We start from the raw sequence: 55,349 nt of genomic DNA, 5'->3' as shown, positions 1-55,349 counted from the left end.
GGTTTATCCAGGCCGTAGTCCTTCTGCACGCGGGCGATGTCGGCGGCGGTGGCCTGGTCGCCCAGCAGCACGGAGATCGGGTCGCCCGAGGCGGCGCGCGTGAGCACGAAGACCAATACGGCCACCAGGGCCAGCACGATGAGCATGCCGCCCGCGCGCGAGGCGATGTAGCGAAGCGATGCGCTCTTGATCATGACGAGAACTCGATGGCGGCGGCGCTGCCGACGGCCACGTACTGGCCGGTGAACTGCACGTCGCCGTTCTTCTTCACGCGGAAGATGGTCACGTTGTCGCCCTGCTTGTTGTGGCACACGTAGAGAAAGCGCCCGCTCGGCTCGAGCGTGCAGCTGCGCGGGTAGTTGCCGCGCGTCCACTCTTCGCGCACGAGCGTGGGTGCGCCGGTGCGCGCATCGACCTTGAAGACCGAGATCGAATCGTGCAGCCGGTTGAGCGACACGAAGTGCGTGCCGCCCGGCAGCATGCGGATGCCCGAGGCGTAGCTGGTGCCCTTGAAGCCGGTCGGCAGCGCCGAGGTTTCGCTCACCAGCGTGAGCACGCCGGTGGCGCCGTCGTAGCGCAGGAAGGCGATGGTCGAGGCCTCTTCATTGACGAGGTAGACCCACTTGCCGTTCGGATGGAAGGCGAAGTGGCGCGCGCCCGAGCTCTCGGACACGGCCACCGTGCTCGGCTGGCTCAGCACGCCGGTGGCGCGGTCGAAGCGGTACGAGATGACGCGATCGAGCCCCAGGTCGGCCACGAGCACGAAGTTGCCGGCCGGGTCGGCCTGCACCATGTGGGCGTGCGGGCCGTCGTGGTCGCTGGTGGCAAAGCCTTCGTGCGAACGCGCGGCCAGCGGCACCACGTCGGCGCCGGGCTTGCAGGGCGTGGCGGCGCCGCAGGCCGCGACGTCCTTGTAGACGACGGCGGCGCGGTCAGTGTCGAAGCTGCCATCGGTGCGCAGCGCGATCACGCTGACATCGCCGCTGGCGTAGTTGGCGGTGAACACGAAACGGCCGTCGGGGTGCACGCTCAGGTGCGCCGGGTCCTTGCCGCCGCAGGGCATCTCGGCCACGAACGACAGCGCGCCGTTCGCGCCGATGCGAAAGGCCGAGACAGAGCCGGCTTCGAATTCGTTGGCGGCGTACAGCATCGGCAGCGTCGGGTGCCGCGCGAGCGAAGCAGGGTTGCGCAGCTTGGCATCGCTGCCCGCGCTGGCCACGGCCGGGGGTGCACCGGGGATGGGCTTGAGCACGCCGGTCGCGCCGTCCACCACGAACTGGTGCACGCCCAGGCCGCGCCCGCCGCGCCACGGCTTGCCGCCGTCGCTGTAGGTGCCGACGTAGGCGTACACGGGGCCCGAAGTGGTGGCTTGAGCGGGAGTGGCCATGGATGGTTTGAGCCCGAGGGCGCCCAGGCCTGAGGCCAGTGCGCTGACTTGCAGAAGTTGACGACGCGACGGCATGGCGGTGCTTGCGGCCTTACTTGATCTTCGCGTTCCAGAAGAACGGCCAGGTCGCGGGCTGGTAGTTGTCCAGCGCCGGGCTCTTGGCCGAGAGGCCGTTGAACTTGCCGACGTTGATGTAGGGCACTTCGTCGTACACCACCTGCTGCACCTTGCCCCACAGCGCGCCGCGCTTGGCCGGGTCGCTCTCGGTGTTGAAGGCGCTCAGTGCGGCCTTCTTGGCGGGCGAATCCCACCAGCCGGGCGCGCCGTCGCCCAGTTGCGGCGGCGAGAGCATGGGCTCGGGGAACTGGCCCGAGTGGGTCACGTAGATGTCCCACAGCTTCGGGTCGTTGCGGCGTTGCACCAGCGTGGCCCAGTCGACCACGTTGAGGTCGACCTTGAAACCGGCGCGCTTGAGCTGCTCGGCCATCAGGAGCGACATGTTGTAGTGGAAGTCGTATTGGCGGCTGGTGAGCACGCGGATCGGCTCGCCCTTGTAGCCGGCCTTGGCCGCGGCGTCTTTCGCCTTGGTGGCGTTGCGCTGGTTGTAGTGGTCGGCGCCCGCCGCCGAGTAGAACGGCGAGCCCTTGGGGAAGTGGTTGGCCTCGGCCACGAAGAAGCGCGTGTCGCCGAAGCCGGCCGCGAGCATCTCGCCTTGGCCCAGCGCGGTCTGCACGGCCTGGCGCACCGCCGGGTTGGCGGCCACGCCTTCCTTGGTGTTGAGCACGAGGTAGGGGAAGCCGAACGACGGCGTCATGATCGGCAGCGTCTTGCCGCCGGCCTTCTCCAGGCGCGGCAGCGCTTCCACCGGCAGCAGGTCGGCAAAGTCGTACTGGCCGGCCAGCGCGCCCTCGACGCGGGTGCTCGCGTTGGGCACGGGCACGAAACGCAGCTCTTCAATGGCGGCTTCGCGCTTGCCGCCGTAGCCGCTCGCGGGCTCCTTGCGCGCGGCGTACTTGTCGAAGCGCGTGAGCAGCACGAACTGGTCGGGGCGGCGCTCCTTGAACTTGTAGGGGCCGGTGCCGACGAAGTCTTTCAGCGGCGAAGCGATGGAATCCTTGGCCATGATGGCCGCCATGCCGCTGGGCAGCGCGAGCTGCGACAGCAGCGGCGCATACGGCGCCTTCAGCACGATCTCCACGCCCAGGGGGCCCTTGGCCTTCAGGCTCTCGATTTCCTTGCCCACGGCCTTGCCGCGCGGCGACTGGTCCATCCAGCGCTGCAGGCTGGCCACCACGTCGTCGGCGGTGAGATCGCGCCCGTTGTGCAGCGCCACGCCCTTGCGCAGCGTGATGGCGTAGGTCTTGCCGTCTGCGGAGATCTTGGGCATCGTCTCGGCCAGCATCGGCACCACGTTCCACTTGGCGTCGAAGGTGTACAGCGTCTCGTACACGTGCTGCATGATGGTTCCGACCAGGTCGGCCGTGGAGGCCATCGGGTCGAGCGTCTGCGGCTCGGCCACCATCGCCAGCGTGGCGAAGTTGCGCGGGCCCTGCGCGTGGGCGCTGGGGTGAGGCAGTGCGGCACACAGCATCGCGAGCAGGGAAGCTCCCAGCAGGCTGCGCTTCGACAGGCGGGGCAGGCGCTGGACAAGACCGGCGTGAGACATGGAGAACTCCTTCATGGGGCGGACTGATTTATGAAAGAAATTTTCTTTCTAGGCCGAACTCTGAAGCAGACTTCATGCCAAATCATCCGTGTTAACCCTTGTTGAGGGGTTATTCTGAAAAAGTCTTTCAAATCAGACGGATACTGCGGCCCTCACCCGCCCCACTCAACCCCTCTCACTCCCAGGAGTTCCCATGCCCCTCGAATACCTCGGCGCCCCGCCCATCGCTTCCGACCGCCAGGCCCGCCCCTTCTCCCCCGCCGTGCGCGCGGGCGATTTCGTCTACGTGTCGGGCCAGGTGCCCGCCAACGCGCAGGGCGAGATCGTGGCCGGCGGCATCGAGGTGCAGACGCGCCAGGTGATGGAGAACCTGAAGACCGTGCTCGCGCTGGCCGGCGCCACGCTCGACGACGTGTGCAAGAGCACCGTCTGGCTGCACGACGCGCGCGACTTTGGTGCCTTCAACCGCGTCTACATGAGCTACTTCGGTGAAAACAAGCCGGCGCGCTCGACCACCGAGGCGCGCCTCATGGTCGATGCGAAGGTCGAGATCGACGTCGTCGCCTACAAGCCCAAGGCCTGATCAGGCCGGTCGCAACTCGGTCTTGCGCTGAATGATGCGCGAGACCAGTCCGTACTCGACGGCCTCCGTGGCCGACAGCCAGCGGTCGCGCTCGATGTCGGCCAGCACCACATCGATGGGCTTGCCGGTTTCGCGCGCGATCTCGTGCGCGATGCGCTGGCGCGCCTTGATGATCTCCTGCGCCTGGATCGCGATGTCGGTCGCCTGCCCGCCCGCGCCGCCGCTGGGCTGGTGGATCAGGAAGCGCGTGTTGGGCAGGCACACGCGCCGCTCGCGCGGCGCCGCCAAAAACAGGTGCGTGGCGGCGCTGCCCACCCAGCCGGTGCCGATCATGTGCACCGGCGCGCTGATGAAACGCACCACGTCGTGGATCGCGTCGCCCGACTCCAGGTGCCCGCCGGGCGAGCTCACGAGGATGTCGATGGGTTTCTCGCCGCTGTCGGCATCGAGTGCGATGAGCCGGCGCGTGACGTCGGCGGCCACGCTGTCGGTGATGCTGCCGAAGATCAGCAGCGTGCGCGACTTGAACGCCTTTTCCTCGAGGTAGGAATTGCGCGGCTCGGCCGTGGCCGCGGGCGGCGTGTCGTCGTCGGTTTCCAGTGTTGAAAACATGGGCTGCATGAAGAAAGCTCCTGTGGTTGAACTGTCTTGACGAACAAGCCCACAGTTTCGTGACATTGCGCCTGCCGTGGCAAGCAGCACCGTGGTGCCGCGGTGCCACGTGCCGCTCAGGCGGCCATCCGGGGCGACACCACGGCCCTTCGGGATGTGCCGACGCCGGCCAGCACCGGGCGCCCCGTCATCGCACCGCAGTGGTCCAGCGCCTGGCGCAGGACGGTATCCACGTTGCGCAGCGACAGCCCGTAATGGGAGGCCACCTCCTGGCGTGTCTTCTCCTCGATGCGCAAGGCCTCGAGCACCGCCCGGTGACGCCGCGGCAGGCCCTGCATCGCGCGGTCGACCGAACCGACTTCGGCGCGCACCTCGGCCATGTCCTCGGGCCCGAGCGCGTGGTCGATGGCCGACTCGACGGCGGTGTGCGGGTCGTCCACATAGCGCCATGCCCCCTCGCTGCGCAACCGGTCCATGGCCAGGTTGCAGGCCACGCGATAGACGTAGGCGCTGGGGTTCTCCACGGGTGCGCCCACCCGCAGGTGACCCAGCCGCAGCCAGGCGTCGTGCAGGCATTCGCTGGCCATCTCGGCGCACCCGAGATGGCGGGTCAGCTTGCGCCGCAACCCTTCGTAGTTGGCGCAGAGAAAAACCTGCAGCGCCAGGCGACGCTGCGCTTCGTCCCGCAGCGCATCGGCCGCCTCGTCGCGCGCCGGTGCTTCCTGTTCGCAAAGGACACTGGGTGCCATGACATGCCGCTCCTGCCCGCCTAGCGGTCCTGCTGCAGGCGACGACGCTCGTCGTTGCTCAGGGCGGCCCAGTGCCTGGGCTCGATCTTGCGGCCCATGCCCACCACCTGCACGGGGTTCTGCGGGTCGTAGTCGACCTGCGCCCCGGATTGCAATCCCGACCGCGGCGCCGGCGCGTCGCGCCCCTCTGGTGCGGGCTCGTTGCCGAAGCCGAGCACGCGCACCGTGAAGACCGACGCCAGCGCCTGCCGCGCGGCCGCGCGCTCGCGCTGCACCGCGTCCTGCGCGGCGGCCGTCGCCTGCGCAGCGGCAGCGCTCGCATTGGTGAGCGCGCCGATGTTCACCGACGCGATCACCGGCAAGCCCTTGGTCTCGCCCTTGACCTGGATGTTGTCCGCGTTGAGCACCTGCAGCGCCGCGATGTTCAGGTTGCCCGCCACGCGCAAGCCCGCATCGCCGGCGTTCACGGTGCCGCGCGGCGCGACCAGGTCGACGTCACCGTCGCCCACGGTGCCGATGCCGCTGCCGCTCATGTCCGACTTCTCGCGGATCACCGTCACGCCGTCCAGGTCGGTGGACACCTCGGGCGCCGATGGCACGCGCAAGGTCTTGGCGCCGCGCCCGGCGTCGATGTCGCCGACGGTGGACCAGATGATCTGGTCGCTGCCCTGCTTCGTGACCTCGGGCACGAACGACAGGATGCGCGACTGGTTCACGGTGACGTCGTTCCTGGCCGCAATGCCGATGTGCCCCGACGCCAGCGTCACCAGACCGTAGCCGGCCGGCACTGCGGCGCCCAGCGCCGCCACCTGCAGGCCGCCGCCGGGCGTGAGCACGTCGATGTCGCCGCCGGCCATGGTGCGCAGCATCAGCTTGTTGGCCGCCACGTCGCCCTTCCATGTGTCGCCCGGGAACAGCGTCTCGATGGCCGTGTAGCCGCGGTTGTAGCCGCCGTTGCGCGGCAGGCCGCCGGTGCCCGGCTCGTTCTGGTCGCGCCCGGCTTCGCGCAGTTCGAGCAGGTACACCTGCCGCAGGAACTGCTGCTGCGCAAGCTGGGGCAATTTCTGGAAGCGCGCCCAGGCTTCGAGCGGCTCCAGCTTTTCGCCGGTCATGTCCGACATGAACGAGACGAGGCCGCGGCGCACGGTTTTTTCCTGCCCGCCTGCGCGCGTTTCGACCTGGTCCACCAGGTAGATGGGCAGCACGCTGCCGTCCGCGCCCCGGGTCTTCAGGTAGTCGGGCATGGACGCGACCTTCGACGGATCGAGGTAGGCGGCCGTGAACGCGTCGTAGCCCACCGCGTGGTTCAGCCCGGCCATGGCGGTGATGGCGGCGCCGTGTTCCGGCAGGCCCTTGACCTGCGTCTCGGGCAGCGCGCGGTTGTTCCTGTCGTAGCGCTGGTTGCCCAGCGTCTGCACCTGCAGGTTGTCGGCGTACAGGTCGCGGCCGGCGGCCAGCACCAGCGTGCCGGGGCCCTGGATCTCGATGTTGCCGGTCAGGCCCACCGAGAGATCGTTGTTCGGGTCCAGGCGCGCCGTGCTCTTCATCGCCAGGATGTCGTTGCCCGCCTCCAGCAGCGTGACGTCGGAACCACGCAGGTTGCGCCCCGCCAGCCGCAGGCCGCGGATGTCGGTGCCCGCGCGCACCCAGGTCTGCTCGTTGGCCTTCACGTCGAGCCCCACGATGGAGCCCTGCGATGCATAGATGCGGCTGGGCTCGAAGTCGTTGGCCAACGGCAGCACCTCGGGGTTGTTCACGCTGCGCAGGTACGAGTTGTTGACCGGCGAGGCCAGTGCCCGCTCGATCAGGTTGTCGAGCATGTCCTCCATGTTCATCTGGCTGAATGGCGAGCCCGCGCCGCCCGGCATGTAGCCCGTGGGCATCATCGCGGGCGTGGCGTAGGCCATGACGAGCGGCGCGTCGAAGCGGATGTCGTTCTTCGCGACCACTCGCACGTCGTTGGTGGTGCCCGGCAGCACGTACAGCGGTCCGTCGATGGCAATGCCGCCGTTCAGCGCGGCCACCGAGAAGCGCGCCGGATACCGGTTGCCGCCGAAGCCCACCAGCGTGTCCTTCTCGACCCAGCGCAGCAGCAGGTCGCGGAAGATGAACTCGGTCCGGTTCACGAAGGTGATGTTGCCGCCGGTCGACACCAGCCGGAGCGCGCTGCGGTCGGTGTAGCCGCTCATGTAGGCGCCGTAGTTCAGCACCTGGCCGTCGCCTCGCAGGCCCTCGCCGTAGGTCACCAGCAGCGGATCGACCACCGTCTGCAGGCGCAGGTCACCGGCCGTGCGCAGGCTCAGCGTGGCGTCGCCCAGCGCGAGGATCGGCGCCACGGTGTAGCTGCTCTTCGTCAAGCCGCCGCCGCTGTCGTCGCGGGTTATCGTCACCGTGTGGCCGACCGCCGTTTCGCCGGCGCGGATGTCGCCCGCGCCGCGCGCCACGTAGTACTGGCCGCCGCGGATCGCGCCGCCGGCCTGCACCGACATGGCGCCGCCGTTGCGCATTTCCATGGCCATGGCCTCGCTGGCGGAGCGGCCGCCGCGCATGCGCATGTGGGTCGGCAAGGCGACCAGCAGGTTGCGCAGGTCGCCGCCGGCGTCCACGCTGACGTTGCCGCCGCCCAGCGCGCCCACGCCCTGCTGGAAGCGCCCGTAGTCGATCCACCAGCTCGACTGCTCGGGCGCGTGAATGACGGGGCCGTAGACGCCGTCGGGGTTCCAGCCGTTTTCGCCGTTGGTGTATTCGCCGAAGAAGCGCTTTTCATTGAGCGTGCCCTGCCGGTTGAGCCATTCGCTGAAGTGCTGGCCCGACGGCGCGGCCTCGATGCTGCCCTGCGCGCCGATGGCGAGGTTGCCGCCTTCCACGCCGTAGCTGGCGTTCGGGTTGGCGGTGGAGAAGTCGCTCCACACCGTCGTGTCCTTGCGCCCGGCGGTGTAGATCACCGATTCCTTGTGCGCCAGCGTGAGGTCGCGGCCCGCGCGCACTTCGAGGTCGCCGGTGCCGGTGCGCACGAGCTTGCCCGCGCCGTTGTCCGGCTTCGGGTCGGTGTCGGTGGGCACGGCGGTGTTGGCCGTGCCCACGGTGATCGACCCCTTGCCCGCGGCCTGTGCCGCGAGCGGCTTGAGCGCCATCGCATCGGCCGAGGCCAGCTCGCCGCCGGCCACCAGCCGCAGGTTCCACGACGGGCCCGCCTGCAGCCGGCCGCTGCGGTCGGCCGCGTCGAAGCCATCGCTCAGGTGGCCGTTGATGGCGAGGTTGCCGCCCGCGCGCAAGGTCAGCGTGCCTTCGCGCGCGCCGGAAAAATCGCTGAAAAGGTTCCAGTCGCTGTTCAACGCGAGGTCGCCCGCGCTGCGGACCTCGATGCCGGGCATCACGGCCAGACCGGTGCCCAGCCGTGCCGCCACCCCGCCCGATGCGGCACGAAAACGCGCGGCATCGGCAATGGCGTCGGGCTTGACCGAATCGACCGTGGCGCCGTCGTAGTCCTTCACGTCGTAGACGCTCACGCCTTCGAGCACCGCCGAGCGTGCGCCGTTCACCGCAACGTTCAGCGCGCCGACCGCGACGTCGTCGTGCGTGGCGTTCTGCCGCGCGCGCAGGCGCACCTTGCCGCCTTCGTTGCCGGCCACGTCGATCAGGCCACCTTGCAGGTTGAGCTGCCCGCCCGCCGCTTCGAGCGTGACGCGGCCGTTGCCCAGGCTGCCGGTGGCACCGGCGAGCAGTTGCGCGCCGGCCTGCATTGCCACGCCGTTGCCGGCGGTGATGCGAATGGCACCACCGTAGGCCGAGCGCGCATCCACCGTGCCCGAGATGTCGATGCTGCCCCGGTCCGCCGTGAGGCCGAAGTCTTCCACCTGCGTGAAGCCGCCCAGTGCCACGTTGCCCTGGCGGATGCGGAACTGGCGCGAGCGGTTGAAGCCGGCGTCGTTCAGCCGCTGGCTCACGCCGGCGAAATCGGGCAGCGCCTCGATGTCGAGCGCGAAGCTGCCGGCCTTGCCGCCATTGCCTCCCGCCTGCGCCGCGATCAGGCCGTCGAGCACCACCGTGCCGCCCTGCGATGCCGCAAGGCTCAACGTGCCGGCGTCGCCGCCCCTCGGGTGGGCGGCCAGGTCGAGCCGGCTGCCGGCCTCCAGCCGCACGTCGCCGCCCACCGCCGACAGGCCGATGCGGCCCGCGTCCGCGTATTCGGCCACGTCGAAGAACTGCTTGGCGGAGCCGCTCACGTCGATGGTGGCGCCGCGCGCCACGACCAGGCTGCCGCCGGTCGCCGTCATGTCGATGCTGCCGCCCCGCGCCACCGCCCGGCCGTCGAAGGCAATGCTGCGCCCGCTGAGGGCCAGGCGCAGGCCCAGGCTTTCCTGCGGGTCGAACGACGCGGCCTCGCCTTGCGCCGAAGCGACGACCTGCAAGGCGCCGCCCGTGGCAATCGACTGCGCCGCACCGCCGCGGCCGGTCAGCAGCGGCGTGTTCAGCGTGAGCGGCGATGCGCCCGTGTCGATGCCGCCCGCCCCCTCGCCGACGATCGCGTTGCGGCCCGCCAGCGTCACCGCGCCGAAGCCCGAGAACGTCTTCTGGCCCGCGCCCAGCACCAGCGTGGCCGCGTCCAGCGTGAAGCCGCCGGCACCGCCGGCGGCAGGCACGCCGGTGCCGCCACCGCCGCTGTTGACGAGCGCGATGCTGTCGCCCTTGATCGTCACGTCGCCCGCGCCGCGGCCGACGAATGCGCCGCCGTCGAAGGTCAGCGATTTCAGGCCCGCCGCGCCCAGGTCGAGCGAGCTGTAGAAGTCGAAGTCGGTGTAGCTGCGCAGCGTCAGGCGCGTCGAACGGCCCAGCTGCGCGAGCGCGCCACTGTCCAGCACCATGCCTTCGGTGCCGCCGCCGAAGCCGATGCGGCCGGCCGCCACCGACAGGTCGGTGCCCGCAATCTGCGCCGAAGCCGCCAGCTCCGTCGTGCGCGTGGCGTCGATCAGCAAGGCCGCGTCGCCGTTGACGATGGCGCCCGCACCGATGGAAACCAGCCCGCCGCGCGAGGTGTCCACGCCCTGGCGGATGACCTTGACCGCATCGCCGGTGGCCACGCGCACCAGCGCGCCCCAGTCCCTGGCCGCCGAGACGAGCACGTCGTCCACCGCGTCCTTGGCGTCGATCACGCCGTCGAAGTTGTCGTCCAGTTGCCCGTCCGGGTCGGCGTAGACCGCCGCCACCCGCGGCTTCATGACCAGGTTGCCCGCGCCGCGCCCGCCCGCGCCCTTCGCGCTGACGCGGCTTCCGCCTTCGATGGCCACCTTGTCGCTGGCCGCCAGGATGATCTCGGGGCCGGACAGCTCGGAGCCCTCGTTGTTGCGCACCACGATGTCGGTCGCGGTCACGTCCAGTTCCAGGCCGAGCGCGTTGCCCTTGCGCTTGCCGCCCACCAGCAGGCTGCCCGCGCCGAAGTTCGACAGGCTCGCCGCATCGATGACGAGGTAGCCGTCGGCCTGCAGGCTGGCGCTGTCCTTCCCGCTGCCGACGATGGCGATCTTCTTGCCGGCAATGTCGACCAGCCCGCCGCGCCCGCCCTCGTCGGGTGCCGAGCGCAGCGTGCCGTCCAGCACCAGCCGGCGGCCGGCGTCGAACACCACCGCACCGCCGTCGCGCGGCAGGCGCGGCGTGACGACGTTCTGGCCCGTGAGGCGGTACTGCGTGAGCTTGAAGGCCTCGGACGAGAAGAAGTCGTTGGCCGTGGCCTCGTTGTATTCGGAGTAGCGCCGCAGCACGGCGCCGGACATCACGCGCCAGGCCGACGCCTGCGCGTCCTGGTTGCCGCCATAGGCATTGCCGGCCTTGCCCTGCATGACGAGGCTGCCGTCCGGTGCGCGGGTGGCGGGCGCGAGTGCGCCGCCCCAGGCCTTGCCCGTTGCCTGCACCGCGAAGGCACCGGGCAGCAGCGCATAGCGCGCGGGCAGCAGCGTGTACCAGCCGGCCGCCAGACCGGGGCCGCCGGCGAGCCAGACACGCTGGCCCGCCGCGGCACCGCCAGCGGGCGCCGCACCGCCCTGCCCCGGCAGGATCGCGTACATGCCCGGCATGTTCAGCATGTCGTGCGAGCCGCCCGGGCCCGGCACGAATTCGGAGGCATGCAGGTCGCCGCCGCCCGCGATGTCCACCACCGCGCCACGCGCCAGCGCCACGTCGGGCGACTTCATGGTGATGCGTTTTTCAGGCGGCGCGACCAGCGAGCCAGTCGACGGATTGGTGGGATCGACCGCCTTCGACGGGTCGTGCCAGTGCTCGTTGTTGGACAGCGTGCCAAAGGGCACGGTCATTCCGGCGCCCGACACCGAGGTGAGGCTGCCCGCGCCCAGCGACAGGCGCTCGCCGGCGTTCAGCTCGATCTGGCCGAATGGCGCGCGCAGCACACCGTTCTGCGCGATCACCGGTGCTTCCAGGCGCAGGCTGCCGCCGGCCGACAGCGGCGCGCTGCCGGCATCGCCCAGGCGCTCGACGGTGATGGAATCGCCGGCGCGGATCACGCCGGTCATCGCGGTGGTCGGGTACACCTGGCCGGCGTTCAGCACCAGCTGCCCGTCCACGTCCAGGTTGACCTGCAGCCGGGTTTCTTCGTTGATCGGCGAAGGCAGCGCGCCGCCCATGCGGATCTCTCCGGCTTCGAGCACCGTGCGGCCGAAGCCGCCGATGCGCACGGCGCCGGCCTGGAACTGGGTCGGGTCTTCCGATGCCGAGATGTCGATCAGCGAGCCGGCCACGGTGAGCTGCCCCGCCCCTGCCGATGCGGCCGACGATGCCGGCGCTTCAGGCGAGGCGCCGGGCACGGCCGACAGCACGATGCGTGGCGCGCGCAGCGACGACGACGAGCCCGCGTGCCCGACGATCGGCCCCTGCAGCCAGATCGAGCGGCCCAGAGCGAGGTCCGCGTTGTCCAGGCGAATCGCCCCCTGCGTCGCATTCACCAGCGAGAGGTCGGCAAAGCCGCCGTCCTTGAAGGCCTGCGGACGCACCGTCAGCGTGGACACCTGGCCGGGCTTGTTCAGCAGGTCGCGCAGCAGGTCGCTCGAAAAGAGCGCGTCGCGGAACAGGTCCAGCGCCTGCGGCGTCAGGCCGAACTGCGCCGCATCGAGCGCGCCGTTCGCGCCGGGCAGGCCCAGCCGGTCGGACACCACCAGCTCCTTCACGTCCGCCAGCTTCGCGAGCAGCGCCGACGACAGGATCATCGGCCCGTCGATCTCGTAGCCGTAGCTGCGCAGGCCGGGCGCCCAGTCGTAGTCCACGCCCTGCCGCCAGTCGCTGCACACGCCGTCCACCGCCAGGCCCACGCAGTCCGGGTCCTGCAGCACGCGTTGCAGTTGCTCCAGCGGCGAGCCTGTCGGGCCCGATGTCGCGGTCATGTTCAGGCGGATGCGCCCGCCGATGCCGTCGGGCCCGCCCGCCTTGCCCACCATCGTGCTTTCGATCAGGCCCTTGCCCGTGATTTCGATCAGGCCGCCGTTGCTGTCCAGCCGGATCTCCGGTGCGGGCCGGTGCACGCGCGTGCCCGAGGGGCCGGCATCGGGCACGCCGTCGATCGTGCCGGTGGCGCCCGACACGTCGATGAGCGCATCTTTCTCCAGCCGCATGTCGTCCGCCAGGATGCTCACCGTGCCGCCGTCGCGCACCTCGCCCACGCGGCGGCCGCTGCTGCTGTCGATGCGGATCAGCGGCACGCCGCGCGCCAGCAATTCAGCGCCGGCTTCGAGGACGACCGTGCCGCCGCTCAGCCCAATGCGGCCCGCCGGTGCGTCAAGGCGCCCGCCGACCGTCAGCACGCCCTGTTCGCCACCGGCGTTCAGCGACAGGCTGCCGCCGGTGTCGGTGCGCACGCTGGCGCCCCGCGCAATGCGGACCGGGCCGTTCTCGGTGCCGAGCGACAGCGCCGCGGGGCTTCGCGCCGCGCGCTCGTCGGGCCGCAGCACGCCCAGGGGCGCTGCCTCGGCCAGGTTGCGGCCGCTCGGCAGGTCGCGCCAGGCGAAGTTGTTCATGTCGATGCTCGTGGCCTGCTGCGACACCACCACGCCTTCGGGCACCACGATGCCCTTGCCTTCGCCGCGCACCGAGACCGTGACGTTGCCGAATCCGCGCTCGCCGAAGAGCGTGGGCGGCAGCATCACCACCGAAGAGGCTGAGGGCGCCCCGGCTTCGTCCGGCGGCGAAACGGGCGGCACGCCACCGATCTGCACCGCCGAGGCGGTCTGGATCGACAGGCTGCCTGCCGAGCCCGCTGCATGGGCGCGCATGTTCAGTGCGTCCAGGTCGAGGTCGGGCGTCACGCCGGCCAGCGAAATGGACCCCGCATTGCCCACGCGCAGCGTCGGCAGGCCCTGCTTGCCGGGGTCCGCGCGGCCACCGCCCGACACGTCGAGCACGGCATCCTTGTGGGCCACGATCTTCCCGGCAATCACCGTGATCACGCCGCCGTCCAGCGCCCAGGCGCCGCGCAGTGCGCCGTCGCGCCAGGTGTTGATCCACTGGCCGCTGGCGTCCAGCCGGCCCTGCTCGCCGAGCTCCACTTTTCCGTAGGCCGACGAAAGCCCGATCTGCCCGCCCGGCACGCGGATCAGTCCGTTGATGCGGATGTCGTTGGTCGAGCCTTCGGTGCCGGCCACCGAGAGCGACGCGCCCGGCGAGAGGTTCAGCGCCGCGCCGCTCGCAAGCTCGAAGTCGCCGTTGATGTGGTTCAGCACGATGGTGCCCATGCCCGAATTGCTGAGCATGTCGTCCGACAGGAAGGTGAGCTTGCGCGACTTCTGCTCGCCCGGCTTCAGCTGCACATAGAAGTCGTCGCCGAGCTTCGTGTTCGCATCGAAGTCCTGCGCGAGCCGCTTCGGGTCGTGGCTGACGATGATGGTGCCCGGCGACCACGGCCGGCCATCCGGCGAGTTCTCGCCCAGCTGCAGCCGGCCGCCCTTGTTGCCGCCCGGGTTCTTCGACTGGCGCTCGCCCACCACCACGCCGCCCAGCATGTCGCCCTCGAGCACCATGGTGTCGCCCGCGTAGATCTGCACGGCGCCGGCCTTGCGCCCTTCGGTGTAGCCGGCTTCCTTGTAGTCGGCGCCGATGAGCGGCGTGCGCCAGGTGGTCTTCACGCCCCAGCGCGCATGCTGGTTGGTGAACTCGCCCGCGATGCCGGTGTAGTCGGTGTCGGACATGGCCCGGTCCATGGTGTGCACGCGGCCGTCGGCGCCCATGAGCTTGGTCGCGGTGTTCATGCCGTCGGTGTAGCGCACCGAGCCGCCGGACACGTCCAGCATGGATCCCGTGCGCGTGATCACCGAGCCGCCCGAGCGCATCTCGATGCTGCCCGCGTTGGCCGAAAGCTCGCCCAGGTCGGTCTTGCCCACGCCCACCCAGCCGCTCACGTCGCCCAGCGGCGTGCCCACCCAGGCACCGGGAATGTAGGTGGCGCCGTCAGGGCCCAGCACCCATTGCACGCCCGCCATCGGGCCGTCCTTGAACACGCCGCTCACGCGCCGGTCGACGATCACCTTCTTGCCACGCACCCACGCGTCGAGCTGCATGGGTGAGTCGCGCAGTTCGTTGATGCGCAGTTCGGCCTCGATGAAGTTACGCGACATGGCCACCTGCATGCCCTGCAGGCCGGCCACGCTGAGGAAGGCATCGTTGTCCACGTAGATGCGGCTCGCGTCGCGCAGGCTGCCGGGCTTGAAATACGGGAACAGCGTGAACATCGGATTGACGGCCGATTCGAGCTTGATGGTTCCCGCCGGCACCAGCACGCCGGCCTTCGAGCGGATGTCGATCAGTTGCCCGTAAAGGCTCACGCGGCCCGGCTGGTAGCGCGTGGCAAGCGCCGATGCCTCGATCTCGCTCGTGTCCGAGGCGTCGGGCAATACCTGCGAAATGCTGCCTTCGCCCAGTGTGAGCGTGCCGGCCGACCAGTTGATCAGGTCGTTCACGCCATCGGCGTACATGTGCGAGCCCAGGCCCCAGGCGCGCAGCAGGATGGAGCCGTTGCGGTTGTTCAACGCGGTGGTTGCGCTGAGCACGCCCGACTGCCGCACGTCCTGCGCCTGCAGGGTGATGTTGCCGCGGTCGGCCTGCACGGTGCCGGTGTTGACCACCTCGTAGCCGACCGCCTTGGCGCGCGCCGCCATCTCGGGCATGACGACGTCGCGCAGGCCGGCGACGAAGTTGGCGTCGGCATAGACCGGCGAGAGCTTGAGCGCGCCCCACACCTGCCCGCCGGTGAAAGCCCAACCGGGCACTGCCGAAGCGGCCACGTCGAGGCCGCGGGGCGCGTTCGGGTCCTGCGTCGATGGCGTCTTCAGGTAGATGTTCTCGCCGGCCGCGAGGATGACCTGGCCGTCGGGCGCCGAGATGCGGCCCGCGTTGCGCACCTTGGGCGCGAACAGCATGACCTTGCCGCCGCTGTTCGCCGCCAGCTGCGCGCCTGCGTCGACACGCACTTCACCGGGCGCCGCGCCGGGAACGAAGCGGTCCACGTCGCCCATCTTGTCGGGCGCGCCGCCGACGCCGGGCTTGAAACCCGCGTCGCCGTAGATCAGGGGCCGCTCGGAGGTGAACTCGCCGAACTGGGGAATCGGGAAATCGTTGCCCTGGTTGGTGAGCACCTGCGGGTTGTTGATGCCCAGCTTGAACTGCTTGTCCGACAGCGCAAGGCTGGACGCGACCAGCGAGCGCGTGTCCACCTGGCTGGAGCCGGTGAAGACGATGCCGTTGCGGTTGACCAGGTACACCGAGCCGTCGGCCTTGATCTGCCCGGCGATCCGGCTGGGGCGGCCGCTCGGATCGTTGATGCGGTTCAGCGCGATCCATGCGTTGGTGCCGTCGGGCTTGGCGCCGCCCTTCTGGTCGAACTGCACCGTGGTGTGCTTCCCGACGTTGAAGCTCTCCCAGTTCAGGATCGCCTTGTCGTCGGTCTGCTCGATGCCGACCACGGTGCGGCCGCCCGCGGCGGTCTGCACCGGCGCCCTGGCATTGAGCCAGCCCGCGGTGAGGCTGTGGGTATCGACCTTGAGCCCGCCGTCGGCCAGGCCGTCGGGGATGTCCGAGCCGCCGTTCGATGCGGCCTCGCGTGCGGCCGCCTGCGCCGCCTGTTGCGCGGCAATGGAACGCGCCGCCATGTTCAGGTTGCCCATGGAGCGCTGCAACTGTTCGCCGGCCTTGCGCTGCTCCAGCGGGTTGGTCAGCATCGATGCCGGCATGCCGTTGGGCAGGCGGCCCGTCGCCGAGGCAGTGTTCTGCACCGCGCTCTTGTTGGCGAACCAGGCGCCGCTGAAGGCCTGCTGGGCCTGGGCATCCAGCACCAGTGCGCCGTTGGCCGCCAGCGTCATGGCAATGGCGCGCGCGATCGGTGCCATGCGAAAGCGCCGCGCCTGCCGCCGGTTGTGCGCCTTCGTTGCGTGGATCGGTGTGAGGGGCCCGCGTGTGCTCATGAGTCGTTTCCGCCGGAAAGTTGAGTCGATGCACTACGACGAACGGGCGCCCCACGACCCCGCAACTTATTTTTCAGGCCGCGCACCACGGCCGCCCGATTCAGCTGAGAACGGTCAACCCGCCCGGCAATGAACGGGCGTCGAGATCGAAGGCATGCTGCAGCTGCACCAGCGCCAGGTCGAGCGATGCGATGTAGAAGCTCCCGGTGACCAGGCGGCTGCGCGCGGCCGTGTTCATCAGCACCACGCGGCCGCGCCGGTAGCGGTTGATCTCGTCGAGCACGTCGGACAACCGGGCCTGCGTGAACACCAGCTCGCCCTTGCGCCAGGCCGACAGGTTGGCGGCGCCGACCAGCGCCACGCTGCTCACCGACGTGCCGTCGTACACCGTCTGCTGGCGCGCGCGCAGCTCACGCGCGCCCGCGGGATGCTCCACGCGCACCGCGCCTTCGATGCAGGTCACGCACACCTTGGCGTCCAGGTAGCGGACCTCGAAACGCCCCGACTCGGCCAGGCTGCGGCCGGCCCCGGCCACGACGCCGAAGGGCCGCGCGCCACTGGCCGACGACAGATCGAACGCGGCCTCGCCCTCGAGCAGGTCGACGCCGGTCGTCCGGCCGTCCACCGTGCGGCGCCGGATGCGGGTCTGGGTGTTCAGGGTGACCTGCACCCGCTCGGTCAGGCCCACCTCCAGCTGCTCGCCGGTGGCGGTGCGGTAGTCGGCACCCGATCCCGCCGGCGCGGGCCACAAGCCCGCGGGCGGATGGAACACCGCCACGCCCGCGACACCGGCCATGGCCGCCGCGCCAGCTGCCGCACCGAGGAAGGCGCGGCGCGCGAGCACCGGCCGGGGCTGGTGGCGCGCATGAAACGCCGCCGCATCGGCATTGGTGCGAAGCACGCCGGCAGAGGCCTGGCCGAGCACGGCCCATTGCGCCCTGGCCTCCTTGAAGACCGCCGCGTGCGCCGGGCTGCGCGCCAGCCAGTGCTTGAAGCGCTGGGCGTCCTGCGGCTTGACGGCACCCGAATGAAGCAGCCGCAGCCACTCCCAGGCCTCGTGCCGCGTCGTGTCGACCGCGAGGGCGGGATCGTCGACCGGTGCCGTCAGGGGGTCGTGCATCACGGCCGCGACCCTTCTTCTGGGCCTCGGCCCGTTGCGAGCGCCAGGGTGATTCGATTCTTCACTCCGTACGACGAACGGGCCGCGCCGATCCCGCAACTATTTTTTGTCATGGGCCATCCGGGCACTCAGGTAATCGTGCGCATGCTTGAGTTCGTATTCGACGGTGCGCAGGGAAATGCCCAGGCGCCGGGCCACTTCGGGCTGCGTCAGTCCTTCCATGTGCACGAGCACGACGACCTCGCGCCGCCGCGCCGGCATGCGGTCCAGCAGCTTGATCACAGCGTCCAGCTGCGAGCGCGCCTCGGCGATCCGCGCGGGTCCCGGCGCCGTGTCGGCCAGTTCCATCAGCGCATCGATTTCTTCGAAAGGCAGGTTGCGGCTCTGGCGACGCTGGATGTCCAGCGCAATGTTGAACGCCATGCGCACGAGATAGCCGCCCGGCCGCTGGATCGGCCCTGCTTCGCTTCCGCCCTGGTCGTTCACGCGCAGCCAGGTGTCGTGCAGCGCGTCCTCGGCCAGGTCGGCATTGCGCAACGCGCGGCCCAGCTGGCGCTTGAGGGCGTCGTAGTGCCTGGACAGGTAGTCCATGAGCACGGGGCGAACGTCTTCGGCCATGGACAGGTCAGGACGGCGAGCGGCCGGCCGCCTCGCGGCAGCGCGTTCCGCCGCGCGCATCGGTGGGCAGGATGAGCAGCGTCAAAGGCTGCGGCAGGTCCGGCGGCGGCGCATGCGCGAGGCGCACGCCCCGCAGAACCTCCAGCATCTCGGCGTCGCGGGCCGCGTCGCCGGTCAGGCCGAGCAGGCGCGGCCGGCGAAGCTGGCCCGCCTCGTCCACCTCGAAGCGCAGCAAGGACCGGTACGTTCCCGGCCGCGTGCGCACATTGCCGCACAACGCTTCCCAGACCCGCGCCTGCAGCAGGCTGGGGTAGCCCGCCAGGCTTCCAAGGCTGGCCGCGCGCGGGGCCTCCACCCGGGCCTGCGCCGGCCTCAGCGCGAGCGTGACGGCCGAACCCGTGCGGACCTTTTCGGCCACCAGGCCCGTGCCCTCCAGCAACAGTTCAAGCGCGGCGTCGGGGGCGTAAAGCCCGCGCACCGCGGAGGACGTCAGCCCGGCCAGGATTTCGCTGCGAAAGAGTGCAGGCTGCCGCGTGACGGCGGCATAGCGCTTGAGCGCATCGGCCAAGGGAAGCGAGGGAATGTCGAACGCCAGTGCGGCGTCACCCGCGCCTGGAACCGCGCCGGCCGGGGCCTCGCCCTCACGCAGCGGTGATCCAGGTCCGTCGCTCGCCCAGGCCGTGCCGGCCAGCCACGACAGCGCGAGTGCGCAGAGTGCGACGCTGCGGCCTGTAGCGCCCGCGAACCCAGGGTGCACCTCGCTCACCCCCGCGGCGCAACGATGCCGCGCGCATCGTCACGCCCGCCGTGAGGATGCGAAAGCCATGGCAGGGAGAAAAGTCGAGTCGGCAAGGAGCGCACGCCAGTCGGGAAACTTGCATGCTGTCACCGGCGTGTGACGGTCTCGTTGCAACGTCAGACCCTCCTGCGCCCCGGCGCGTGGCGCGCATCCCGTGTGCCGCAGGAAGCCCGAGGACGCCCCTCGAGCGGCCGACCGGCGCTCAGCCCGCCAGCCGCCCCGCCACCAGCTGCAGCACGCGGTCGCAGCGCTTGGCCAGGTCCTGGTCGTGCGTGACCATCACGAAGGCCGTGCGGTGCCGGTGCGCGAGGTCGAGCATCAGCGCGAACACGGCATCGGCGGTGCTGCGGTCGAGGTTGCCGGTGGGCTCGTCGGCCAGCACGCAGGCCGGCTGCGTGACCAGCGCGCGCGCAATGGCCACGCGCTGGCGCTCGCCGCCCGACAGCTCGGCCGGCCGGTGGTGCAGGCGCTCGCCCAGGCCCACGCTGGCGAGGATCTTGGCCGCGGCCTGCGCCGCTTCGCCGGCCTCGACGCGGCGGATCTTCAGCGGCATCGCGACGTTGTCGAGCGCGCTGAACTCGGGCAGCAGGTGATGGAACTGGTAGACAAAGCCCAGGTGATGGTTGCGCAGCCGGCCCTGCTCGGCGGGGTCGGCATGCGCGATGTCCTTGCCCAGCAGCTCGACCTTGCCCGCGGTGGGTGCGTCGAGCCCGCCCATCAGGTGCAGCAGCGTGCTCTTGCCGGAGCCGGACGCGCCGACGATGGCCAGCGTTTCGCCGGCGTGCACGTCGAGGTCGACACCGTGCAGCACGGTGAGGTCGATGCGGCCTTCGTGAAAACGCTTGGTGAGGCCGCGGGCCTTCAGGACGACATCACTCATAGCGCAGGGCCTCGGCAGGATTGACGCGGCTGGCGCGCCAGCTCGGATACAGCGTGGCCAGGAAGGCCAGGATGAGGGAAATGATCGCGATCGGCATGATGTCGCTTTGCTGCGGGTCGCTCGGCATCTTGCTGATCAGGTAGATGTCCTTGGGCAGGAAGCTGGCGTGGAAGAGCTGCTCCAGGAAGGGCACGATCACGTCGATGTTGTAGGCAATGCCCAGGCCCAGCAGCAGGCCGCCCACGGTGCCGATCACGCCCACCATGGCGCCCTGCACCACGAAGATGGCCATGATGCTGCGCGGCGAGCTGCCCAGCGTGCGCAGGATGGCGATGTCGGCGCGCTTGTCGGTCACGGTCATCACCAGCGTCGAGACGAGGTTGAAGGCCGCCACGGCGACGATCAGCGTGAGGATGATGAACATCATGCGTTTCTCGACCTGCACGGCCGCGAACCAGGTCTTGTTCTGGCGCGTCCAGTCGCGGATGAGGAACTGGCCCGGCAGCGTGACGGCGAGCTGGTCGGCCACCTCGCGCGCCTCGTGCAGGTCTTTCAGCTTGAGGCGGATGCCGGTCGGGCCTTCGAGGCGGAACACCTTGGCGGCGTCTTTCTCGTGCACCATCGCCAGCGCCGAGTCGTACTCGTAGTGGCCCGAGTCGAACACGCCGACCACGGTGAACTGCTTCAGGCGCGGCACCACGCCGGCCGGCGTGACCTGTCCGCCCGGCGCCACCAGCGTGACCTGGTCGCCGGGCTGCACGAACATCGAGCGTGCCAGCTCGATGCCCAGCACGATGCCGAACTCGCCCGGCACCAGCTTGTCGAAGGTGCCGCCCTTGGCGATGCCGCCGGTGTCGGTGACCTCGGGCTCGAGCGCGGGGTCGATGCCGCGCACGATGGCGCCCTTCATGTCTTCGCCGCGCGCGATCAGCGCCTGCGTGTTGATGAACGGCGCCGCGCCGATCACCTCGGGGTTCTTGCGGGCGTCGGCCATGATGGCGTCGATGTCCTGCAAGGCCTGGCCGTCGCGCGAGAAGATCTCGATGTGCGACACCACGCTGAGCATGCGGTCGCGCACTTCCTTCTGGAAGCCGTTCATCACGCTGAGCACGATGATCAGCGCCGCCACGCCCAGGGCGATGCCGAGCATCGACACGCCGGAGATGAAGGAGATGAAGCCGTTGCGTCGCGTGGCACGGCCTGCGCGCGTGTAGCGCCAGCCGAGCTGCAGTTCGTAGGGGAATCGCATCAGCGGCCTCGCCCCGTGGCCTCAAGGGGCATGGGCGCACCCGCGGGGGGCGGCAAATACTCGGGGTGAGGAGCGAGGGGGTAGGTCATACGGTGGAATTGTGGCATCCCGGACAATAGGGAAATGGCCGAACCTCTCCCACGTCATCTGTTGATTCCCTTTGCCGGCCGCGGTTCCCCGGCTTGCCGCGCGGCGCTCGCGACCCTGCGGCTGCCGAACCTCGAAACCCTGCTGCTGCGCCTGACGCTCGCCGACACCGACACGCAGGACGACAGCACCCGCTCCCCGCCGCACGAACGCGCCCTGGCCCGCGCGCTCGGCCTGCCTCCCGCCGACGACGGCTGCATTCCCTGGGCCGCGTTCGAAGCCCGCAAGACCGGCCTGGCCGCGCCCGGCGACCACGAAGCCTGGGGCCTGGTGACGCTGTGCAACTGGCAGGTCGGCATCGACGACGTGGCGCTGGGCGATCCGGGCGGCATCGAGATCGACGCCGCCGAATCGATGGCCCTGCTGGCCGTGGCACAGCCGTTCTTCGAGGAAGACGGCATTGCGCTGTATCCCTCCGACACGCCGGGCCGCTGGCTCGCCCGTGCACCCATCTTCGACGGGCTGGCCACGGCCTCCATCGACCGCGCGGTGGGGTACCCCATTTCGCAGTGGTCGCCGCTGGGCGATGCCTCGCGGCCGCTGCGCCGGCTGCAGAACGAGATGCAGATGCTGCTGTACACGCAGCGCGTGAACGACGAGCGCACCGCGCGCGGCGTGCCGCCGATCAATTCGTTCTGGCTCAGCGGCACCGGCGTCCTGAAGGACGCCGGCCTGCCCTCGCCACCCCTTTCGCGCACGCCGGTCGTCGAGCTCGCGCTGCGCGACGCCGCGCTGCGCGACGACGGCCTGGCCTGGGCTGCCGCCTGGCAGGCGCTGGACGCTGGCGCCGTCGCCGGCCTGCTCGCCGACCTCACGCGCGGCGCCGACGTGGCGCTCTCGCTGTGCGGCGACCGCGGCGCGCAGCTTTTCACCGTGCAACCGCGCGGCCTCGCCCGCTGGGCCAAGGGCCTGTTCGACCGCAACCGCGCCACCCAGGTGCTGGAGTCCCTATGAAGATCATTGCCCGGGACATCCCGCCGCGCACCGTCTGGGCGCTGGAACAGGCCGGCGTGCACCCGCTGCTGGCGCGCCTCTTTGCCGCGCGCGGCGTGCGCGGCAAGGACGAGCTCGACGACGGGCTCGCGCGCCTGCTGCCGCCCGACACGCTGCGCGGCACGCGCGAAGCCGCCGTGCTGCTGGCCGACGCCATCGCACAGGACAAGCGCCTGTGCATCGTGGCCGACTACGACTGCGACGGCGCCACTGCCTGCGCGGTCGGCGTGCGCGGCCTGCGCCTGCTGGGCGGCAAGCACGTGAGCTACCTCGTGCCCGACCGCGTGGTGGACGGCTACGGCCTGACGCCGCCCATCGCCGAGCGCGTGGCTGCGGCCGGCGCCGACATGCTGATCACCGTCGACAACGGCATCGCCAGCGTCGAGGGCGTGGCCGCCGCCAAGGCGCGCGGCCTGCAGGTGCTGGTGACCGACCACCACCTGCCCGGCCCCGAACTGCCCCTGGCCGACGTGATGGTGAACCCGAACCAGCCCGGCTGCGAATTCGAAAGCAAGAGCATCGCCGGCGTCGGCGTGATGTTCTACGTGCTGCTCGCGCTGCGCTCCGAACTGCGCACGCGCGGCGTGTTCGACACCGCCACGCAGCCCAAGCTCGATGCGCTGCTGCCGCTGGTGGCGCTGGGCACCGTGGCCGACGTGGTGAAGCTCGACGCCAACAACCGCCGCCTCGTGGCGCAGGGCCTGCGCCGCATCCGGGCGGGCGCAATGCCCGCCGGCGTGGCAGCGCTGTTCAAGGCCGCGGGGCGCACCGCCTCGGCCGCGACCACCTTCGATTTCGGCTTTGCCCTCGGCCCGCGCATCAACGCGGCCGGCCGGCTGGCCGACATGACGCTGGGCATCGAATGCCTGCTGACCGACGACGCGAGCCGCGCCGACGAACTCGCGCGCATGCTCGACGGCATCAACCGCGAGCGACGCGACATCGAGGGCGGCATGCGCGACCAGGCGCTGCTGCTGGCCGAGTCGCTGTTCGCGGCCGACGGCGAAGGCGTGGAGGCGCCGCCGCCGGCCATCAGCGTGTTCGGTGCGGACTTCCACGAGGGCGTGGTGGGCATCGTGGCCTCGCGCATCAAGGACCGCTTCCATCGCCCGACCTTCGTGTTCGCGGCCAGCGCGGCGCCGGGCAAGGAGCAGGAGCTGAAGGGCTCGGGCCGATCGATTCCGGGCTTTCACCTGCGCGACGCGCTCGACCTTGTGGCCAAGCGCCACCCCGGCGTGCTGCTGCGCTTCGGCGGCCACGCGATGGCCGCAGGCTGCACCGTGGCGCGCGAGCACTTTCCTGTCTTCGAGCGCGCACTGGCCCAGGTGGCCGGCGAATGGCTGGCCGAGGCCGCGCTGACGCGCCAGATCGAGACCGACGGGCCGATCGCGCGCGAGTACATGCGCATCGACCTGGTCGACACGCTGCACCGCGAGGTCTGGGGCCAGGGCTTCGCGCCGCCCACCTTCAGCGAAGAGGTCGAGGTGGTGTCGCAGCGGCTGGTGGGCGAGAAGCACCTGGCGCTCAAGCTCAAGCACCAGGGCCAGCCGATCGATGCGATCTGGTTCAGCCACACCGAGCCGCTGCCGCCGCGCGTGAAGCTGGCCTTCAGGCTCGACGCGGACGAGTGGCAAGGGGTGCGCCGGCTGCGCTTTCTGGTCGAAGGCGCGGAGGTTTGACGCGGGCGGCCTAGACTGGAGGCCCATCCATTCGACCGGGCACTCTCGCATGCAGCAAGAAGCCATCTCGGCCCACGACATCTTTCCGCACATCCGTGTCGTGATGGGCATGGTCATCGGCCTGGGCGTGACCCGGTTGCTGTCGGGCGTCGCACGCATCGTGCAGCACCCCACGCAGTACCGGCTCTATGCCGTGCACCTGGCCTGGGTCGCCTCGGTGCTGCTGGCGCTGGTGCATTTCTGGTGGTGGGAATTCGGCCTGTACCAGATCGACAGCTGGACCTTCGGCACCTACGCCTTCATCGTCAGCTACGCGATCCTGCTGTTCCTGCTGTGCGCGCTGCTCTTTCCCGACAGCATGCAGGACTACGCGAGCTACCGCGACTACTTCTACGCCCGCCGCGCGTGGTTCTTCGGCTTGCTGGCCGCGACCTACCTGCTCGACGTGGTCGACACGCTGATCAAAGGCGAGGCGCACTTCGCCCGCTTTGCGATGGAGTACCTCATCCGCACGCCCATCCTCGTGGCCCTGTGCATCGCGGCGGCCCGCTCCGCCAACCCGCGCTTTCACACGGCCTTCGTCGCGGGCACGCTGGCTTACCAGCTGTCGTGGATCTTCCGGCTCTTCGACACCTTGGATTGAGCCGCTGCGGCCAACAGGAACAGGACCCGCGTCCATGAGGGCAGGCTAGTATCCACGTCCTTCAACCGATACGGACCCTACCTACCGCCGTGAGCACCCTGCCCCCTTGCCCCCAATGCCATTCGGAATTCACCTACGAAGACGGCCTCAACCTTGTCTGCCCCGAATGCGCTCACGAATGGTCCGCCTCGGGCGCTGCCGCCGAAAGCGCGGCCGATGAGGGGCGGGTCATCAAGGATTCGGTCGGCAACGTCCTGAACGACGGCGACACCGTCACCGTCATCAAGGACCTCAAGGTCAAGGGCTCGTCGCTGGTCGTGAAGGTCGGCACCAAGGCGAAGAACATCCGCCTGATCGACGGCGATCACGACATCGATTGCAAGATCGACGGCATTGGCGCGATGAAGCTGAAGTCGGAATTCGTGCGCAAGGCGTGAGACCGGCCTGACTCATGCGGCGCAGCGTCTCGCTGTCCGCTCGTCACGCCGGTGCCGCGCGGACTTCCTAGCTGGCCAACTCCCGGCAGCGTGCGGCGTCCAGCGCATGGCCGCAGGCGTGGAACTCCCGCGCCGCCGCGGCGAAGCCTTCGCGCGCGGCAGCGGCACGGCCCGAGGCCCGTTCGATGTGAGCCTGCGCCTCGTGCAGCGACGCGTACCAGGCCGGCAGTTTCATCACCACGTTGGCCAGGTACTCGGACTGCTGCTGGTGGCTGGCCGCCAGGTCCAGTTCGTGCGCTCTCGCGGCCGCGATGGTGGCCGGGATGGCGAAGGTGATGCGGCAGCCGGGGCAGCTTTCCAGCGGGCCGCGCACGTTGGCCTCGGCCTCCTCCAGCACGCCCAGCGCGGCGTCGGGCTGCGTGGCCATCGCGATGCGGGTGCCGTAGATGCGGTCCAGCAGGTGGAAGCCGACGTCGGACTGGCGCGCGACGTCGAGTGCTTCGTCGAGCAGGCCGCGCGCCCGGTCCATCTGCCCGCGGTAGATCGCCAGTTCGGAGCGGCGCTGCAGCGACAGCGCCTCGCCCGTCGCGCCGCCGATCGCGCGGTGCATGCGCCCGCCTGCCACCAGGTCCTGCTCGGCGGCGTCGAGCTGGCCGCTGAGCAGCCAGGCCTCGCCGCGCAGCGTGACCGCGAACGCATGCCCGCGCGCCGCGCCCAGCCGCTGCGCTTCCGTGGCCAGCGCATCGGCGAATGCGATGACCTCGGCATACGGCCGCGAGCCATACAGGAAGCGCTGCGTGATGCACAGATGGCCATCGAACACGCGCACCGCCAGCTGCGGCAGGTGGCTCGTCTCCTTGAGGTCGGCCCACACGCTGCCGTGCAGGTCGCCGCGCGCGTGCGCCGCCGCAGCCTGCGACCAGGAGGCGATCACGAGCGTACCTTCGTCACCGGTCTCCAGGGCGATCCGGCGCACTTCGGCCGACCGGCGCGTGCCTTCGGCAGGGTCCCCGAAGCCCAGGGCGGCCGCGCCGCTGTAGGCCAGCGCTTCGGCGAGGCGCCCCGCCACCGTGGTGGGATGCACATCCTTCAGATACTGCAGGGCACCGGGCGGGTCGCTCATCTTCACTTGGGCCAGGGCCCGCTTGGCGCGCAGTTCGTGGGACAGCGCGTCTGGCGCGACGGCGGCGGCCGCATCGTAGGCGGCCAGCGTGCCCGGCCGGCCCAGGGCGTCCAGGGACTCGGCACGCAGCGCCAGGGCTTCCGGCTGCGTCGCCCGGTGCGCGAGCAGCGGCTCGACATGGCGCAACACGTCCTCGTAGGCGCCGAGGCGAAAGGCCTGGCGCGCAGCCGCCAGCGCACACGGCATGGCCTGCTCGGCATCGCCCGCGGCGAGCCAGTGATGGCCCACCAGGCCCGGTGCCGCACCGCCTTGCGCGAGCCGGGCCGCCACGTCGCGATGCAGCAGCACACGCCGGTGCGGCGGGATGCCTTCGGCCAGCGCGTCCCGCACGAGGGCGTGGCGGAAGCGGTAGCGGCCGTCGGCCACCACCAGCACGCCCGCGGCCAACGCCTGGTCGAGCCGCGCCAACGCGTCGTGGCCTTCGTCGGCGGCCAGCGCCACGGCCGTGGCCACGTCGAAATCTTCGGCCGACAGGGCCAACCGGCGCAGGGCCTCCGTCGCGCCGGGGTCCAGGTCGCACAGGCGTTCGGCCAGGGCCGACGACAGGCTGCGGGACATCACCGCCGCGGCGCCGTCCGACGTGGCCGCACCGCGCGCGAGTTCGACCACGGCAAACGGCAGGCCTTCGGCACGACGGGCGATGGCGGTGGCGGCCTCGCCCGTCATCGGTGCGTCGGCCGAGCGGACTGCGAGCAGCGCGGCTTCTTCCTCGGACAGCGGGCCCAGTTCAAAGGCCTCCAGCTGGCCGGCACGCTGCAAGCGCGAGGTGTTCCGATCCAGCAGCGGCGGCAGCGCGTGCCGGCATGCGAGCAGCACGAACACCGGGGGGCCGCTCGCCGCCAGTTGCGTCAGCGCCTGGGCGCTCGCATCGTCCGCCGCGTGCGCATCGTCGACGATGAGCAGCACCGGCTTTTGCGCAGCGGTGGCCAGCAGCAGCCGGCGCACGGCGCCCACCATCTGGTGGCGCCCGAGCGGCAGGGCCAGCGGCTTCACGTCGCCCGGGGTGGTCATCTGCGCCAGCACGGCCTGGGCGTGCGCACCGATGGCCTGCGCCGCGTCGGGCAGTTCGCCAAGCAAGGGCTCCACCAGGTCGGCCGCGATGCCGTAGGGCCGGGTCCAGTCGCCGGCCTGCAACGAGCGCACCTGCCAGCCCAGGCCCCGCGCTTCTTCGGCGACGCGGCGGCAGAACGCGGTCTTGCCCATGCCCGCCGGCGCGCGCACCACCGCGCCCCCCGGCCGGCCCGCGAGGCTGGCGCGCAGCCACCCCAGGACGCGCACCAGCTCCATGGCACGGCCGACGAAACGCGGCGCGGCGCCTTCCAGGCCCGCCACGCATTCGCGGTACAGCGCCTCGGCCGACGGGCCGGGGCGCATGTCCAGGGTCTGCTGCAGATGGTCGCGCAGGTGGCCGTACCAGCGCAGCGCCGAAGAGCGTCGCCCGGCCGCCAGTTCCTCGCGCATCAGCTGGACATGGGCCGCCTCGTCGGTGGGGTCTTCGCGCACCAGCCGTTCCAGGTCGCCGGTCTGGCGCAGCAGCTGCAGGAACTTGTCGCGCAACCGCTGGCGCGGCGCCTCGGTCCAGGTTTCGTAGCGGGCGTCCGGCAGGAGGTCGCCACCGTAGAGCTGTGCGGCCGCCTTGCAGGCCTGCGGATCGCCGCTGCGCAGGGCCTCGTCCGCTGCGCGCTCGAACTGCTCGGCGTCGCACGCCACCGCTTGGTCGGGCAGCAGGAAGACCCGGCCGCCTCGCAGCACCAGGGCGTCGGGCTGGCCGATGAACTGGCGCGCGTGGTGCGCGGCCTTGCGCAGGTTGGCGCTGCCGGCGTCAGGGTCCAGGTGCGGCCACAGGGCTTCCACCACCTGCTCGTTCGCCAGGCTGCGTCCGGGCTGCAATGCCAGCAGCTGCAGCAGCTCGGCGGCGCGCCGCGTCAGCGGCACTGAGGGAATCTGCGGGTCATCGCCGGCCACGCTCAGGTGGAACGGGCCCAGCAGCCGGATGGACACGGCTTCGGACGGCGGAGTCGGTGGGGGCGACATCGCGATTCCTTTCCCCCGGCACGGGCCGGGAACGTTTCAGGAACGCCAAGCGTGGAGCATCAGTATGCCGTCTATCGAATCTGGCGGGTGCAACGAATAGACGCATCACCCTCGCGCCCGCGGACCCTCAAGGAGTACCTCATGCATATCGCAAAAGACGCCGTCGACGTGAAGATGGAAATTCCCGGTGCCCTGATCCGGCAGCGTTTGAATTTCGGCGACGCGACCGGCTACAGAAAGATCAGCGGCGAGTACTTCACGCTGTCGGCGGGCGTCGACACGACGCCGCTCTTCCAGGGCCTGAACACCCACAACTCCTGCCAGTGCCCGCACTGGGGGTTCGTGCTCAAGGGCCAGATCACCACCACCGACGACGCCGGGGAGCAGGAGACCGTCCAGGCCAACGACCTGTTCTATTGGCCGCCCGGCCACAACGTCAAGGTCGACGCCGACGCGGAGATCGTGATGTTCAGCCCGCAACACGAGCACACGCACGTGATCGACCACATGATCGAGAAGGTGAAGTCATGAACCCGAACAAGGCCCTCTGGGAAAAAGGCGACTTCACCCGCATCGCCGAGAGCATGCGCGAGAGCGGTGAAGACGTCGTGCGGCACGCGCACATCACGCCCGGCATGAAGGTGCTGGACCTCGGCTGCGGCGACGGCAACACCGCCATCCCGGCCGCGAAACTCGGCGCGCAGGTGCTGGGCGTGGACATCGCCGCCAACCTGGTCGCCGCGGGCAACCGGCGGGCGGCCCAGGCCGGGCTGTCGGCCAGCTGCCGGTTCGAGGAAGGGGACGCCTGCGAGCTGCGGCTGGAGAACAAGTCCTTCGACCTCGTCATCAGCATGTTCGGCGCCATGTTCGCGCCCAAGCCCTTCGACGTGGCACGGGAGATGGTGCGTGTCACGCGTCCGGGCGGCCGCATCCTCATGGGCAACTGGATCCCGAACGACCCGACGCTGGTGGCGCAGATCCTGAAGATCAGCTCGTCGTATGCGCCCCCGCCGCCCGAGGGTTTCGTGAGCCCGATGGGCTGGGGCTCGACCCCGAACATCATCGAGCGCTTTGGCGCGGCGGGCGTTGCCTCGGAGGCCATCAGCTGGGAACGCGACAGCTACATCTTCGACTTCAAGGGTTCACCGGCGGAGTTCGTCGACACCTTCCGGCAGTTCTACGGCCCGACCATGAACGCATTCGACGCGGCAGCCCAGGCGGGGCGCACCGACGAACTGCGCACGGAACTGGTGACGCTGTTCCAGAGCCAGAACCAGAGCCAGTACCCCAACACCTGCCTGATCGCTGCGACGTTCCTGCGGGTGACGGTGGAGGTGGGCTGACCCGCGGCGTTCCGTCGGCTTCTGCGGCCGGTCCGGACCGCCGGACAGGTCGAGGGAGACAAAGAAAAAGCCCGGCAACGCAGGACGTTGTCGGGCTCTTTTTGATTGGTGCCGCTTGTCGGAATCGAACTGACGACCTTCCGCTTACAAGGCGGGTGCTCTACCAATTGAGCTAAAGCGGCTGAAAGAAAGCAGTGCTGGCGACGATTCTAAGCGGCCGGCTTTGGGGCCGACCGCGTCGTCACTTGACGCGCTTGAGCGACGGCCGGGCGCCGCCACCGGCCGGCGGGCGCGGTGGCTCGTCGGTCGGGTCGGAAGGCGCCGAGCCGGCGTCGACCGTCTCGTCGCCCTCTTCGCCCGTCACCAGATGGAACACCTTGCTGGCGTCGCCTTCGGTGCCGCGCGAGGCATCGCGCAGCGGCATGCGCGGCGCGCTGTTCGGCGAAGCCGCAGCCGAGGCGGCGTCATCGCCATCATCGGACGTGGTGGCGGTCGGCACGGGAGCCGGGAACGCCATGCCCTGTCCGTTCTCACGGGCGTAGATCGCGATCACACGGCCGACCGGCACGCTGATCTCGCGCGCCGTGCCGGCGAAGCGGGCCTTGAACTCGATGAAGTCGTTGCCCAGCTTCAGCGAGCTGGTCGCGTCGAAGCTGATGTTCAGCACGATCTCGCCGTTCTTCACGTACTCGCGCGGCACCTGGACGGTGTCGTCGACCAGCACCGCGACATAGGGCGTGAACCCGTTGTCGGTGCACCACTCGTACAGCGCCCGGATGAGGTACGGGCGGGTGGAAGAGGACTCGAGCGCGTTGATCATGAAAGGCGGCGAAAAACGAAGGAAGCAAGCACGCAGCTTACTTACTTTCGCATGACCTTTTCGGAAGGCGTCAGTGCTTCGATGTAGGCCGGGCGCGAGAAGATGCGCTCGGCGTACTTCAGCAGCGGCGCCGCGTTCTTGCTCAGGTCGATGCCGTAGTAGTCGAGACGCCAGAGCAGCGGCGCGATGGCCACGTCGAGCATCGAGAAGTTGTCGCCCAGCATGTACTTGTTCTTGAGGAACACGGGCGCGAGCTGCGTGAGGCGGTCGCGGATGTGCGAGCGGGCCTTTTCGAGCGCCTTCTCGTTGCCCTTGGCGGTGCGGTTCTCGAGCGTGGCGACGTGCACGAACAGTTCCTTCTCGAAGTTGAGCAGGAACAGGCGCACGCGGGCGCGGTCGACAGGGTCGCCGGGCATCAGTTGCGGGTGCGGGAAGCGCTCGTCGATGTACTCGTTGATGATGTTCGACTCGTACAGGATCAGGTCGCGCTCGACCAGGATCGGCACCTGGCCGTACGGGTTCATCACGCTGATGTCTTCGGGCTTGTTGTAGAGATCGACGTCGCGGATCTCGAAGTCCATGCCCTTTTCGAACAACACGAAGCGGCAGCGGTGGGAGAAGGGGCAGGTCGTTCCTGAATACAAGACCATCATGGCGAGAGACTCCTAAAAATCAAAAAGAGTGGGTCGCCTGGGCAACCCACTCTGTGGGACCGGACGCACGAGGCGCCCGGTCGGCGTGAACGGAATTACTTGACGTCTTTCCAGTACGAGGCGTTCAGTCGCCATACGAAAACCACCGACATGGCCAGGAACAGCAGCACCCAGACGCCGATGCGCACGCGGGTGTTCTGTGCCGGCTCGGCCATCCACTGCAGGTAGCCGACGAGGTCGCCCACTGCGCTGTCGAACTGCACCGGGGTCAGCGTGCCGGGGGTCACTTGCTCCCACTTGCCCGTGAACACGTCGGTGGCATGACCGTGCTGCTCGACCTTGGCGTGCACCGGCAGGCGCTCGCCCTGCAGTTCCCACAGCGGGTTCGGCATGGCGACGCTCGGGAACAGCAGGTTGTTCCAGCCGGTGGCCTTGGTGTCGTCGCGGTAGAAGCTGCGCAGGAAGGTGTACAGGTAGTCGGGGCCCGTGCCGCCGTGGCCGGCGCGCGAACGTGCGACCAGCGTCAGGTCGGGCGGCGTGGTGCCGAACCATTCCTTGGCCTGGCGCGCGTCGATGTTGGCCTTCATGGTCTCGCCGACCTTGTCGGTCGTGAACAGAAGGTTGTCCTTGATCTGCTGCTCGCTGATGCCGATGTCCTGCAGGCGGTTGTAGCGCATGAAGGCGGCCGAGTGGCAGTTCAGGCAGTAGTTGACGAACAGCTTGGCGCCGTTCTGCAGGGCCGCCACGTCGGTGGTCTTGTTGGGCGACTTGTCCCACGCCAGACCGCCCGATTCGGCGGATGCGGCCGCGGAGAAGGTCAGGCCCAGTGCCAGACCCATGACAGCGAGCCAGCCGGAAATTCTTTTCTTCATCGTGTTTCTCTCAAGCTCTCTTGCACTTGCGCGCGCATCAATGGGCGGCGAAGACCACGCGCTCGGGCACGGTCTTGAATTCGCCCTTGCGGCTCCACCACGGCATCAGCAGGAAGAAGCCGAAGTAGAAGAGCGTGCCGATCTGCGAGATGGTCTGGGCGATGTCCAGGGCGAACGAGCCGATGACCAGGTTGCCCCAGACGCCGGGCGCCTGGATGCCCAGGTAGCCCAGGATCAGGAACAGGAACACGAACACGCCGTAGACATACTTGTGCCAGCTCGGACGGTAGCGGATCGACTTGACTTCGCTGTGGTCGAGCCACGGCAGGAAGAACAGGATGATGACCGAGCCGCCCATGATGACCACGCCCCAGAACTTGGCGTCGAAGGTCTTGAGCAGGAAGATCACGACGGCGGCCACGACCACGGCGGCAACCTTGAGGCCCATGCCCGACTTGCCCTTGATGAAGTTCCAGACGGCGGCCGCGGCGATGATCAGCGCGAACACGTTGACCATGTCGTCGGTGGTGGCGCGCAGCATCGAATAGAAGGGCGTGAAGTACCAGACCGGAGCGATGTGGTTCGGCGTCTTCAGCGAGTCGGCCGGGATGAAGTTGTTGTACTCCAGGAAGTACCCACCGGCTTCAGGCGCGAAGAAGATCACGGCCGAGAAGATCGTGAGGAACACCACCACGCCGAAGATGTCGTGCACCGTGTAGTACGGGTGCGACGGGATGCCGTCGAGCGGATGGCCGTCGGGACCGCGCTTGGCCTTGATCTCGATGCCGTCGGGGTTGTTCGAACCCACTTCGTGCAGCGCGATCAGGTGGGCCACCACGAGGCCGAGCAGCACCAGCGGCACGGCGATGACGTGGAAGCTGAAGAAGCGGTTCAGCGTGGCGTCGCTCACGACGTAGTCGCCGCGGATCAGCAGGGCCAGGTCAGGACCGATGAACGGGATGGCGGCGAACAGGTTCACGATCACCTGGGCGCCCCAGTAGGACATCTGGCCCCAGGGCAGCAGGTAGCCCATGAAGGCTTCGGCCATCAGGCACAGGAAGATCGCGCAACCGAACACCCAGATCAGCTCGCGCGGCTTGCGGTAGCTGCCGTACATGAGGCCGCGGAACATGTGCAGGTACACCACGATGAAGAACGCCGAGGCGCCCGTCGAGTGGATGTAGCGGATGAGCCAGCCCCATGGCACGTCGCGCATGATGTACTCGACCGATGCGAACGCCTGGTTCGCGTCGGGCTTGTAATGCATGACGAGGAAGATGCCGGTCACGATCTGGATCACGAGGACCAGCATCGCGAGCGAGCCGAAGATGTACCAGAAGTTGAAATTCTTCGGTGCGTAGTACTTGCCCCACTGGTCGTTCCAGAGCTTGGTCAGCGGGAAGCGGTTGTCGACCCAGTTGAGCAGCTTCTCACCGGCGGGGGCGTTCGGGGAAACTTCGTGAAATTCAGCCATGTTCGTGGTCTCCCTCAGGCCTTCTTGCTGTCGTCGCCGATGAGCAGGCGCGTGTCGGACAGGTACATGTGCGGAGGCACAGGGAGGTTGTCAGGAGCGGGCTTGTTCTTGAAGACGCGACCGGCGAGGTCGAACGTGGAACCGTGGCAAGGGCAGAGGAAACCGCCTTCCCAGTCGTTCGGCAGCGAGGGTTGCGGGCCGGCCTGCAGGCGGTCGACCGGCGAGCAGCCGAGGTGGGTGCAGATGCCGACCACGACCAGCACATCGGGCTTGATCGAACGGTGGCCGTTCTGTGCGTACTTGGGCGTGAATTCGTCGGGGTGACGCTTGGAGAGCGGATCGGCGAGCTGGCCATCGAGCTTGGCGAGTTCGGCGACCTGGTCAGGGCTGCGCTTGAGGATCCAGACCGGCTTGCCGCGCCATTCGACGGTGATCTTTTCGCCGACCTTGAGGGCCGAGATGTCCACTTCGACCGCGGCGCCTGCGGCCTTGGCCTTTTCGGACGGCTGGAATGTGCTCACAAAAGGGATTGCGGTGGCCACGCCGCCCGCTACGCCGGCACAGCTGGATGCGATCAACCACGTCCGCTTGCTTGTGTCGATCCGGGGCGAGCCGGAGGTCATGTCACTCATGGGGATCCTCTAAGTCTTCTTCGCTGGAGCAGGGGCTGACCTTCGCCGCAGCAAGGTCAACCCGAGATTGTAGCGGGGCGCAAAAGGGTTTTTCAATGATTGCCGCGCGTGCGCACGGCGCCGCAGCACGTGCGCGACAGCACGCGACGGCCCTCGGCGCTCAGCTCAGCAGTCCGTACTGGGTTGCCTGCCGAACGGCCTGGGTGCGCGACTTGACGGCCAGCTTGCGGTAGATCCGCTTGGCGTGGAACTCGACCGTGTTGATCGAGAGGCAGATCGCTTCGGCAATCTGCCGATTGCTCCAGCCTTGCGCGATCAGGCGCAGCACATTGAGCTCCCGAGGTGACAGCAGCCCGGGAGCAGGCATCGGGGGCGAGACCGTGTCGCCGTCGCGCAGCGCGGACTCGACACCCTCCGGTTTCGCGGACGCCGCAATCAGGCCGAGAACACGACGCGCGACGCGTGCGTCCATCGGCGAACCGCCGCGCTCGATCGAGCGCAGCAAGAAAGAGAGTTCAGCATCTTCGGTGCTCGTCAGCAGATAGCCGGCGGCTCCTGACGAGATCGCGGCCTCGACCAGCAGGCGGTCGTCGTCCTTCGACATGGCGATGGCGTCGATCTGCGGGTAGGTACGCCGCAGGTGCGACAGGAGCGCGACGCCGCCGTCATCAGCCAAGTGCATGTCGACCAGCACCAGGTCATAGGGCAGCGCGGCCAGCAGACGGATCGCTTCCGCGTGCGTGGAGGCGATCACGACGCGGCGACCCGGGGCCAAGTCGCAAAGGAGGCGTCGCATGCGATCGGCCAGGGCCAGGTCGCCCTCAACGATCAGGGCACCGAAGAAGGCACAGCCCAAGGCGGCGTACCGGCCGGTGAGTGCCGGCGCCGAGTGTGCGCTGCCGGCGGACAGGTGATTCATCATGAGCAGACGCCTCCGATCACGCCACCTGCTGCGCGCTCGCACACCCGCACACCTTCCGCTCCCACGCCTTCAGACAATCGAATCACGCATATCCCCTTGTTGCGCCCCGCGCGCCTACCTTGAATGTCAACTTTCGTTTCGGGGTACTGCAGGAACGATGCCTGGGAGTCGGCCATGCGGCCCATCGCAACGATGGCTCGGCGAGTGCGTTGATTTCATTGAAGAAATGCGGCGGTAACGCCCGGGACCCCGCCGATGGAGCTGCGCGCCAGTCGCCGTCGTTACGGTCATCCTGGGCGGAACGTTACGTAGCATTGAGATACACATGTGCCCGTCACACTCACCCGCAAGAATCGGGGCAATACGCAGTTACAAGGATGCCGTGGCAAACGCCTCATCCACCGGGCCAAATTAGTTGCGGCACACTTCTGATGCTGCTAACCTCAAGTCAAGAGCATAAAAACCCTTTGAGAGGATCACTGTGAAGACGAACAAACTGGTTGCTACCGTCGCCCTTGCCACCCTGGCAATCTCGTCGGCTTTTGCCCAAACGCAGGTTACCCCTGCGCCCGCAAGCAACAATCGCGCATTTACGCCGGGCCCTGCTGGCGCTCCGAGCGCAACCGCTGCTGGCCTTGGCGGCCTGACCCCCGTTCAATGGGGCGCTGTTGCAGGCACCGGCGCACTGATGCTGACCCTCGGCAGCAGCAACAACGGCAACGGCGGCGGCGGCTTCTTCGTCCCTGGCACCGGCACCACCGGCACGGGCACCACCGGCACGCGTTAATGCTGGTTGCCCTCCTGAAAGGAGGGCATTCGCTGAAAAGTCCGCGCGTTGCTTCCGCCACGCGACTCTTAGAACGTTGCCTTTGGGCAACGTTTTTCTTGGGCGTTGGCGGTTGCTCCTCCGGAACTTCAGCCATGCTGGATTCAGCTCGACTGCTGTATCGCGGCGAGTCTGCAGCAACCCAGCCCAATTTCAACCCCAGCTATCGGTACCTGCGGACCACCGTCGATGGGCGCGTCCTGTACATGGTGCTCGGCTATATCGATCAGCGCGCCGAAGGGCCCGTCGAGGTTTGGTACAGCGGCACGGGCGAGGTCGTCCGACTTCTGAATGGTCAACTGGTCGGCACGACTGGGCTGTCCATCGATTGGCGCGACGTTCGACTTGCCAACCCACCCGCCTGGCAAACTCATACTGCCAACACCACGCAGACCTACGCGCGCGAACGCGACCTGATGCCCGGCTATCGCTTCGGCATTCGCGACGACATCGTGCGCACATCGATCGCGCCGCCCACCGACAGCGCGCTCGCCGGCGCGCCCGCAAGCTCCTTGCGCTGGTATGAAGAACGCAGCGCATCCCGCCCTGCGGCAGCCTCCGTCCCCCCCGCGCGCTTCGGCGTTTCATTTGCTTCTGGCGCCCCTCAGGTCGTGTATTCGGAGCAATGTATTTCCCGCGACCTCTGCATGAGCTTCGAACAGTGGACACCCCCCGCACCAGCAGCCGGCACCGCGGCGCGCGCTGGTACATGAGCCCCCTCTTCCTGCGAGCCATCAGCCCCCCGCATTGGCCCCGTCGAACGGCCCTTGCCTGCGCGTTGATGGCAAGTCTTGGCGCCGCGGCGGAGCCGTCGCAGAACGCAGCGACCGTTGAACCCGCAAGCGATGCCGAAGTGCGACCCGGCGAACGACTGAGCACCTGGCTGCTGCGCCAACCCGAGGGCTCGGCCGCGCCCGGGCTCGCATGGCGCGTACCGCAGGAACGACTGGCCCAGCAGTTTCTGAAGAACACCCTGCTCGTGCGCCTCGAGGCGGCCAGCAGGCGCGCACCGCGCCCCGAGCAACTCGATCGGCTGAAGCTCATCACATGGCTGCAGAACCTGCCGATCACCGGCCGCGTGGCGCTGGGCATCGTGGACCCCCGCTGGCTGCAGGCGCACCCGGATCAAGACCCCGTGCTGTCGGCCGGCCAGCAGCTCATTGCGCCCTCCCCGCAATTGAAAACCATCGCGGTTGTCCGCCCCAATGGCGAGTTGTGCCACGTGGCGCACGAGGCCGGCCGGACCGCTTGGGACTACGTCATCGCCTGCGCCCCCAACACGACTCACGATTGGGCATGGGTGGCGCAGCCCGACGGCCGAACGTCCCGCGTGGGCATCGCCCCCTGGAACGGCCACCCCTCCGATGAGCCGGCGCCCGGTGCATGGATCTGGGCAGCGCCGCGCGGCATGACCGAACTGGTCGACGCATCGGAAGGCATCATCAAGTTCCTGGCGACCCAGGGCCCTTCGCCGCAGACAGCGGCTCTGGGCACCACCACTGCCGCGCTTGCAGTTGCCAAGCCGGCCGCCACAATCAATACGTCCATTCCGCCGTCAGTTCCGCCGGAGAGCGTCATCTCGGTGCGCCCCGATGCCTCGGCCCCGCAATACAAGGCGCCTCGCACAAGCAGCAACGACTGGGGCGAAACCGGCCTGCTCCAGACGCCGACGGCACGCATGGGCGAGGCCGGTGATTTCCGCACCTCGATCAGCCACGTGTCGCCCTATACGCGACTGAACGTGATGTTCCAGCCACTGGACTGGATGGAGGCAGGCTTTCGCTACACCTCCATCAGCAACCGCGCGTATGCCGCCAGCACCACGGGCCAGAGCAATAAGGACAAGAGCATCGACGTGAAGCTGCGGCTGCTGCGCGAATCCGCGTATGTGCCTCAGGTTGCACTGGGCTTTCGCGACCTTGGCGGTACCGGCCTCTTTTCGGCCGAATACCTGGTCGCCAACAAGCGCTACGGCGATCTCGACTTCAGCCTCGGCATCGGCTGGGGATACCTGGGCAACAGCGGAAACATCCGCAACCCCTTGCTCGCCCTGAGCAATCGCTTCAGAACGCGCACGGTGAGCTCCGCAACGGGCGGCGAGGCGAACTTCAAGGCCTTCTTTCGAGGGCCAGCCTCCTTGTTCGGCGGCGTCGAATGGCGCACCCCCTGGGACCCCCTGACCGTCAAGCTCGAGTACGAAGGCAACAACTACAAGAACGAGCCTCAGCAGAACAATCAGGTTCAGCGCTCGCCTTTCAACATCGGACTGGAATATCGCTACTCACCCGGCGTCGCCTTCACCGCCGGCCTGGAGCGCGGCAACAAGGTGATGCTGGGCCTGACCCTGTCCACCAACTTGGCGAGCATGCGAGCCAGCAAGCCCGCAGATCCGCCGCCGCCCCGCTTCACGCCGGAGGCTCCAGCCAATCCACCTGGATGGGCCTCTACCGCTGCGGAGATCCAGGCACGCACCGAATGGACCGTGCAGCGCATCGCGCCGCAAGGCGACAGCGCGCACGTCTGGATCACCGAAAGCCACACGGTGTACCGCGAGGCCCGCGTGCAGCAGGTCATTGCCGTCATGCATCGCGATGCCCCGGCGTCGATCAAGCACTTCGTGCTTCACTACAACGAGCGCGGACTGGCGCTGCACACGCAGGTTGTCGATCGCAGCGAGTGGGTGACAGCGCACTACCAGGCCCAGACGCCCGCCGAACTGCGCGCCACGGACCAGCGTGACTACGCCCCGCCGCGCGGCCGGGCCGAAGACGGGCTCTACGTGCCGGCATCGCCGCAGCGCACACCCACTGATACAACCGCCACCACATCGTCCGGCGAGACGCCGGCCATGGCGCCGTGGGAACGACGCACGGAAAGACTCACGTTCGGCCTGACCCCGAGCTTCTCGCAGATCCTCGGCGGCCCCGATGCCTTCATGCTCTACCAACTCGGCGTCTCGGCCACCGCGGAGTACCGCTTCACACCGAGCACCTGGATGAACGCCGCACTGAACTGGCGCCTGATCGACAACTTCGACAAGTTCACCTACACGGCGCCCAGCAACCTTCCCCGCGTGCGAACCTACCAACGCGAGTACGCAACGACCAAGCGGTTGACGATGCCGGTGTTTCAGCTGACCCACGTGGGCCGCCTGAACGAAGACCAGTACTACAGCGTCTACGGCGGCGCCCTCGAGTCGATGTTCGCCGGCGTGGGTGCCGAGTGGCTCTATCGTCCGTGGCGCAGCAAGTTCGCTTTCGGCATCGACATCAACCACGTGCGCCAGCGCGACTTTGCCCAAGACCTCGGCCTGCGCGACTACAAGGTCAACACCGGCCACGCCACGCTCTATTGGGACACGGGATGGAACGGCGTGCAGGCCAGGATCAGTGCGGGTCAATACTTGGCGGGCGATCGTGGCGTCACCCTCGACATTAGCCGCCGCTTCGACAACGGCGTGACGATCGGCGCGTGGGCCACCAAGACCAATGTGTCCGCCGCACAGTTCGGCGAAGGCAGTTTCGACAAGGGCATCTACGTTTCCATTCCCTTCGACGCATTGCTGCCGCGCTCGAGCAAGTTCACTGCGAACTTTGCCTGGGCTCCGCTGGTGCGGGATGGTGGCGCCAAACTGGGACGGATCAACCCGCTGTTCGAGATGACGTCGATACGGGATCCGAAGGCTTTCAGCTTCTCGCCGCCCGACGACAAGGCACCGAAGGCAGGGGACAACATCCTCGACTTCAAGCGGGCGCAATAGGCACCCGCCGGCTGGAAACAAAAGAGCCCCGCTCCGGGGCTCTTGGTTACAGCATCGCCCCAGCGAACCAGGGCGAGAAAAGAACGAAGCAGTTCTATCGAATCAGATTGCCACGACAATCTGATTCGGCGCGGATGGCTGGTTGGCCTCGCCCACCTGCGCAGCGCCGACTGCCGCTGCGATGGGCAGAGCACGGTCACGCACACGGTGACGCTCCATATGCACCCAATCCACCACCTCCGCATGAGGCCGATAGCCGGGTAGCATCTGCGTCAGCGTCTGCTTCAGCATCGGCACATCGCTGCTTTCGAGTGCCGCATTCAGCGTCTCGAACTGGCGCCAGAGCTCATTCCAAGGCAGACAGGGATCGTGTGCCTTCATGACACGAGGATGCGCTGTAGGCATCGCGCTGTCGCCAATCAGGAGCTCTTCGTAGAGCTTCTCGCCAGGCCGCAATCCGGTCACCTGGAGTTCGATATCGCCATCCGGCGAATGCTCGTCACGGACCGTACGCCCCGAAAGCTCCACCAGCCGACGAGCGAGGTCGATGATTCGTACCGGCTCGCCCATATCGAGCACGAAGACATCGCCACCCTGCGCCATCGCGCCCGCCTGAATCACCAACTGGGCGGCTTCGGGAATGGTCATGAAATAGCGCGTGATGTCTGCATGCGTCAACGTGATCGGGCCGCCCGCCTCGATCTGCCTTCGAAACAACGGCACCACTGAACCACTGGAGCCGAGCACGTTACCGAAACGGACCATCGAGAAGCAGGTGTCCGAACTCTGCTGTGCCAGCCCCTGCAACGCCATTTCGGCGACGCGCTTGCTGGCCCCCATGATGTTCGTCGGCCGCACAGCCTTGTCGGTGCTGATCAGGACAAAGTTGGGAACCTTGCACTCCATCGCGATCCGCGCCGTCGTGAGCGTGCCCATCGCGTTGTTTCGCACACCCTCTGCCGGGTTGTGCTCGACGAGTGGCACATGCTTGTATGCCGCCGCGTGATAGACCGTGTCAGGGCGCCAGGCGCGCATCACTTCACGCAGCCGCGCCGCATCGCACACCGAAGCGAGCAGAGGGACGACACGGACGTTCGGCGCCAACTGTTCCAGCTCCTGGTGGATGCCATAGAGCGCGTACTCGCTCAACTCCACAAGCAGCAGCGTGGAAGGCGACAGCTGAACGATCTGCCGGCACAGTTCACTGCCGATGGAACCACCAGCTCCGGTGACCAACACCACCCGACCACGGATGTGCTTGTGCAGTAGGTCTGCCACCGGCTCGACTGGATCCCGCCCCAGCAAGTCCTCGATGTCGACTTCAACCAGATCATTGACCTGCACCTTGCCGTTAGCCAAGTCGAGCAGCCCCGGAAGCATGCGTACATGCAGATGCAATGGCAACAACTGGTTCAGGATTTCAACGCGACGCCCACGACTGGCTGAAGGCATCGCCAAGAGCACGTCCGTGATGCCCCAACTGGCGGCATTGTTGCTAAGCCAATCCGAAGATTGAATGCGCAGGCCGTTGATCGTGTTGCCTTGGAGATGCAAGTCATCGTCAACGAAAGCTCGGACGACCATGTCCCGACTTTGGGCCAATGCCGCAGCCAGTTGCAACCCCGCGCTACCGGCGCCGTAGATCACAACCTGAGGTAGTTGCTTGCGCTGCAGGGCGCTCATGTAAAGCCCCCCCAACCAGTAGCGCGCAAACATGCGCGAGCCAGCGATGGCCAAGAACAAGAGCAAGGGCACCAACAGACCGACCGTGCGCGGCACCCCTCGCACACCGACCACCGCAAAGATCAACGCATAGCCGAGGCCAAAGAGTACGCACGCGCGCACGATCGCCATGACTGCGGCCGTTCCGGCATACCGAAAGATGGCTCGATAGAGCCCGAAAACCACAAAGAGGGGAAGCGCAAGGGCGACAGCCACCGCGACAGCTGACCACTGAACGCCGCGTGGAGCCATCCATTGCTCGAAGCGAAAGCTGAATGCCAACCAGACACACAGGACGCAGAGCATTGCATCAACCCCTAGAGCCAGCATGCGCTTCACGGGGCGCGGCAAGGCAAGCAAGGGCGCAGCCAGACGATTGATCACACTGAAAACTCCTGCGGCACCTACAGGGTGCCGCGCTGCAACAATTGTCCGTGAAGGGTACCCACCCCTCCCCCCCAATTCAGGGGATTCGCGACATTCAAAATGTCATTTTTTGTATCTTTTGCATCGACATGACTTTAGTCATGGAGCCGCTCATCAGCGTTTTGGATCGGCGGCCACTTTGGCAGCTATGACCGATTCGGGCCCAGAACGCTCACCGCTTGGCATACATCCACTGGGCGGTGACTCCAAGCGCCCTGACTACAATGCCCAAGACGTGCCTAGCCTTCAGCCCTCCCGTCTAGATGACGCGATCCGATCGCCTCAACTAAGAAATGAGGGAATTTCTGTACGACACATGATTCATGCGAAACATGAAGCACGCGGTACGCAATACGTTGAATCTGACAACAGAGGCACAAGCCTTCGCAGGGAGCCAAGTCTCATGAAATCCGTTCTGGTGGTATGCATCGGCAACATCTGTCGCAGTCCCATGGGGGAAGCACTGATCGCGGCCGCATTGCCACAGGTTCAAGTCACGTCTGCCGGGACGGGCGCTCTGGTCGGTCACCCCGCAGATCCGATCGCACGCAAGTTGATGGCCGCACGCGGCATCGACATCGAGGACCACCGCGCACGCCAACTCACAGGGCAGATGTGCCAGCAGGCCGATCTCATTCTTGCGATGGACGAAGCGCAACGAGTCCACATTGGTCAACGCCATCCGCTGACTCGCGGCAAATTGTTCCGACTGGGTGAGGTTGCGCGCGTCGACATTCCCGACCCCTATCGCCTGGGCCTCCCAGCGTTCGAACACGCCTTGCAACTCATCGCTGATGGTGCCCACGCTTGGGCCGAGCGTATTCGCAAACTCTCATGACCCCTTCTGCTTCCACATCGGCCCCTTTGACGCCCAACACGGTCCGCCCTCGCGACGATGACGATGACGCCATCAACTTGTCCGAATACATAGACATCCTGCTCGATCGGAAATGGCTCGTAGCAGGTGTCGCCGCAGTAGCTCTTGCACTAGGGGTTGCCTACGCGCTTCTGACCACCCCAATCTACCAATCTAACCTACTGATTCAGGTCGAGGACTCCGCACCTGACGCCAAGAACTTTCTCGGCGACACGGCCAACCTCTTTGATGTGAAGACGCCCGCTACCGGCGAAATCCAGATCATCCGTTCACGGATGGTCATCGGGGGAGCCGTGGAAGCCATGCGCCTGTACATAGACGCTCGGCCGCGCCATGTCCCCGTTATTGGCGAATGGCTCTCTCGGCGTTCCAAGGAATTGTCAGACCCGGGTTTTCTGGGAATAGGCGGATACGTCTCCGGCACTGAAGCCATCGACATCTCCAAGTTCGACATCCCCTCCGCACTCGAAGACCAGCAGCCCTTCACGATCATTGCGCGGACCGGCGATCAGTACTCGCTCTCACACCCCGACCTCGCTGAACCACTGACTGGCACAGTCGGCAAGATGCTCAGTCAGCAGGTCCCAGGCGGAACCATCACCCTGATGGTTTCGCGCATCAATGGCAAACCTGGCGCCGAATTCCTCGTCTCGCGTGCATCGTCGCTCGCAACGACCGAGGACTTACAGAAGCGCATTCAACTCAGTGAGCAAGGCAAACAGTCGAATGTGATCAGCGTCGCACTTGAAGATAGCGACCGCGACCGCCTGCGGCGCACCCTCAACGAAATCGGCGCACAGTACGTGCGCCAAAACGTCGAGCGCAAGGCGGCTGAAGCGGAAAAAACCATCGAGTTCCTCGACCGACAGCTGCCCGAGTTCAAAACGCAGCTTGAAGACTCTGAGGACGCGTACGCACGCTTTCGCAACCAGAACGGCACCGTCGCCTTCGATGAAGAAGCCAAGGCCGTGCTGGAATTGTCGGTACAGCTACAAACCAAACGACTTGAATCCCAACAACAACGACGTGAACTGCTAGCGCGCTTTACAGAGACCAACCCGAAGGTCCGCATGATCGATGGTCAGATTGCGGCCATCCAGCATGAGATCAACGGTCTCGAAACTCGCGTGAGTGCCATGCCTGCGATACAGCGCGACGCCCTACGGCTGGAGCGCGACGTCCGCGTCAATGGTGAACTTTACAAGTCGCTACTGAACAGCTCTTTGCAGTTGCGCCTAGTCAAGGAAGGCAAGATCGGCAACGTACGGCTGCTTGACACAGCGGTTGAACCTAAGAAGGCTGTCAAACCTCAAAAGTCCATGATCGTGGCGCTTTCGCTGGTGCTGGGCCTGTTGGCCGGCGTGGCATTGGCCATCCTTCGTAGCAAATTGTCGAGTGGCATCCGCAATCCTCAAGAGATCGAAGATCGGCTCGGCCTGAACGTCTACTCCGTCGTTCCATTGGCACTCGAGCAAGAAACGATCCTGGAGCACATTGCCGGCGGCGCGAAGGGCGTGCAACTGCTGGCCGTAACCTCTCCCGAAAGCCTTGCCATCGAGAGTCTGCGCAACCTGCGGGTGTCTCTGCAGCTGACATTGATGGAGAGTGGCAACAACCGCGTGCTCATCACAGGTGCCACCCCTGGGGTGGGAAAGAGCTTCGTCTCGGGCAACTTCGCCGTCCTCATGGCACAGGCGGGCAAGCGCGTGCTGCTGATCGACGCCGACTTGCGAAAGGGGCACCTCCAAAAAGCATTTGGTCTCCCGCGCAAAGGTGGTTTGGCCGACGTCTTGGCAGGTGATATGTCTCCCGAGCAGACCATTCACGGGCAAGTGATCCCCAACCTGGATGTTTTGACAACCGGAAACTATCCGTTCAACCCAGCCAACATGATGCTTTCGTCAAAGCTGGGCGAACTGCTGAACGACTTCTCGGAGCGCTACGACCTGGTTGTGATCGACAGCCCGCCCGTGCTGGTGGCGGCCGACGCTGCAGCGGTCGCAGCACATGCCGGCGCTGTCTTGCTGGTTGCCCGTGACAACCTGACCCAACTCGGCGAATTGAATGAGAGCGTCAAACGCCTCGCGCATGCGGGCCAGCAGGTTAACGGTGTGGTCTTCAACGGCATGGACCTTTCTCGCCGGCACTATGGTAGCTACGGCTACAAGTACGGCGGTTATCGATATACCGAATACAAGTACAAAGAGGCATGAGTGCTCGACTCACTGGGCCAGTTCGGAGGGGTGAGGGAGCATCAGAGCACCTCCTCCTCCTCGCGTCAGGCCCGGTGAAGCCAGTCTCGCAGTAGCAGTTGTCACGACTGCAACTACTAGGAGCCCTGCCGTCTCAAACCTTTCGCCCTGCCGTCTCAAACCTTTCGCGTTACCGAAAACCGTTGTAACAGCGAAGCAACGGCAGTGCCGATCATCAGGCCAATCCCATCCGCCCATAGGTCGCTCCACTCGGCCATTCGATCGGGCGTGAGCGACTGCAGCACTTCAATCAGCCCTCCGTAGCCGAGCAGCCCCAAGAGCGATAGCGGGATGCGTCCCGGCCACGCCCCATACGCAAGGAATGCCAAGACTGCAAAACCTAGCGCGTGATTGCTCTTGTCCCAGCCCGTACTCGGCACCGAAAGAGAGGCGGGCATCAAGCTCAGCACCAACAACGCCAGCATGGCAATGACCAGCAGCCAGCGCCACAAGATCGCGTGGGCCGCGAGGCGAGCCCACAACACACTCACGCCGATGCCTCTGCCAGCACCTGCGCGATGACCTTGCAGCTCTTCTCCATCTCGATCGAGGTAAGTGTCGGGTGCACGAGAAACATCAGGCTCGTTTCCCCCAATGCGCGAGCAACAGGCAATCGTTCAGCCGGCCGCCAACCCGTGCCATCGAACGCTCGCTCCAAGTAAACCTCGGAGCAAGACCCCTGATAGCAGGGCACGCCATGTGCTTGGATCGCCTCGACGATTCGATCGCGGCTCCACCCTGTCGCCAACTTTTCCGGCTGCACGTAAACGTAGCATTTGTAGTGCGCATGAGCACTACCCGCCGCGTCTTGGTCCACAAAGGCGGGCACCCGCACTGCGGCATGGGGACGAGCAGCTTCCCACAGAGCCTGCGCATGACGCGTACGCGCAGAAGTCCAATCTGTCATCCGGCGCAGTTGAATGCGACCGACGACAGCCTGCAGCTCCAGCATTCGCCAATTGGTGCCGAAACTTTCGTGCACCCAGCGAAAGCCCGGCGGGTGCTCGCGCTCGTAGACGGCTTCATAGCTCTTTCCGTGATCCTTGTACTGCCACATAGCGCGCCACAACGCTTCGTCGCTGGTCGTCACCATGCCGCCTTCTCCGCCCGTAGTCATGATCTTGTCTTGGCAAAACGACCAGGCGCCTGCATGACCGATGGAACCGACGGATCGCCCCTTGTAACGGGCACCATGCGCCTGCGCGCAGTCTTCGATCACTTTGAAATCATGCGCGGCTGCAAGCGCCATGATCGGATCCATGTCACACGGCCAGCCGCCTAGATGCACGCAGATGACTGCCTTGGTTCGGGGCGTCATCACTTGTGCGATGGTCTCGGCGGACAGGTTGCCACTCTCGACATCGACATCCGCAAACACTGGGGTTGCTCCCGCGTTCACGACACATGAGACGCTGGCAATGAAAGTCCGCGGCGTCACTATCACCTCATCTCCCGGTCCGATATTCATGCCCTTGAGAATCACATCCAGAGCCAGCGTGCCATTGGCCAGCGCAACAGCATGCGCAGAGTCTGCCCAAGCGGCGAACTCCTTTTCAAATGCTCGGCACTCTTGCCCGGTCCAATAGTTGACCTTGTTGGATAAGAGTACGCGCTTTAGGGCATCGGCTTCTTCGGCTGTGAAGCTGGGCCAAGGGGAGAAATAGGTATTCAGCATCATCAGTCCTGTTGTTTATCGTCGCTTTGCGGCTTATGTATAGAAAGCCGCTTTGCTGGCGCCGCATACATGGTCGTACCCAATGGAACCGAGCGCACCACGGTACTGCCCGCACCAATGATCGCGCGTGAACCAATCTTGATTCTGGGCAAGATCTTTGCTCCGGTGCCGAAGAAAACGGAACTCCCGACAACGACTTGACCAGTCACATCCACATGACCACTCAAAGTAGAAAAATCACCCACTTGGGAGTCGTGGCCAATACTCGACATTACATTGATTGTCACAAAATTTCCAATCCGGGTATCAGCTGAAACCAACGCAAAAGGGCAAACAACCACCCCCTCTCCCAACTGAGCTGTCCTTGCCACAACCGCACTTGGATGCACCAGCGACACAAATCGTCCACCCTTGGAACGGAGAACTTCGACGATCTTTTCTTTAGCCAGCGGATTAGCAATACCCAGTAGAAATAAATCTTCAGCGCAGGGCTGGTAAGCAGCTATGCCGCCGAGATACCGTGTTCCATAGTCAAAATTTTTCAACGCAGACTCATTATCATCAATGAAGCCAAATACCTCCGGATATTCTCCATTCGCCCGAAAATCAGCGCACCAAGAAATCACCTCGCGCCCGAATCCGCCGCCCCCTACAAGGATTATTCTAAAATCTTTCATTGAGCTGTATATCCGCCATCGACCGGAATACAGGCGCCTGTTATCCATCGCGCCGCCGGCGACATCAGAAAAACCGCAATATTTGCAACATCCATGGGGATGCCAAACCCCAGCGGATGCCGAGCCCGATAAATCTCCGTTGCATTTATTCCGATTGCCGCGACATGCCGAGCATGCATCGCAGTTTCTACTGCGCCGGCCGCAACGGAATTTACTCTTATCTTCCGCCCCGCCAACTCACACGCCAACGACCTCATCAAACCGTCAATACCGGCCTTTGCAGCAGAATATGTTGTCAGGCCGGGTGTTCCCCTTAAGCCAGCAACTGACGACATGAAAAGTATGGATGCACCATCAACAAGTACTCCTTTTTGACTTGCAGCCCGAGCGATGCCAAAGGCAGCATAAAGGCTGCTCGAAAAAAATTCATCGAGCTGCGCCTGTTTCATCAAACGAACAGGTTTGGTCAACTCAACTCCAGCCGCATGAAATACCCCCATGAACGGACCGTGACTTTCTGAAATCGATTTAGTCCACACCGCAACCTGGTCTGCGTCTTTCATTTCAACCGGTGCGATCACGTGCTCGACTCCAGCCCGCAACTCGCTCTTCAGATTTTCCAATCGCGTTACATCTCGACCAGTGGCTACAACCGTGCCCCCACAGGCAGCGATCAATTTTGCAGTCTCATAACCCAGCCCCGATGAGGCTCCGGTAACCAAGAAATTTCCACCCTGCAAACAATTCGCACTAAAAACATTCATAGCTCTATCGTTTCCACGCATTGGAGTGGTCCAATTTTCAATGAGGCTGCTCCCCAGGAATATCCAACCCCAAAACCAAAAATTGCCACCTGAAGCTCTTTGATCAAGAGCGTCTCGCAAAGTCGAGTAGTAAGAAGAAGTGGAATTGATGTACAGCTTGTATTTCCGTACTCCTCGATATTTAACGGGACAATCTCCGGCGGTAATTTCGCCTTTTTGGCGATATGCCTCAACATAAAGAGATTTGCTTGATGAAAAAGAAATGCATCATACTCCCCCACCTCTTTACTCGCCTGACATAGCAAATCATTAATAAGAGGCGGTATCGAGCGAAGTGTGAAATTGAATATTTCACCGCCATCCATATATAGGCAGTCCGGATTTCTTTTTTCCAACCGTGCATCACCCAACAGAGCGTTCTCTCGGGAGGCGCCACGAGGCACAACCAGGTTTTTTGCTCCCTTTCCGTCCGTACCCAGAACAAAATTGGCTCTGGTGCCGGGGTCGTCTTCCTCCAGTGCAGTCATGCTACCTGCGTCACCAAATAGCATCGCGGTTGCCCGATCATTGGGATCCACGAGTTTGCTGATCGTATCGCCCACAGCAAGCAAAACTCTCTTTGCAGCGCCACTTTGGATCATGCTCATCCCAAGCCATACCGCGTAAGGGTAGCCAGAGCATCCTAAATTTACGTCGAACGCAATACAAGACGAACTGAAACCAAGTTCACCTTGAAGAACACACGCGCTGGCGGGTAGTCTGTAGTCAGGCGTTTGAGAGACAAAAATTATTGCGTCAATTGAATCAGGAGACCAATTGAGACCGGCGAGCAAACGCTCTCCCGCCTTTCGACACAAATCAACCGTTGTCGTCTCCGCAGAAACCCATCGGCGACTCTGCACGCCAATCATCTTTACAACTTCATTGACGCTAGAGTCACCGAATAGCGAAGAGAAGTGATTATTATCAATTTTTTGGGAGGGAACGCAAGAAACCACGCCCGCCAACCTCGCACCATTTACGAATATTCTTCTCTCAGATTTCGGCGACTGGCTCATCGGTTAGGCCTTTTTCTTCAAGGCAACAAGTTTTTCAATATCACCAACCGTCTCGCAATCATCCAAAGCTTGCCCCTCCAAAACGATGCCAAAGCAATCATCAACCAAGGCGATGGTAGAAACAACCGCAAGAGAGTCCCATCCCGTACTTTGCAAATTGAATTCTGGATTTACCTCCACAACATCCACCTCCAAAATTTCTGCCAAGCCTTCGTAAAATTCGCTCATTATTTACTCCAATTAAAAAATTAAAAAGTTATAAAACCCGCAGCCCAAGAATACCCAACCCCAAACCCCACTAGCGCGAATTTTTTCGTCGAATCTAGCAAGCCATTCTCTCTCATCTCGCAAAGTGCCATTGGAATCGAGGAGGAAACTGTATTCCCGCAGCATTCGACATAGATCGGGAATTTCTCAACAGCGATCTTCATGCGTTTTCTCAGCGATTCAAGCATGAATTTATTTGCTTGATGCAAGACGTAGAAATCGATGTGATCCCGAGTGACGCCAGATTTCTCGATTAACCCGTTCAGCGCGGCCGGAACCTCTCTCAATGAGAAAGAAAATATCTCTCCGCCATTCATGAAAAGGTTATTGGCCGAACGAACATTTCCAGAATCATCTTCAACCTCAACACCAGTTCCCTCATTTGATGGATTACGAAATCCCCCAGCCTCCACAATTAGATTAGCGGCTCCGGCGCCGTCAGTCCCAAAAACAAATGGCCCTATCGAATCCGAATTCCCGCCTGCGACAACAACCGTTGCCGCAGCGCCGTCACCAAAAAGAGTTCGAACACTTTTATCCAATGGGTGAATGTATTTGGAGTAAGTGTCCGCAGTTAATAAGAGAACACATTTGGCTGCACCTGTTTCTATTAACCCTTTGGCGATTGAGAGACCGTACACGAATCCCGAGCATCCTAAATTGATATCCAGCGCACCTGCGGCCGTAGAAATTCCCAGACGATTTTGAAGGAGACAGGCAGAGGTCGGAAGAATGTAATCAGGGGCTTGTGTGCATAGCAGGATGAAATCCACATCCGATGCCTTGCACTTTCCTTGTTGAAATAAAATCTGCGCGGCCTCAAATGCCAGATCGGTCGCGGTTTGCTCCGTCTCCGCAATCCGCCGCTCCTTAATTCCCGTTTTTTCGAAAATCTTTTCCTCGGGCCAACCCGGGTACAAATCCGCGAGCTCAGTATTCGTCAATCGCTTTTCAGGCAAAAATTTCGCGATATCCAAAATCCGAGCGTGTGCCGATTGACTCGAGTTCTTCACTAGATCATTTGTCATTTCTTTCCTTTAGTCGAATCGCGGCCAGACCCAGTGAACGCGGCCATAGTTGCCTCACCCGCCGAGCTAATGCCCTCCCGCACAACGACCTTCTTGATGGTGAGAAGAAGAATCTTCAGGTCGAGCCACATCGAACGGTTATTCACATACCACACGTCAAGCCTGAATTTTTCTTCCCAGCTCAGCGCATTGCGTCCATTGATCTGCGCCCACCCCGTGATGCCGGGCCGAACTTCATGACGTCGAGATTGTTCGGCGGAGTACAACGACAAATAGCTCATCAGCAATGGACGCGGGCCAACCAGACTCATATCGCCTTTGAGCACGTTCCAGAGCTCGGGCAGTTCGTCCAAGCTGCTGGCACGCAAGAAGCGACCGAAGGGAGTCAACCGGTCTGCATCGGGCAGCAGTTGACCGTCGGGGCCACGCTCATCCGTCATTGTGCGGAACTTGACCATATTGAACGGCTGCCCCTTCAAGCCCGGCCGCGTCTGGCGAAAGAACGCGGGCTTTCCCAGCTTGCGGCGCACCTGCCATGTCAGGAACAACAGCGGAATGCCCAAGAGTGCGAGCGCCAGACTAGCCACGATGAGATCGAACAACCGCTTCATTCGACCCCCATCTCTCGCAGCATCGTGGCGTTGACTTTATGTACGTCGTATTTCACTTCTGCCATGTGCCGTGACCGCTGCCCCATGCGCTGTGCCAACCCTTCATCTTCAACAAACTTCAGCATGGCCTGCTCCAATGCATCGACCGACTTGACCGGCACCAGTAGCCCGTTTTCGCCATGCACCACTGTCTCGCGGCAACCGGGAGCGTCGGTGGTGATAATCGCGCGCCCCATTGCCATGGCTTCCAGCACAGTGCGAGGCGTGCCCTCTCGATAGCTAGGCAACACATACACACTGCTGCGAGCAATGGCCGGGCGCACATCATGCAGGCGCCCCAAGAAATCCAGTGCCCCGTCAGCCACCCAAGTGTCCAACTCGTGTTGCGCAATGGCGTTAGGGTTGGTGTCGAGCCAACCCACCAAAAGGCAACGCGCACTGGGATGCGCAGTCCGGACTCTGCGAGCGGCCTCCGCATACTCACGCACACCCTTATCCCCGAGCAAGCGGGCAATCAAGAGAAAGCATGCCGATCCCGCTGGCAGCGGCACCGTCTCGAAAGCGGCAACATCCACGCCGGAACCGTTGACCACGTAGCTCCGAGCGTTCGGCTTCAGAAGCTTGCGTTCGCGAAACAGTGCCTCGTCGTCTGGGTTCTGAAAAAACACCGTGTGCACGCATGCCAAGGCAATCGCATACAACCGCTGCACCAACGCCTGCAACCCGCTTCGCCGACCTTCCTCTTGAAACGCGTAGCCCAATCCAGTAATGAGTGCAAAGCGCTTGGGAACGCCGGCCAACCAGGCCGCCAACGAGCCATAGATGACCGGCTTGATCGTGTAGCCCAGTACGTATTCGGGCCGCACGCGCCGGACGAGCCGCCAAAGACCCCACAGAGTCCGCAAGTCTGCGACCGGGTTGGTACCAGTGCGCCGCATGGCCACCTCATGCACCACCACGCCCTCGGCCTCCAGCCTCAGGCGAACAGGACTCGCCTCAGGCAAGTCGGGGGCTGCAACGTGCACCTGTAGGCCGTGCGTTTGCAATGCTGCAATCAGTGGACCGCGAAAGTTGATCAGCGATTCGGCCAGACTGGCAACCAACAAGAACTTCATCGCACGCCGCCCTGCGCCGGTGCCTGCTCCGTTAGCCAAGCCTGGAACATCAATACGCACCAAAGCTGATGTTGCCAGTTGCGCTGCCCACTCAAATGCTCAGCCCACCTTTGTCTTATAGGGACGGGATTGAAATAGCCCTCGCGCGTCAATCGCGACTCACTCAACAAGTCTTCCGCCCACGCGCGCAGGGGGCCACGCAACCAACTGTCGATGGGCACACCAAAGCCCATCTTGGGACGCTCGATCAACACTTTGGGCACATGACGAAACAGCACTTGGCGCAATGCCCATTTGGTCGTGTAGCTCTTGTTTTCGCGTCGCAGCTTGTATTCCATCGGCAGTTGCCACGCAAACTCCATGACGCGGTGGTCGAGGAAAGGCACGCGCGTTTCCAAGCTCACGCCCATGGCGGCGCGGTCGACCTTGGTCAAGATGTCATCAGGCAAGTAGGTTTGCAGGTCGAGCGCCATCATGCGTTCCACATCGGTCAAACCCTCCAACTGCGGCTGTAAGCCCGAGAGCAGCGTCGCCGGCTCCACTCCCTCCCGCACGATCTGCGCAGGGTTCTGCCACTGTGAAACCATTCCCAGATACAGCTCGGTCGCAGAGCTTGCCGCCATGACCCCGGCGCCCTTGTGCAACTTGTCGCCCACACCAGCCCAACGCGCTGCAGCAGGCAAGTGCGATGCAAAGGCGTCGAGGCTTTGAGGAGAGAAGCGTGTCAAGCCCCAAGCCATCGCCTCGCGCAACCGCAGCGGCAGTACTGACAGCTTTTTCCACAAACTCGCCGTCAACTGGTAGCGGTTGTAACCTCCAAACAGTTCGTCCCCGGCGTCACCGGAGAGCGACACCGTGACATGCTGGCGCGCGAGTTGGCTGACCAGAAAGGTGGGTATCTGAGATGAGTCAGCGAAGGGCTCATCGTAGAGCTGAGGCAAGCGCGGGATGATCGCCATGGCCTCGTGCGGCTGAACATAGAGTTCCGTGTGATCGGTACCCAGGTGTCGTGCCACCGCTTTGGCATGCACCGCTTCGTTGTATGCAGCCTCGGGAAACCCGATAGAAAACGTCTTGACCGGCCGCATAGACTGGGCCTGCATCATTGCCACCACGGTGGAAGAATCCACGCCGCCGGACAGAAACGCCCCCAACGGGACATCGGCCATCATTTGCCGACCCACAGCATCTTTAAGCAGACCGTCCAACGCATCGATGGCCTCGGTCGCGGACCCCATAAAGGGCTGCGCCTTTCCCCGTTTCGCTACTTCGGTCGCCGACCAGTAAACCCGTATCTTCGGCTCCGGCACATCTCGCGAAACCGTAAGCCAAGTCCCCGGAAGCAATTTACGGATGCCGTGATGAATGGATCGCTCGCCACCAATGTTGTTGTGCCGCATGTACAGGCACAGCGCGTCACGGCTGATTGGCGCAGCAAACGCGGGGTGCGCTCGCAGCGCCTTCAACTCAGATCCAAACAGGAAGACCGCCGCTTGACCAGTGCCTTGCCATCCGTAATACAGCGGCTTCTCCCCTGCGCGGTCACGAACCAGCGTCAGCGTGCGATCCCTTCTGTCCCATAGTGCGATGGCGAACATGCCTGCGGCGCGCTCCAAAGTGCCTTGCACACCCCACTCATCAAAACCAGCACAGAGCGTTTCGGTGTCAGAGGTTCCTCGCCACATGGGCGCTTGGTCCTTCTTCTGCAACTCGACACGCAAATCCATATGGTTGTAAATTTCACCATTGAAGGCAATAACGTATCGACCGCTCGCTGACCGCATGGGCTGATGGCCCGCTGGAGATAGATCCACCACAGCCAAGCGACGATGACCCAACCCAAACTGCGCGTCCGGGTCTGTCCATACACCACCGTCATCCGGCCCACGATGCCGAATCTGCGCAGCCATGCGCTCTGCCACGTCCGCTTGAGTGGATGCGTCCTGAGCGAGCCCCCCCAAAAAACCCGTCAATCCGCACATATTCTTTTTTCTCCGGCCCTTAACAGGAGGCTTGCCAACCGAGGTCCCACCTGCTGAACACAGTATTCAGCTTCCACGCGCTGACGCCCCGCATCTCCCATGGATTTGCGGAGATCCGCATTACTGAGCAGTTGCTCTAGCCTCCCTACCCAGGCATCTTCCGTTGACGCCAGAAACCCGTTCATGCCATCTCGCACGATTTGGGTATTCACGCCAATAGGAGAGGCGACGACTGGCAAGCCGCAAGCCATATATTGAATGAGCTTGTATCCGCACTTGCCGCGTTCCCACGGCGAGTCGTTCAAAGGCATAACGCCCACATCGCACTCCGCAATCGACCGAACCTCCGACTCCTCAGTCCATGGGATGCATTCGACGTCAACGCCGGACATCTCCAGCGCCCCACCGATTACGCGCAGCTTGAATGCAAAGCGTGCGGCCAACCTCGCTAATGGTGCTTCAAGTGCGGCCAAATACTTGACCGTGGACGGTGAACCAACCCACACGATACGCCGTACACCGTCCTGCTCGTAAGGCGACAATTGAGGGGTATATCGCTCCAGATCAATTACCGTGGGCAACGCCTCCACCCATGGCGCGCCGGCCTCCCGCGCGCGCTGCGCCAAATAGTCATTGCCTGCAATGACCAAGCCTGCTCCTGCCATCAGACGATCAATGCGGTGCCCTAATAAACGGCGAACCAATCCTGAGGGATGCAGATCGTAGTTGTGAAAAACTGCATCGTCGTAATCGAGCACATATGGTACGCGAGTAAGCAGCGCCTTTTCCCACGAGACTGGCATCCATGGCAAGGCCTCTTTTTCAATCCAAATCAAATCAAAATTACTTCGATGGAGCAACTGCGACACGCGATTTGCGTACGCCTTCAGAACCAATAAACCACCATATTTTTTATTCTCATACTTCCTTGTCAACATTTCATCATCAAAAAGCGGATGAACTGCACCATCTATTCCAAAACTCTTCAGACTTGACGAAAACTGCAACGAACGCAAGCGAGAGGAGGCCCCCAAACGCCCATAGCGGGTCAGCACCAAAATCTTCATTTGCGTGAATATTTAAGAATTTTTGGAATTTCCCGCCACAGCATTCCATAGCCCCTCAATGTATTACGAAAATCTTCCAATCCGCCGCGCATCAGAGAAAATACCGCCCGGGACACAGGCTCAATAAATAGGGTTATTCCTACAAGCGCCCACGCGGAAAGAAAAGAAAAATGTTTAAACGAATATAACAAACGACTACGCAGCGAGTAAAAGAGTCGACTAGCCTTGACTTGAGCTGAGGTACCGCCACCAGCATGAAAGGCTTGCGCACCAGCCAGATAGACGCTTCGCCAC

At 65.2% G+C, this 55,349-nt stretch carries 42 protein-coding genes, 1 tRNA gene and 1 pseudogene (1 of these 44 cut by a window edge); 12 read left to right on the top strand and 32 right to left on the bottom strand.

Features of this window, described 5'->3' with window-relative positions; translation table 11 throughout:
* From AC07OX_RS27865 to AC07OX_RS27855, 3 genes and pseudogenes are all read right to left on the bottom strand, one after another.
* A pseudogene (locus AC07OX_RS27865) lies at positions 1-194 on the bottom strand (ABC transporter permease); the annotation flags it as partial.
* A complete protein-coding gene (locus tag AC07OX_RS27860; RefSeq protein ID WP_495262578.1) occupies positions 191-1,387 on the bottom strand; it encodes a lactonase family protein in 1,197 nt (398 codons plus the stop codon). The pseudogene AC07OX_RS27865 and the gene AC07OX_RS27860, both read right to left, overlap by 4 nt.
* A gap of 91 nt (positions 1,388-1,478) precedes the next feature.
* Positions 1,479-3,053 (bottom strand): ABC transporter substrate-binding protein, encoded by a 1,575-nt coding sequence (locus AC07OX_RS27855; RefSeq protein ID WP_139701145.1) that lies wholly within the window; start codon positions 3,051-3,053, stop codon positions 1,479-1,481.
* Between the two features lie 193 nt (positions 3,054-3,246).
* On the opposite strand from AC07OX_RS27855, the gene AC07OX_RS27850 reads away from it, so the two are divergent.
* Positions 3,247-3,636, top strand: coding sequence for a RidA family protein (locus tag AC07OX_RS27850; protein ID WP_062473709.1), 390 nt, complete (start codon positions 3,247-3,249; stop codon positions 3,634-3,636).
* Here the strand turns inward: AC07OX_RS27850 and AC07OX_RS27845 are convergent, their stop codons facing one another.
* The 8 genes from AC07OX_RS27845 to AC07OX_RS27810 form a co-directional block, all read right to left on the bottom strand.
* Positions 3,637-4,257 (bottom strand): ATP-dependent Clp protease proteolytic subunit, encoded by a 621-nt coding sequence (locus tag AC07OX_RS27845; protein WP_489058886.1) that lies wholly within the window; start codon positions 4,255-4,257, stop codon positions 3,637-3,639.
* Between the two features lie 107 nt (positions 4,258-4,364).
* A complete protein-coding gene (locus AC07OX_RS27840; RefSeq protein WP_495262579.1) occupies positions 4,365-4,997 on the bottom strand; it encodes a sigma-70 family RNA polymerase sigma factor in 633 nt (210 codons plus the stop codon).
* A 20-nt stretch (positions 4,998-5,017) separates the two neighbouring features.
* Complete coding sequence (locus tag AC07OX_RS27835) at positions 5,018-16,450, bottom strand: filamentous hemagglutinin family protein (RefSeq protein WP_495262580.1); 11,433 nt, start codon at positions 16,448-16,450, stop codon at positions 5,018-5,020.
* 100 nt (positions 16,451-16,550) lie between these two features.
* Positions 16,551-17,570, bottom strand: a complete 1,020-nt coding sequence (locus AC07OX_RS27830) for a FecR family protein (RefSeq protein ID WP_495262581.1) — start codon at positions 17,568-17,570, stop codon at positions 16,551-16,553.
* A 99-nt stretch (positions 17,571-17,669) separates the two neighbouring features.
* A complete protein-coding gene (locus AC07OX_RS27825; RefSeq protein WP_390346298.1) occupies positions 17,670-18,188 on the bottom strand; it encodes an RNA polymerase sigma factor in 519 nt (172 codons plus the stop codon).
* A gap of 7 nt (positions 18,189-18,195) precedes the next feature.
* Positions 18,196-18,756, bottom strand: coding sequence for a hypothetical protein (locus tag AC07OX_RS27820; RefSeq protein ID WP_495262582.1), 561 nt, complete (start codon positions 18,754-18,756; stop codon positions 18,196-18,198).
* Positions 18,757-19,189: 433 nt separating this feature from the next.
* Positions 19,190-19,867 carry a lipoprotein-releasing ABC transporter ATP-binding protein LolD gene (gene lolD, locus AC07OX_RS27815; protein WP_095950949.1) on the bottom strand — a complete coding sequence of 226 codons (678 nt, stop codon included), beginning with the start codon at positions 19,865-19,867 and terminating at the stop codon, positions 19,190-19,192.
* Positions 19,860-21,116, bottom strand: coding sequence for a lipoprotein-releasing ABC transporter permease subunit (locus AC07OX_RS27810; protein ID WP_062473701.1), 1,257 nt, complete (start codon positions 21,114-21,116; stop codon positions 19,860-19,862). Before AC07OX_RS27810 ends, lolD begins: the two co-directional genes overlap by 8 nt.
* Positions 21,117-21,239: 123 nt before the next feature.
* On the opposite strand from AC07OX_RS27810, the gene AC07OX_RS27805 reads away from it, so the two are divergent.
* The 4 genes from AC07OX_RS27805 (at position 21,240) to AC07OX_RS27790 (ending at position 25,015) form a co-directional block, all read left to right on the top strand.
* A complete protein-coding gene (locus tag AC07OX_RS27805) occupies positions 21,240-22,217 on the top strand; it encodes a hypothetical protein (protein ID WP_495262583.1) in 978 nt (325 codons plus the stop codon).
* Positions 22,214-23,935 (top strand): single-stranded-DNA-specific exonuclease RecJ, encoded by a 1,722-nt coding sequence (gene recJ, locus AC07OX_RS27800; RefSeq protein WP_495262584.1) that lies wholly within the window; start codon positions 22,214-22,216, stop codon positions 23,933-23,935. The genes AC07OX_RS27805 and recJ overlap by 4 nt, the downstream gene beginning before the upstream one ends.
* Before the next feature lie 49 nt (positions 23,936-23,984).
* Positions 23,985-24,578, top strand: coding sequence for a hypothetical protein (locus AC07OX_RS27795; RefSeq protein ID WP_495262585.1), 594 nt, complete (start codon positions 23,985-23,987; stop codon positions 24,576-24,578).
* 89 nt (positions 24,579-24,667) lie between these two features.
* A complete protein-coding gene (locus AC07OX_RS27790) occupies positions 24,668-25,015 on the top strand; it encodes a zinc ribbon domain-containing protein YjdM (RefSeq protein ID WP_095743821.1) in 348 nt (115 codons plus the stop codon).
* A gap of 67 nt (positions 25,016-25,082) precedes the next feature.
* On the opposite strand, the gene AC07OX_RS27785 is transcribed toward AC07OX_RS27790, so the two are convergent.
* Positions 25,083-28,199: an ATP-binding protein gene (locus AC07OX_RS27785; RefSeq protein ID WP_495330686.1), complete on the bottom strand. Its 3,117-nt coding sequence runs from the start codon at positions 28,197-28,199 to the stop codon at positions 25,083-25,085.
* Positions 28,200-28,373: 174 nt separating this feature from the next.
* Here AC07OX_RS27785 and AC07OX_RS27780 point away from each other — a divergent pair, with 174 nt between their 5' ends.
* Both AC07OX_RS27780 and AC07OX_RS27775 read left to right on the top strand, forming a co-directional pair.
* The gene (locus AC07OX_RS27780) at positions 28,374-28,763 is read left to right on the top strand and encodes a cupin domain-containing protein (protein ID WP_495262587.1); all 390 of its coding nucleotides are present in this window, start codon (positions 28,374-28,376) and stop codon (positions 28,761-28,763) included.
* Entirely contained in the window at positions 28,760-29,575 is an 816-nt protein-coding gene (locus AC07OX_RS27775; protein WP_495262588.1) for a class I SAM-dependent methyltransferase, read from the top strand. The genes AC07OX_RS27780 and AC07OX_RS27775 overlap by 4 nt, the downstream gene beginning before the upstream one ends.
* A 106-nt stretch (positions 29,576-29,681) precedes the next feature.
* Here AC07OX_RS27775 and AC07OX_RS27770 read toward each other — a convergent pair.
* The 7 genes from AC07OX_RS27770 to AC07OX_RS27740 form a co-directional block, all read right to left on the bottom strand.
* Positions 29,682-29,757 (bottom strand) — tRNA-Thr (locus AC07OX_RS27770).
* Positions 29,758-29,816: 59 nt separating this feature from the next.
* Positions 29,817-30,395 carry a ClpXP protease specificity-enhancing factor gene (locus tag AC07OX_RS27765; RefSeq protein ID WP_495262589.1) on the bottom strand — a complete coding sequence of 193 codons (579 nt, stop codon included), beginning with the start codon at positions 30,393-30,395 and terminating at the stop codon, positions 29,817-29,819.
* 41 nt (positions 30,396-30,436) lie between these two features.
* Positions 30,437-31,048 carry a glutathione S-transferase N-terminal domain-containing protein gene (locus AC07OX_RS27760; RefSeq protein WP_062473683.1) on the bottom strand — a complete coding sequence of 204 codons (612 nt, stop codon included), beginning with the start codon at positions 31,046-31,048 and terminating at the stop codon, positions 30,437-30,439.
* A 95-nt stretch (positions 31,049-31,143) separates the two neighbouring features.
* The gene (locus AC07OX_RS27755) at positions 31,144-31,920 is read right to left on the bottom strand and encodes a cytochrome c1 (protein WP_062473681.1); all 777 of its coding nucleotides are present in this window, start codon (positions 31,918-31,920) and stop codon (positions 31,144-31,146) included.
* Positions 31,921-31,957: 37 nt separating this feature from the next.
* Positions 31,958-33,394 carry a cytochrome b gene (locus tag AC07OX_RS27750; RefSeq protein ID WP_070059900.1) on the bottom strand — a complete coding sequence of 479 codons (1,437 nt, stop codon included), beginning with the start codon at positions 33,392-33,394 and terminating at the stop codon, positions 31,958-31,960.
* Between the two features lie 14 nt (positions 33,395-33,408).
* Positions 33,409-34,026, bottom strand: coding sequence for a ubiquinol-cytochrome c reductase iron-sulfur subunit (gene petA / locus AC07OX_RS27745; RefSeq protein ID WP_062473677.1), 618 nt, complete (start codon positions 34,024-34,026; stop codon positions 33,409-33,411).
* Between the two features lie 160 nt (positions 34,027-34,186).
* Positions 34,187-34,948, bottom strand: coding sequence for a LuxR C-terminal-related transcriptional regulator (locus AC07OX_RS27740; protein ID WP_495262590.1), 762 nt, complete (start codon positions 34,946-34,948; stop codon positions 34,187-34,189).
* Positions 34,949-35,429: 481 nt separating this feature from the next.
* Between AC07OX_RS27740 and AC07OX_RS27735 the strand changes: the two genes are divergently transcribed.
* The 3 genes from AC07OX_RS27735 to AC07OX_RS27725 all read left to right on the top strand — a co-directional run bounded on the left by AC07OX_RS27735 (position 35,430) and on the right by AC07OX_RS27725 (position 39,534).
* The gene (locus AC07OX_RS27735; protein WP_082818080.1) at positions 35,430-35,735 is read left to right on the top strand and encodes a hypothetical protein; all 306 of its coding nucleotides are present in this window, start codon (positions 35,430-35,432) and stop codon (positions 35,733-35,735) included.
* Positions 35,736-35,869: 134 nt separating this feature from the next.
* On the top strand, positions 35,870-36,487 hold the full coding sequence (locus AC07OX_RS27730) for a YjbF family lipoprotein (protein ID WP_495262591.1): 618 nt from the start codon (positions 35,870-35,872) through the stop codon (positions 36,485-36,487).
* The gene (locus AC07OX_RS27725) at positions 36,484-39,534 is read left to right on the top strand and encodes a YjbH domain-containing protein (protein WP_495262592.1); all 3,051 of its coding nucleotides are present in this window, start codon (positions 36,484-36,486) and stop codon (positions 39,532-39,534) included. Before AC07OX_RS27730 ends, AC07OX_RS27725 begins: the two co-directional genes overlap by 4 nt.
* Before the next feature lie 102 nt (positions 39,535-39,636).
* Here the strand turns inward: AC07OX_RS27725 and AC07OX_RS27720 are convergent, their stop codons facing one another.
* Positions 39,637-41,640 (bottom strand): polysaccharide biosynthesis protein, encoded by a 2,004-nt coding sequence (locus tag AC07OX_RS27720; protein WP_495262593.1) that lies wholly within the window; start codon positions 41,638-41,640, stop codon positions 39,637-39,639.
* A gap of 445 nt (positions 41,641-42,085) precedes the next feature.
* Here AC07OX_RS27720 and AC07OX_RS27715 point away from each other — a divergent pair, with 445 nt between their 5' ends.
* Entirely contained in the window at positions 42,086-42,520 is a 435-nt protein-coding gene (locus tag AC07OX_RS27715) for a low molecular weight protein-tyrosine-phosphatase (RefSeq protein ID WP_495262594.1), read from the top strand.
* Positions 42,517-44,772, top strand: coding sequence for a polysaccharide biosynthesis tyrosine autokinase (locus tag AC07OX_RS27710; protein WP_495262595.1), 2,256 nt, complete (start codon positions 42,517-42,519; stop codon positions 44,770-44,772). Before AC07OX_RS27715 ends, AC07OX_RS27710 begins: the two co-directional genes overlap by 4 nt.
* A 155-nt stretch (positions 44,773-44,927) precedes the next feature.
* Here the strand turns inward: AC07OX_RS27710 and AC07OX_RS27705 are convergent, their stop codons facing one another.
* The 12 genes in view from AC07OX_RS27705 to AC07OX_RS27650 are tightly spaced (at most 20 nt apart) and all read right to left on the bottom strand, a layout consistent with a single transcriptional unit that may run on beyond the window.
* The gene (locus AC07OX_RS27705) at positions 44,928-45,302 is read right to left on the bottom strand and encodes a VanZ family protein (protein ID WP_495262596.1); all 375 of its coding nucleotides are present in this window, start codon (positions 45,300-45,302) and stop codon (positions 44,928-44,930) included.
* Positions 45,299-46,486 carry a DegT/DnrJ/EryC1/StrS family aminotransferase gene (locus AC07OX_RS27700; protein ID WP_495262597.1) on the bottom strand — a complete coding sequence of 396 codons (1,188 nt, stop codon included), beginning with the start codon at positions 46,484-46,486 and terminating at the stop codon, positions 45,299-45,301. The genes AC07OX_RS27705 and AC07OX_RS27700 overlap by 4 nt, the downstream gene beginning before the upstream one ends.
* Before the next feature lie 2 nt (positions 46,487-46,488).
* Positions 46,489-47,163 carry an acetyltransferase gene (locus AC07OX_RS27695; RefSeq protein ID WP_495262598.1) on the bottom strand — a complete coding sequence of 225 codons (675 nt, stop codon included), beginning with the start codon at positions 47,161-47,163 and terminating at the stop codon, positions 46,489-46,491.
* Positions 47,160-47,927: an SDR family NAD(P)-dependent oxidoreductase gene (locus AC07OX_RS27690; protein ID WP_495262599.1), complete on the bottom strand. Its 768-nt coding sequence runs from the start codon at positions 47,925-47,927 to the stop codon at positions 47,160-47,162. Before AC07OX_RS27690 ends, AC07OX_RS27695 begins: the two co-directional genes overlap by 4 nt.
* Positions 47,924-48,985, bottom strand: a complete 1,062-nt coding sequence (locus tag AC07OX_RS27685; protein ID WP_495262600.1) for a ketoacyl-ACP synthase III — start codon at positions 48,983-48,985, stop codon at positions 47,924-47,926. Before AC07OX_RS27685 ends, AC07OX_RS27690 begins: the two co-directional genes overlap by 4 nt.
* A 3-nt stretch (positions 48,986-48,988) precedes the next feature.
* Positions 48,989-49,213: an acyl carrier protein gene (locus tag AC07OX_RS27680; protein ID WP_495262601.1), complete on the bottom strand. Its 225-nt coding sequence runs from the start codon at positions 49,211-49,213 to the stop codon at positions 48,989-48,991.
* Positions 49,214-49,233: 20 nt separating this feature from the next.
* Complete coding sequence (locus tag AC07OX_RS27675) at positions 49,234-50,280, bottom strand: ketoacyl-ACP synthase III (RefSeq protein WP_495262602.1); 1,047 nt, start codon at positions 50,278-50,280, stop codon at positions 49,234-49,236.
* Positions 50,277-50,891 carry a sugar transferase gene (locus AC07OX_RS27670; protein ID WP_495262603.1) on the bottom strand — a complete coding sequence of 205 codons (615 nt, stop codon included), beginning with the start codon at positions 50,889-50,891 and terminating at the stop codon, positions 50,277-50,279. Before AC07OX_RS27670 ends, AC07OX_RS27675 begins: the two co-directional genes overlap by 4 nt.
* Positions 50,888-52,006, bottom strand: coding sequence for a glycosyltransferase family 4 protein (locus AC07OX_RS27665; protein ID WP_495262604.1), 1,119 nt, complete (start codon positions 52,004-52,006; stop codon positions 50,888-50,890). Before AC07OX_RS27665 ends, AC07OX_RS27670 begins: the two co-directional genes overlap by 4 nt.
* Positions 52,003-53,988: an asparagine synthase (glutamine-hydrolyzing) gene (gene asnB / locus AC07OX_RS27660; protein ID WP_495262605.1), complete on the bottom strand. Its 1,986-nt coding sequence runs from the start codon at positions 53,986-53,988 to the stop codon at positions 52,003-52,005. The genes AC07OX_RS27665 and asnB overlap by 4 nt, the downstream gene beginning before the upstream one ends.
* Positions 53,976-55,055, bottom strand: coding sequence for a glycosyltransferase family 4 protein (locus AC07OX_RS27655; protein WP_495262606.1), 1,080 nt, complete (start codon positions 55,053-55,055; stop codon positions 53,976-53,978). The genes asnB and AC07OX_RS27655 overlap by 13 nt, the downstream gene beginning before the upstream one ends.
* A protein-coding gene (locus tag AC07OX_RS27650; RefSeq protein ID WP_495262607.1) for a glycosyltransferase family 2 protein crosses the window boundary here: on the bottom strand, positions 55,052-55,349 show its 3' portion. 638 nt of this gene lie beyond the right edge of the window; 298 of the gene's 936 nt are visible here — the last part of the coding sequence; its start codon lies off the right edge, out of view — the gene reads right to left on this strand; its stop codon occupies positions 55,052-55,054. The genes AC07OX_RS27655 and AC07OX_RS27650 overlap by 4 nt, the downstream gene beginning before the upstream one ends.

It is taken from the genome of Variovorax sp. GW821-FHT09D07, assembly GCF_059416345.1.
Note: the sequence above shows the minus strand (reverse complement) of the source record. Positions and strands in the feature narration are given on the sequence as shown.

Bases quoted from the DNA above. Each gene is read 5' to 3' on its own strand.
- AC07OX_RS27860 (WP_495262578.1), bottom strand. From the start codon at position 1,387: ATGGCCACTCCCGCTCAAGCCACCACTTCGGGCCCCGTGTACGCCTAC.
- AC07OX_RS27855 (WP_139701145.1), bottom strand. From the start codon at position 3,053: ATGTCTCACGCCGGTCTTGTCCAGCGCCTGCCCCGCCTGTCGAAGCGC.
- AC07OX_RS27850 (WP_062473709.1), top strand. From the start codon at position 3,247: ATGCCCCTCGAATACCTCGGCGCCCCGCCCATCGCTTCCGACCGCCAG.
- AC07OX_RS27845 (WP_489058886.1), bottom strand. From the start codon at position 4,257: ATGCAGCCCATGTTTTCAACACTGGAAACCGACGACGACACGCCGCCC.
- AC07OX_RS27840 (WP_495262579.1), bottom strand. From the start codon at position 4,997: ATGGCACCCAGTGTCCTTTGCGAACAGGAAGCACCGGCGCGCGACGAG.
- AC07OX_RS27835 (WP_495262580.1), bottom strand. From the start codon at position 16,450: ATGAGCACACGCGGGCCCCTCACACCGATCCACGCAACGAAGGCGCAC.
- AC07OX_RS27830 (WP_495262581.1), bottom strand. From the start codon at position 17,570: ATGCACGACCCCCTGACGGCACCGGTCGACGATCCCGCCCTCGCGGTC.
- AC07OX_RS27825 (WP_390346298.1), bottom strand. From the start codon at position 18,188: ATGGCCGAAGACGTTCGCCCCGTGCTCATGGACTACCTGTCCAGGCAC.
- lolD (WP_095950949.1), bottom strand. From the start codon at position 19,867: ATGAGTGATGTCGTCCTGAAGGCCCGCGGCCTCACCAAGCGTTTTCAC.
- AC07OX_RS27810 (WP_062473701.1), bottom strand. From the start codon at position 21,116: ATGCGATTCCCCTACGAACTGCAGCTCGGCTGGCGCTACACGCGCGCA.
- AC07OX_RS27805 (WP_495262583.1), top strand. From the start codon at position 21,240: ATGGCCGAACCTCTCCCACGTCATCTGTTGATTCCCTTTGCCGGCCGC.
- recJ (WP_495262584.1), top strand. From the start codon at position 22,214: ATGAAGATCATTGCCCGGGACATCCCGCCGCGCACCGTCTGGGCGCTG.
- AC07OX_RS27795 (WP_495262585.1), top strand. From the start codon at position 23,985: ATGCAGCAAGAAGCCATCTCGGCCCACGACATCTTTCCGCACATCCGT.
- AC07OX_RS27780 (WP_495262587.1), top strand. From the start codon at position 28,374: ATGCATATCGCAAAAGACGCCGTCGACGTGAAGATGGAAATTCCCGGT.
- AC07OX_RS27775 (WP_495262588.1), top strand. From the start codon at position 28,760: ATGAACCCGAACAAGGCCCTCTGGGAAAAAGGCGACTTCACCCGCATC.
- AC07OX_RS27765 (WP_495262589.1), bottom strand. From the start codon at position 30,395: ATGATCAACGCGCTCGAGTCCTCTTCCACCCGCCCGTACCTCATCCGG.
- AC07OX_RS27760 (WP_062473683.1), bottom strand. From the start codon at position 31,048: ATGATGGTCTTGTATTCAGGAACGACCTGCCCCTTCTCCCACCGCTGC.
- AC07OX_RS27755 (WP_062473681.1), bottom strand. From the start codon at position 31,920: ATGAAGAAAAGAATTTCCGGCTGGCTCGCTGTCATGGGTCTGGCACTG.
- AC07OX_RS27750 (WP_070059900.1), bottom strand. From the start codon at position 33,394: ATGGCTGAATTTCACGAAGTTTCCCCGAACGCCCCCGCCGGTGAGAAG.
- petA (WP_062473677.1), bottom strand. From the start codon at position 34,026: ATGAGTGACATGACCTCCGGCTCGCCCCGGATCGACACAAGCAAGCGG.
- AC07OX_RS27740 (WP_495262590.1), bottom strand. From the start codon at position 34,948: ATGATGAATCACCTGTCCGCCGGCAGCGCACACTCGGCGCCGGCACTC.
- AC07OX_RS27730 (WP_495262591.1), top strand. From the start codon at position 35,870: ATGCTGGATTCAGCTCGACTGCTGTATCGCGGCGAGTCTGCAGCAACC.
- AC07OX_RS27725 (WP_495262592.1), top strand. From the start codon at position 36,484: ATGAGCCCCCTCTTCCTGCGAGCCATCAGCCCCCCGCATTGGCCCCGT.
- AC07OX_RS27715 (WP_495262594.1), top strand. From the start codon at position 42,086: ATGAAATCCGTTCTGGTGGTATGCATCGGCAACATCTGTCGCAGTCCC.
- AC07OX_RS27710 (WP_495262595.1), top strand. From the start codon at position 42,517: ATGACCCCTTCTGCTTCCACATCGGCCCCTTTGACGCCCAACACGGTC.
- AC07OX_RS27700 (WP_495262597.1), bottom strand. From the start codon at position 46,486: ATGCTGAATACCTATTTCTCCCCTTGGCCCAGCTTCACAGCCGAAGAA.
- AC07OX_RS27695 (WP_495262598.1), bottom strand. From the start codon at position 47,163: ATGAAAGATTTTAGAATAATCCTTGTAGGGGGCGGCGGATTCGGGCGC.
- AC07OX_RS27690 (WP_495262599.1), bottom strand. From the start codon at position 47,927: ATGAATGTTTTTAGTGCGAATTGTTTGCAGGGTGGAAATTTCTTGGTT.
- AC07OX_RS27685 (WP_495262600.1), bottom strand. From the start codon at position 48,985: ATGAGCCAGTCGCCGAAATCTGAGAGAAGAATATTCGTAAATGGTGCG.
- AC07OX_RS27680 (WP_495262601.1), bottom strand. From the start codon at position 49,213: ATGAGCGAATTTTACGAAGGCTTGGCAGAAATTTTGGAGGTGGATGTT.
- AC07OX_RS27675 (WP_495262602.1), bottom strand. From the start codon at position 50,280: ATGACAAATGATCTAGTGAAGAACTCGAGTCAATCGGCACACGCTCGG.
- AC07OX_RS27670 (WP_495262603.1), bottom strand. From the start codon at position 50,891: ATGAAGCGGTTGTTCGATCTCATCGTGGCTAGTCTGGCGCTCGCACTC.
- AC07OX_RS27665 (WP_495262604.1), bottom strand. From the start codon at position 52,006: ATGAAGTTCTTGTTGGTTGCCAGTCTGGCCGAATCGCTGATCAACTTT.
- asnB (WP_495262605.1), bottom strand. From the start codon at position 53,988: ATGTGCGGATTGACGGGTTTTTTGGGGGGGCTCGCTCAGGACGCATCC.
- AC07OX_RS27655 (WP_495262606.1), bottom strand. From the start codon at position 55,055: ATGAAGATTTTGGTGCTGACCCGCTATGGGCGTTTGGGGGCCTCCTCT.